The sequence below is a fragment of the Tenacibaculum bernardetii genome (genome assembly GCF_029125915.1).
Lineage (GTDB): Bacteria > Bacteroidota > Bacteroidia > Flavobacteriales > Flavobacteriaceae > Polaribacter > Polaribacter bernardetii.
In genome coordinates, this window is record NZ_JAQJCU010000005.1 from 57,672 (window position 1) to 115,342 (window position 57,671).

59 protein-coding genes (1 of these 59 only partly in view) are annotated in these 57,671 nt (G+C 30.4%); 24 read left to right on the top strand and 35 right to left on the bottom strand.

Annotation, left to right across the window (positions count from 1 at the left end):
- Window positions 1-55 precede the first annotated feature (55 nt).
- The 5 genes from P2G10_RS05525 to clpB form a co-directional block, all read right to left on the bottom strand.
- Window positions 56-637: a Maf-like protein gene (locus P2G10_RS05525; RefSeq protein ID WP_275315566.1), complete on the bottom strand. Its 582-nt coding sequence runs from the start codon at window positions 635-637 to the stop codon at window positions 56-58.
- The gene (locus tag P2G10_RS05530; protein ID WP_275315567.1) at window positions 627-1,523 is read right to left on the bottom strand and encodes a UbiA family prenyltransferase; all 897 of its coding nucleotides are present in this window, start codon (window positions 1,521-1,523) and stop codon (window positions 627-629) included. The genes P2G10_RS05525 and P2G10_RS05530 overlap by 11 nt, the downstream gene beginning before the upstream one ends.
- Window positions 1,523-1,981 carry an SsrA-binding protein SmpB gene (gene smpB / locus P2G10_RS05535; RefSeq protein WP_275315568.1) on the bottom strand — a complete coding sequence of 153 codons (459 nt, stop codon included), beginning with the start codon at window positions 1,979-1,981 and terminating at the stop codon, window positions 1,523-1,525. The genes P2G10_RS05530 and smpB overlap by 1 nt, the downstream gene beginning before the upstream one ends.
- A 260-nt stretch (window positions 1,982-2,241) precedes the next feature.
- Window positions 2,242-2,553, bottom strand: coding sequence for a histidine phosphatase family protein (locus P2G10_RS05540; RefSeq protein WP_275315569.1), 312 nt, complete (start codon window positions 2,551-2,553; stop codon window positions 2,242-2,244).
- A gap of 89 nt (window positions 2,554-2,642) precedes the next feature.
- The gene (gene clpB / locus P2G10_RS05545) at window positions 2,643-5,246 is read right to left on the bottom strand and encodes an ATP-dependent chaperone ClpB (protein ID WP_275315570.1); all 2,604 of its coding nucleotides are present in this window, start codon (window positions 5,244-5,246) and stop codon (window positions 2,643-2,645) included.
- Between the two features lie 152 nt (window positions 5,247-5,398).
- Between clpB and ytxJ the strand changes: the two genes are divergently transcribed.
- Together ytxJ and P2G10_RS05555 are read left to right on the top strand one after the other, a co-directional pair.
- Window positions 5,399-5,791: a bacillithiol system redox-active protein YtxJ gene (gene ytxJ / locus P2G10_RS05550; protein WP_275315571.1), complete on the top strand. Its 393-nt coding sequence runs from the start codon at window positions 5,399-5,401 to the stop codon at window positions 5,789-5,791.
- 70 nt (window positions 5,792-5,861) lie between these two features.
- The gene (locus tag P2G10_RS05555) at window positions 5,862-7,418 is read left to right on the top strand and encodes a DEAD/DEAH box helicase (RefSeq protein ID WP_275315572.1); all 1,557 of its coding nucleotides are present in this window, start codon (window positions 5,862-5,864) and stop codon (window positions 7,416-7,418) included.
- A 70-nt stretch (window positions 7,419-7,488) separates the two neighbouring features.
- Here P2G10_RS05555 and fahA read toward each other — a convergent pair whose 3' ends face one another.
- Window positions 7,489-8,769: a fumarylacetoacetase gene (gene fahA, locus P2G10_RS05560; RefSeq protein ID WP_275315573.1), complete on the bottom strand. Its 1,281-nt coding sequence runs from the start codon at window positions 8,767-8,769 to the stop codon at window positions 7,489-7,491.
- 191 nt (window positions 8,770-8,960) lie between these two features.
- Between fahA and glyA the strand changes: the two genes are divergently transcribed.
- Window positions 8,961-10,235: a serine hydroxymethyltransferase gene (gene glyA, locus P2G10_RS05565; protein ID WP_218772535.1), complete on the top strand. Its 1,275-nt coding sequence runs from the start codon at window positions 8,961-8,963 to the stop codon at window positions 10,233-10,235.
- Window positions 10,236-10,329: 94 nt separating this feature from the next.
- On the opposite strand, the gene P2G10_RS05570 is transcribed toward glyA, so the two are convergent.
- The gene (locus P2G10_RS05570; RefSeq protein ID WP_275315574.1) at window positions 10,330-11,673 is read right to left on the bottom strand and encodes a DNA recombination protein RmuC; all 1,344 of its coding nucleotides are present in this window, start codon (window positions 11,671-11,673) and stop codon (window positions 10,330-10,332) included.
- A 103-nt stretch (window positions 11,674-11,776) separates the two neighbouring features.
- Between P2G10_RS05570 and P2G10_RS05575 the strand changes: the two genes are divergently transcribed.
- The 5 genes from P2G10_RS05575 (at window position 11,777) to P2G10_RS05595 (ending at window position 16,680) form a co-directional block, all read left to right on the top strand.
- Window positions 11,777-12,328, top strand: coding sequence for a 1-acyl-sn-glycerol-3-phosphate acyltransferase (locus tag P2G10_RS05575; RefSeq protein ID WP_275315576.1), 552 nt, complete (start codon window positions 11,777-11,779; stop codon window positions 12,326-12,328).
- Between the two features lie 121 nt (window positions 12,329-12,449).
- Window positions 12,450-13,778 (top strand): DEAD/DEAH box helicase, encoded by a 1,329-nt coding sequence (locus tag P2G10_RS05580; RefSeq protein WP_275315577.1) that lies wholly within the window; start codon window positions 12,450-12,452, stop codon window positions 13,776-13,778.
- A 134-nt stretch (window positions 13,779-13,912) separates the two neighbouring features.
- Window positions 13,913-14,104 (top strand): cold-shock protein, encoded by a 192-nt coding sequence (locus P2G10_RS05585; protein WP_218772531.1) that lies wholly within the window; start codon window positions 13,913-13,915, stop codon window positions 14,102-14,104.
- A gap of 248 nt (window positions 14,105-14,352) precedes the next feature.
- Window positions 14,353-14,817, top strand: a complete 465-nt coding sequence (locus tag P2G10_RS05590; protein ID WP_218772530.1) for a cold-shock protein — start codon at window positions 14,353-14,355, stop codon at window positions 14,815-14,817.
- Between the two features lie 327 nt (window positions 14,818-15,144).
- Entirely contained in the window at window positions 15,145-16,680 is a 1,536-nt protein-coding gene (locus P2G10_RS05595) for an SDR family NAD(P)-dependent oxidoreductase (protein ID WP_218772529.1), read from the top strand.
- Window positions 16,681-16,747: 67 nt separating this feature from the next.
- Here the strand turns inward: P2G10_RS05595 and P2G10_RS05600 are convergent, their stop codons facing one another.
- Genes P2G10_RS05600 through P2G10_RS05625 form a run of 6 tightly spaced genes read right to left on the bottom strand, consistent with a single transcriptional unit; the run spans window position 16,748 to window position 21,021 of the window.
- Window positions 16,748-17,554 carry a type 1 glutamine amidotransferase domain-containing protein gene (locus P2G10_RS05600; protein ID WP_275315579.1) on the bottom strand — a complete coding sequence of 269 codons (807 nt, stop codon included), beginning with the start codon at window positions 17,552-17,554 and terminating at the stop codon, window positions 16,748-16,750.
- Between the two features lie 10 nt (window positions 17,555-17,564).
- On the bottom strand, window positions 17,565-18,722 hold the full coding sequence (locus P2G10_RS05605) for an iron-containing alcohol dehydrogenase (RefSeq protein WP_275315580.1): 1,158 nt from the start codon (window positions 18,720-18,722) through the stop codon (window positions 17,565-17,567).
- A 47-nt stretch (window positions 18,723-18,769) separates the two neighbouring features.
- A complete protein-coding gene (locus P2G10_RS05610; RefSeq protein ID WP_218772526.1) occupies window positions 18,770-19,402 on the bottom strand; it encodes an NAD(P)H-dependent oxidoreductase in 633 nt (210 codons plus the stop codon).
- A gap of 3 nt (window positions 19,403-19,405) precedes the next feature.
- Window positions 19,406-20,068 carry an NAD(P)H-binding protein gene (locus tag P2G10_RS05615; RefSeq protein WP_275315581.1) on the bottom strand — a complete coding sequence of 221 codons (663 nt, stop codon included), beginning with the start codon at window positions 20,066-20,068 and terminating at the stop codon, window positions 19,406-19,408.
- A gap of 1 nt (window position 20,069) precedes the next feature.
- Window positions 20,070-20,654: a TetR/AcrR family transcriptional regulator gene (locus P2G10_RS05620; protein ID WP_218772524.1), complete on the bottom strand. Its 585-nt coding sequence runs from the start codon at window positions 20,652-20,654 to the stop codon at window positions 20,070-20,072.
- Window positions 20,647-21,021 carry a DoxX family protein gene (locus P2G10_RS05625; RefSeq protein WP_275315584.1) on the bottom strand — a complete coding sequence of 125 codons (375 nt, stop codon included), beginning with the start codon at window positions 21,019-21,021 and terminating at the stop codon, window positions 20,647-20,649. The genes P2G10_RS05620 and P2G10_RS05625 overlap by 8 nt, the downstream gene beginning before the upstream one ends.
- Window positions 21,022-21,176: 155 nt before the next feature.
- Here P2G10_RS05625 and P2G10_RS05630 point away from each other — a divergent pair, with 155 nt between their 5' ends.
- The 4 genes from P2G10_RS05630 (at window position 21,177) to P2G10_RS05645 (ending at window position 24,440) form a co-directional block, all read left to right on the top strand.
- Window positions 21,177-21,752 (top strand): Crp/Fnr family transcriptional regulator, encoded by a 576-nt coding sequence (locus P2G10_RS05630; RefSeq protein WP_275315586.1) that lies wholly within the window; start codon window positions 21,177-21,179, stop codon window positions 21,750-21,752.
- Between the two features lie 83 nt (window positions 21,753-21,835).
- On the top strand, window positions 21,836-22,930 hold the full coding sequence (locus tag P2G10_RS05635) for an alkene reductase (protein WP_275315587.1): 1,095 nt from the start codon (window positions 21,836-21,838) through the stop codon (window positions 22,928-22,930).
- Window positions 22,931-22,956: 26 nt separating this feature from the next.
- Complete coding sequence (locus tag P2G10_RS05640) at window positions 22,957-23,385, top strand: OsmC family protein (RefSeq protein ID WP_218772520.1); 429 nt, start codon at window positions 22,957-22,959, stop codon at window positions 23,383-23,385.
- A complete protein-coding gene (locus P2G10_RS05645; RefSeq protein ID WP_275315590.1) occupies window positions 23,385-24,440 on the top strand; it encodes an NAD(P)-dependent alcohol dehydrogenase in 1,056 nt (351 codons plus the stop codon). The genes P2G10_RS05640 and P2G10_RS05645 overlap by 1 nt, the downstream gene beginning before the upstream one ends.
- A 262-nt stretch (window positions 24,441-24,702) precedes the next feature.
- Here the strand turns inward: P2G10_RS05645 and P2G10_RS05650 are convergent, their stop codons facing one another.
- From P2G10_RS05650 to P2G10_RS05665, 5 genes are all read right to left on the bottom strand, one after another.
- Window positions 24,703-25,701: a hypothetical protein gene (locus P2G10_RS05650; RefSeq protein ID WP_275315591.1), complete on the bottom strand. Its 999-nt coding sequence runs from the start codon at window positions 25,699-25,701 to the stop codon at window positions 24,703-24,705.
- Entirely contained in the window at window positions 25,694-26,065 is a 372-nt protein-coding gene (locus tag P2G10_RS12740) for a mechanosensitive ion channel family protein (protein WP_338056305.1), read from the bottom strand. Before P2G10_RS12740 ends, P2G10_RS05650 begins: the two co-directional genes overlap by 8 nt.
- A complete protein-coding gene (locus P2G10_RS05655; protein ID WP_338056306.1) occupies window positions 26,050-26,817 on the bottom strand; it encodes a mechanosensitive ion channel family protein in 768 nt (255 codons plus the stop codon). Before P2G10_RS05655 ends, P2G10_RS12740 begins: the two co-directional genes overlap by 16 nt.
- A gap of 75 nt (window positions 26,818-26,892) precedes the next feature.
- Window positions 26,893-27,354, bottom strand: coding sequence for a GbsR/MarR family transcriptional regulator (locus P2G10_RS05660; protein WP_218772516.1), 462 nt, complete (start codon window positions 27,352-27,354; stop codon window positions 26,893-26,895).
- Window positions 27,355-27,423: 69 nt separating this feature from the next.
- Window positions 27,424-28,035, bottom strand: a complete 612-nt coding sequence (locus tag P2G10_RS05665) for a DEAD/DEAH box helicase (RefSeq protein ID WP_218772515.1) — start codon at window positions 28,033-28,035, stop codon at window positions 27,424-27,426.
- An 878-nt stretch (window positions 28,036-28,913) separates the two neighbouring features.
- Between P2G10_RS05665 and P2G10_RS05670 the strand changes: the two genes are divergently transcribed.
- Both P2G10_RS05670 and P2G10_RS05675 read left to right on the top strand, forming a co-directional pair.
- Complete coding sequence (locus P2G10_RS05670; protein WP_218772513.1) at window positions 28,914-29,537, top strand: MarC family protein; 624 nt, start codon at window positions 28,914-28,916, stop codon at window positions 29,535-29,537.
- Between the two features lie 197 nt (window positions 29,538-29,734).
- Complete coding sequence (locus P2G10_RS05675; protein ID WP_275315593.1) at window positions 29,735-30,334, top strand: DUF6642 family protein; 600 nt, start codon at window positions 29,735-29,737, stop codon at window positions 30,332-30,334.
- Between the two features lie 241 nt (window positions 30,335-30,575).
- Here P2G10_RS05675 and P2G10_RS05680 read toward each other — a convergent pair whose 3' ends face one another.
- Window positions 30,576-31,421, bottom strand: coding sequence for an AraC family transcriptional regulator (locus P2G10_RS05680; RefSeq protein ID WP_275315594.1), 846 nt, complete (start codon window positions 31,419-31,421; stop codon window positions 30,576-30,578).
- A 143-nt stretch (window positions 31,422-31,564) separates the two neighbouring features.
- Between P2G10_RS05680 and P2G10_RS05685 the strand changes: the two genes are divergently transcribed.
- From P2G10_RS05685 to P2G10_RS05710, 6 genes are all read left to right on the top strand, one after another.
- Window positions 31,565-32,521 carry a dihydrodipicolinate synthase family protein gene (locus P2G10_RS05685; RefSeq protein ID WP_218772510.1) on the top strand — a complete coding sequence of 319 codons (957 nt, stop codon included), beginning with the start codon at window positions 31,565-31,567 and terminating at the stop codon, window positions 32,519-32,521.
- Between the two features lie 166 nt (window positions 32,522-32,687).
- Entirely contained in the window at window positions 32,688-34,265 is a 1,578-nt protein-coding gene (locus tag P2G10_RS05690; RefSeq protein ID WP_275315595.1) for an aldehyde dehydrogenase (NADP(+)), read from the top strand.
- Between the two features lie 3 nt (window positions 34,266-34,268).
- Complete coding sequence (locus P2G10_RS05695) at window positions 34,269-35,279, top strand: 4-hydroxyproline epimerase (protein WP_218772508.1); 1,011 nt, start codon at window positions 34,269-34,271, stop codon at window positions 35,277-35,279.
- 1 nt (window position 35,280) lies between these two features.
- Entirely contained in the window at window positions 35,281-36,528 is a 1,248-nt protein-coding gene (locus P2G10_RS05700) for an NAD(P)/FAD-dependent oxidoreductase (protein ID WP_275315596.1), read from the top strand.
- A gap of 411 nt (window positions 36,529-36,939) precedes the next feature.
- Window positions 36,940-38,142, top strand: a complete 1,203-nt coding sequence (locus P2G10_RS05705) for a multidrug effflux MFS transporter (RefSeq protein ID WP_275315597.1) — start codon at window positions 36,940-36,942, stop codon at window positions 38,140-38,142.
- Between the two features lie 5 nt (window positions 38,143-38,147).
- Complete coding sequence (locus P2G10_RS05710; RefSeq protein ID WP_275315598.1) at window positions 38,148-38,843, top strand: pseudouridine synthase; 696 nt, start codon at window positions 38,148-38,150, stop codon at window positions 38,841-38,843.
- On the opposite strand, the gene P2G10_RS05715 is transcribed toward P2G10_RS05710, so the two are convergent.
- The 15 genes from P2G10_RS05715 to P2G10_RS05785 form a co-directional block, all read right to left on the bottom strand.
- Window positions 38,840-39,382, bottom strand: coding sequence for a PepSY-associated TM helix domain-containing protein (locus P2G10_RS05715; protein WP_275315600.1), 543 nt, complete (start codon window positions 39,380-39,382; stop codon window positions 38,840-38,842). The two genes, P2G10_RS05710 and P2G10_RS05715, sit on opposite strands and share 4 nt — an antisense overlap.
- A 109-nt stretch (window positions 39,383-39,491) precedes the next feature.
- Window positions 39,492-39,971, bottom strand: a complete 480-nt coding sequence (locus P2G10_RS05720) for an Lrp/AsnC family transcriptional regulator (RefSeq protein WP_218772498.1) — start codon at window positions 39,969-39,971, stop codon at window positions 39,492-39,494.
- Window positions 39,972-40,032: 61 nt separating this feature from the next.
- Window positions 40,033-41,106 carry a M14 family metallopeptidase gene (locus P2G10_RS05725; protein WP_275315602.1) on the bottom strand — a complete coding sequence of 358 codons (1,074 nt, stop codon included), beginning with the start codon at window positions 41,104-41,106 and terminating at the stop codon, window positions 40,033-40,035.
- Between the two features lies 1 nt (window position 41,107).
- A complete protein-coding gene (locus P2G10_RS05730; protein WP_275315603.1) occupies window positions 41,108-42,574 on the bottom strand; it encodes an aminotransferase class V-fold PLP-dependent enzyme in 1,467 nt (488 codons plus the stop codon).
- Window positions 42,575-42,762: 188 nt separating this feature from the next.
- Window positions 42,763-44,154: a phosphoglucosamine mutase gene (gene glmM / locus P2G10_RS05735; protein WP_275315604.1), complete on the bottom strand. Its 1,392-nt coding sequence runs from the start codon at window positions 44,152-44,154 to the stop codon at window positions 42,763-42,765.
- Between the two features lie 198 nt (window positions 44,155-44,352).
- Window positions 44,353-44,709 carry a hypothetical protein gene (locus P2G10_RS05740; RefSeq protein ID WP_275315605.1) on the bottom strand — a complete coding sequence of 119 codons (357 nt, stop codon included), beginning with the start codon at window positions 44,707-44,709 and terminating at the stop codon, window positions 44,353-44,355.
- A 136-nt stretch (window positions 44,710-44,845) separates the two neighbouring features.
- Complete coding sequence (gene rpsA, locus P2G10_RS05745) at window positions 44,846-46,621, bottom strand: 30S ribosomal protein S1 (RefSeq protein ID WP_218772493.1); 1,776 nt, start codon at window positions 46,619-46,621, stop codon at window positions 44,846-44,848.
- Between the two features lie 191 nt (window positions 46,622-46,812).
- Window positions 46,813-47,760 (bottom strand): alpha/beta fold hydrolase, encoded by a 948-nt coding sequence (locus P2G10_RS05750; protein WP_275315606.1) that lies wholly within the window; start codon window positions 47,758-47,760, stop codon window positions 46,813-46,815.
- 41 nt (window positions 47,761-47,801) lie between these two features.
- The gene (locus tag P2G10_RS05755) at window positions 47,802-49,370 is read right to left on the bottom strand and encodes a GMC oxidoreductase (protein ID WP_275315607.1); all 1,569 of its coding nucleotides are present in this window, start codon (window positions 49,368-49,370) and stop codon (window positions 47,802-47,804) included.
- 131 nt (window positions 49,371-49,501) lie between these two features.
- Window positions 49,502-50,368, bottom strand: coding sequence for a YkgJ family cysteine cluster protein (locus tag P2G10_RS05760; protein ID WP_275315608.1), 867 nt, complete (start codon window positions 50,366-50,368; stop codon window positions 49,502-49,504).
- A gap of 26 nt (window positions 50,369-50,394) precedes the next feature.
- On the bottom strand, window positions 50,395-51,006 hold the full coding sequence (locus P2G10_RS05765) for an IMPACT family protein (protein ID WP_275315610.1): 612 nt from the start codon (window positions 51,004-51,006) through the stop codon (window positions 50,395-50,397).
- Entirely contained in the window at window positions 51,006-51,869 is an 864-nt protein-coding gene (locus P2G10_RS05770) for an EamA family transporter (RefSeq protein ID WP_275315611.1), read from the bottom strand. The genes P2G10_RS05765 and P2G10_RS05770 overlap by 1 nt, the downstream gene beginning before the upstream one ends.
- Window positions 51,866-52,480, bottom strand: a complete 615-nt coding sequence (locus tag P2G10_RS05775) for an HAD-IA family hydrolase (RefSeq protein WP_275315612.1) — start codon at window positions 52,478-52,480, stop codon at window positions 51,866-51,868. Before P2G10_RS05775 ends, P2G10_RS05770 begins: the two co-directional genes overlap by 4 nt.
- The gene (gene ribD, locus P2G10_RS05780) at window positions 52,473-53,588 is read right to left on the bottom strand and encodes a bifunctional diaminohydroxyphosphoribosylaminopyrimidine deaminase/5-amino-6-(5-phosphoribosylamino)uracil reductase RibD (RefSeq protein ID WP_275315613.1); all 1,116 of its coding nucleotides are present in this window, start codon (window positions 53,586-53,588) and stop codon (window positions 52,473-52,475) included. Before ribD ends, P2G10_RS05775 begins: the two co-directional genes overlap by 8 nt.
- A gap of 5 nt (window positions 53,589-53,593) precedes the next feature.
- Window positions 53,594-54,055: an LEA/WHy family protein gene (locus P2G10_RS05785; RefSeq protein ID WP_218772485.1), complete on the bottom strand. Its 462-nt coding sequence runs from the start codon at window positions 54,053-54,055 to the stop codon at window positions 53,594-53,596.
- Window positions 54,056-54,106: 51 nt separating this feature from the next.
- Here P2G10_RS05785 and P2G10_RS05790 point away from each other — a divergent pair, with 51 nt between their 5' ends.
- On the top strand, window positions 54,107-54,607 hold the full coding sequence (locus P2G10_RS05790; protein WP_218772484.1) for a GNAT family N-acetyltransferase: 501 nt from the start codon (window positions 54,107-54,109) through the stop codon (window positions 54,605-54,607).
- 2 nt (window positions 54,608-54,609) lie between these two features.
- The gene (gene prmC, locus P2G10_RS05795; RefSeq protein WP_275315614.1) at window positions 54,610-55,578 is read left to right on the top strand and encodes a peptide chain release factor N(5)-glutamine methyltransferase; all 969 of its coding nucleotides are present in this window, start codon (window positions 54,610-54,612) and stop codon (window positions 55,576-55,578) included.
- Here prmC and pdxR read toward each other — a convergent pair.
- Window positions 55,568-57,046 carry a MocR-like pyridoxine biosynthesis transcription factor PdxR gene (gene pdxR, locus P2G10_RS05800; protein ID WP_275315615.1) on the bottom strand — a complete coding sequence of 493 codons (1,479 nt, stop codon included), beginning with the start codon at window positions 57,044-57,046 and terminating at the stop codon, window positions 55,568-55,570. The two genes, prmC and pdxR, sit on opposite strands and share 11 nt — an antisense overlap.
- Before the next feature lie 81 nt (window positions 57,047-57,127).
- Between pdxR and P2G10_RS05805 the strand changes: the two genes are divergently transcribed.
- Together P2G10_RS05805 and P2G10_RS05810 are read left to right on the top strand one after the other, a co-directional pair.
- The gene (locus P2G10_RS05805; protein ID WP_218772481.1) at window positions 57,128-57,646 is read left to right on the top strand and encodes a DinB family protein; all 519 of its coding nucleotides are present in this window, start codon (window positions 57,128-57,130) and stop codon (window positions 57,644-57,646) included.
- Window positions 57,646-57,671 carry the start of a DUF1272 domain-containing protein gene (locus tag P2G10_RS05810; RefSeq protein ID WP_275315616.1) on the top strand. 265 nt of this gene lie beyond the right edge of the window, so the window shows 26 of its 291 coding nt (coding positions 1-26); it begins with the start codon at window positions 57,646-57,648; the stop codon falls past the right edge of the window. Before P2G10_RS05805 ends, P2G10_RS05810 begins: the two co-directional genes overlap by 1 nt.

The following is a 57,671-nucleotide window of genomic DNA, read 5'->3' on the forward strand; positions in this document are numbered from 1 at the left end:
TAGTATATATTGTGTGTTGTATGTGTCAAAAATAATCTTTTAAAAAAAAATAATCTTACAAATTTGATAATTCTTTATAAAGTTTATGAACAGGAAACCCCATTACATTAAAATAACTTCCTTCGATTTTAGTAATTGCTATTTTACCAATCCATTCTTGAATTCCGTATGCTCCTGCCTTGTCAAAAGGTTTATAAGTATTAATGTAGTAAGCTATTTCATCATCCGTCAGGTGTTTAAAGGTAACAGTTGTAGTATCGTTTATTACTTTTTTAAACTTTTTATTGGTAATACATATAGAAGTAATAACTTTATGTGTGTTGTTAGATAATTCTTTTAGCATTTTAAAAGCATCTGCGTAATCTTTAGGTTTGCCAAGTGCTTTGTCGTTAGACCACACAATAGTATCAGAAGTTATTAAAAGATCTTTTTCAGATAACTCACTTTTAAAAGGTGTCGATTTTAAGTCAGAAAGAAAATCTGTAATCTCATGTTCTTTTAAATGAGAAGGATAAACCTCTTCAACTTCCTTTATTTTTATTGTAAAAGGAACATCTAAGTCTTTTATTAACTCTTGTCTTCTGGGTGAATTTGAAGCCAAAATTATATTGTAATTTGATATTTTTTTAGATAACATGTTTAAGGTGGTAAGAAATAATTGGAATACTAATAAAGGCTAAAACATACCCTACATTTAATATTCTTAATAAATTACTATAATCGTCAGAGTTTAAGGCTTTATTTAGAAAATAGATAAAAAATAATTCAGGAATAATACCAAAAGAAATAATGACACATCTTATATATACATTAGTAACGTAAAAAAAAGCAATAAAAACAACTAAAAAACAAGCTAAAACAGTAATTGTCATAGCTATATTTTTAGATCTTCTTCTTCCTAATAAAACAGGAAGAGTCTTGTTTTTATAAAAGTTATCTTGATTAATATTTTTTATATCGATAATAATTTCTTTAATAATACTGGTTAAAAAAGAAATTATTACATATAATATTACAATAACTTGTAAGTTAAAGTATAGATCCAGTTTTGATGATGTTATATTTAAGGGAAAGTCGTACCAGCAAACAAATAATACAACAAAAGACTTTAAAAAAGGCTTTAATATATTACTCATAAATGTTTTCTGTTTGATTTTTTTTGAATAAATAAAAAGTAAGATCATACAGCTAAAAAAAAACAAACTGTAATGAGGTTTATCTATTTTATAAGAAATTAAAGTTCCCAAGGTGAGCCCAATAACACCAAAAAAAAACGCAAATATTTTAGTGTATTTTAATAAAGAATCTTTACTTTTTTTAATGTTGTTATAATGTAAAATTAAGTGGCTTGATGCTATTAGTGATGTAATTGAAGTTGCTAAAATAGCTAAGTCGTAAAAAGAAAGAACCGTATTAAACCCAAAACCATATAAAAAACAATATTTAAATAGATAAAGAACAAAAACTAAGTACAGTAGTCTTTTCCATTGTATAATATTTAATATGGTGTTAAGAATAGTCATTAATTAAAATCTTTTTTAATTCTAGCTAAATCTCTTTTACTATCTCTATCTTTCATTGTTTGGCGCTTGTCATGCGTCTTTTTACCTCTAGCCAAAGCAATATCTAATTTAGCCCAACCTTTATCATTTATAAAAAGTTTTAAAGGCACAATCGTGTTTCCTTTAGCTTCAACTTCTCTTTCTAACTTTTTTAACTCGTTTTTGTTTAATAACAAACGACGTTCACTCGTTGTTTTGTGATTGAAATGATTACCAAAAGAATATTCTTCAATATACATGTTGATAATAAAAAGTTCTCCTTGCTCATTAAATTCACAAAAACTTTCAGTTATTCGAGCTTTACTAAGTCGTATCGATTTTATCTCTGTACCTGTAAGTTGAATTCCGGCAGTATATTTATCTATGATCTCGTATTCAAAACGAGCTTTTTTATTTTGTATGTTTATCTTTTTCTGCATCAGCTGTTATTCATGTATTTTAATAACAAATATAAAGTATTAGTTTGTTTTTTACCGACTAATCAACTGTTATCTTCTTGATAGATGTAGTTTTGTTTCTGAATGATTTTTTTAATGAAATTATAAATAAACTAGCATTATCATTGTCGTCCATCGATTCGTAAACTTCTGATTTTATAATCTTATTTGCAAACTGCGGAGTAGTATTACTATGACCAACAATTAAAACTGTTTTTCCTGTCGTTTCTTTTTCAAAATCTTTAGAAAAACATATTGCTAGGATCGTAATTTATAATATCTAGTTTCTTGCTATCTGCTGTAGGTTTTGCAGTTTGCATGGTTCTGTTGTAATTTGTAGAATAGACTGCATTTAAATTGATATCTTTAAAGTATTCGCCCCATTTTTTAGCACGTTCTTTTCCTTTTTTATTTAAATTAGGATTCTTATTCGACTTATCTGTTCTGTCTTTTTCTGCGTGACGAATTAAGTAATAAGTTGTATTGGTTTCTTCTAGTGCGCAAGATGATAATAAACCAAGAGTAGCAGTAAAAATTAAAAGATATTTTTTCATGATAAGTTATTTATGATGCGAATATAATTAAAAATAAAAAGCGGTGTTTTTTCAAACACCGCTTTCAATCAACTATAATAAACAAACTTCTAATTTTCTATTAAATCAGATTGATTTCTAAAAACTAGTTTACTATCAAAAGCATCTAATAAAATAATGCTATCTGTAGTTACATTTCCTGCTAAAATCTCTTTAGATAATTGATTTAACACTTCTTTTTGAATTACACGTTTTACAGGTCTTGCTCCGAATTCGGGCTGATATCCTTTAACAGCTAAATAAGCAATAGCTTCGTTTGTTGCATCAAAAGTGATGTTTTGTAACGCTATCATTTTTTTAACATTGTTTAATTGTATTTCTACAATTTGTATAATATCTTCTTTTGATAACGGTGTAAACAAGGTTATATCATCAATTCTATTAATAAATTCAGGACGCACAGTTTGTTTTAGTAAACCTAAAACTTCTGTTTTTGCTAAATCCATTGTGGTGTGAATATCACCTTTAAAATTCTCAAATTTTTCTTGAATAATTTCACTTCCCATATTAGACGTCATGATAATAATGGTGTTTTTAAAATCAGCAACTCGTCCTTTATTATCTGTTAATCTACCTTCATCTAAAACTTGTAACAAAGTATTAAACGTATCAGGGTGTGCTTTTTCAATTTCATCTAACAGTACAACAGAATACGGTTTTCTACGAACAGCTTCAGTTAACTGACCACCTTCGTCATAACCAACATAACCAGGAGGAGCACCAACTAAACGGCTTACAGAATGACGCTCTTGATATTCGCTCATATCTATCCTTGTCATAGCGTTTTCATCATCAAATAAATATGTTGCTAATGCTTTTGCAAGTTCAGTTTTACCAACTCCGGTAGTTCCTAAAAACAAGAAACTTCCTAAAGGTTTATTCGGGTTCTGCAATCCTGTTCTAGAGCGACGAACGGCATCTGCAACAGCTTCAATAGCTTCTTCTTGTCCAACAACTCGTTTGTGTAGCTCATCTTCTAATTTTAATAATTTTTCACGCTCAGATTGTAACATTTTAGTAACCGGAACACCTGTCCACTTTGCTACAACCTCTGCAATATCAGCATAAGTAACTTCTTCTTTAATTAAAGCATTTTCACTTTGGTTTTCTAATATTTCTTGCTGTGTTTCAAGCAACACTTGTGCTTCTTTAATTTTACCATAACGTAATTCTGCAACCTTACCATAATCTCCATTGCGCTCTGCTTTATCAGCCTCTAATTTGTAATTTTCAATATCAGTTTTTAATTGCTGAACAGCATCTACAACAGCTTTTTCTGATTGCCATTTAGCATTAATTTCGTTGCGTTCTTCTTTAAAATTAGCTATATCTGCATTTAAAGATTTTAATTTAACTTCATCATTTTCACGTTTAATAGCTTCTATTTCAATTTCTAACTGCATTATTTTACGATCTAAAACATCTAAATTTTCTGGTTTAGAGTTTATTTCCATTCGTAATTTCGCAGCCGCTTCATCCATCAAGTCAATAGCTTTGTCTGGTAAGAATCGATTAGTGATATAACGTTGCGATAATTCTACAGCACCAATAATAGCATCATCTTTAATACGTACTTTATGGTGTGTTTCGTATTTATCTTTAATTCCTCTCAAAATAGAAATAGCGCTTTCTGTATCTGGTTCATCAACCATAACTTTTTGAAAACGACGTTCTAATGCTTTGTCTTTTTCAAAATACTTTTGATATTCATCTAGGGTAGTGGCACCAATTGCACGTAATTCACCACGAGCCAAAGCAGGTTTTAAAATGTTGGCAGCATCCATAGCGCCTTGTCCACCACCAGCACCAACTAAGGTGTGAATTTCATCTATAAATAGAACAATATCTCCTTCGGATGTTGTTACTTCCTTTACAACAGATTTTAAGCGCTCTTCAAACTCTCCTTTAAATTTTGCTCCGGCAATTAAAGCCCCCATATCTAAAGAGTAAATAATTTTATTCTTTAAATTTTCAGGAACATCACCACGAATAATTCGATGTGCTAAACCTTCGGCAATTGCTGTTTTACCAGTTCCCGGTTCACCTACTAAAATGGGATTATTTTTTGTTCTACGTGATAATATCTGTAATAAACGGCGAATTTCTTCGTCACGACCAATTACAGGATCTAATTTACCGTCTTGTGCTAATTTATTTAAATTGTTAGCATATTTATTTAAAGAATTATAGGTTTCTTCTGCACTTTGAGAAATAACTCTTTCTCCGTTTCTTAATTCATCAATAGCTGCTTTTAAACTTTTTTCGGTAACTCCCTGATCTTTTAAGACTTGAGAAATTTGACTTTTAGATTTAAAAATAGCTAAAATTAAATGTTCTATAGAAACATACTCATCTTCCATTTTTTGTGCAATGATAGCTGCTTCATTTAGTGTTTTATTTGCTTCACGAGAAAGCATTAAATCACCTCCCGAAACTTTAGAAAAACTCTCTAACTGTTTCTCTAAAATTTGTAACACAACATTAATATTAATATTGAGTTTCTTTAGTATAAATGGTAACACGTTTTCATCAACCGTAAATAAGGCTTTAAAAATATGCTCATTTTCTATTTGCTGATTACCATTACTTTGCGCTAATTGTTGCGCTTGTTGTATGGTTTCTTGTGATTTTATTGTATAATTGTTTATATTCATATCATTTATTTTTTCATTTGTAAATCAAAAGTAATACCATTTGATTTCGGTGAGAAAATAAAGACAAAAAGTCACTTAAGTTCTTTTTTTACTGACTTTTTGGCAGCTTGAAAGTTTTAATATAAGATATCGACTACGTTAAAAAAATAATTATGGGAATATTAAATTCAATTTTTGGAAATAAAGAAGAAAAAGAACAAAAGCAAGAATCTTTTATAAAATGGATTCCTTTAACATCAATAGAACAACTTAAAGAAATTAAGGCTCAATCTAAAAAAGAAGCCGTTGCTATTTTTAAACATTCAACAAGATGTGGTATAAGTAGTATGGTAATTAAAAGGTTTGTAAGTAGTTTTGATGAGAGTTTAAAAGATTTTAAAATCTATTATTTAGATTTGTTATCGTACCGAGAAATATCTAGCGAAATAGGGTATGAGTTTCAAGTTTTACACGAATCTCCTCAGTTGTTAGTTGTTAAAAACGAAGAGGTAGTTGCACATGCTTCTCACTACGAAATAGCTCAAATCGATTTAAGAAAGTTCTAAAATAGTTCCTGTTTTTAACAAAACTTCTTTAAATACGTCGTATTTTTGCTTTTTACAAAAAAGCACAAAATTGAGCAACGATATTACAACTACACAAGAAACCAAAGGAAAAAATTTATACGATTATCAAAAAGAAGCATTGTTTAAAATTTTTAAAAGTTTTGAAAATGCCCCTGAAAATTATCACCTATTATATCAATTACCAACAGGAGGAGGTAAGACTGTAATTTTTTCAGAAATTACCCGTCAGTTTATAAAGCATTACAATAAAAAGGTGTTAATAATGACACACCGTATTGAATTATGCAAGCAAACTGCAAAAATGCTTGGAGAGTTTGGTGTTGGTAATAAAATTATTGATAGTAAGGCTGATTTAGATGATCAAGATAAGTACGACTGCTTTGTTGCAATGGTTGAAACATTAAACAATCGTTTAAATGACGATATGTTAGATATTTCGGATGTTGGTTTGGTTATTATTGATGAAGCGCATTATAACTCATTCACCAAGTTATTTAAGTTTTTCGATAAGTCATTCGTATTGGGTGTTACAGCAACGCCATTAAGTTCGAATATTAAATTACCGATGAAAGACAATTATGATGATTTAATTGCAGGTGAAAGCATTGGTACTTTAATACAAAACGAATATTTAGCAAGAGCTAATGTATTTTCTTATAATGTAGGTTTAACATCTTTAGAAATAGGAGCAAATGGAGATTATACTGTAAAGTCTTCTGAAGATTTATACACCAATACAGATATGTTATCGAAGCTTTTACAAGCTTACGAAGAACGTGCAAAAGGTACTAAAACGTTAATCTTTAATAATGGAATTAATACATCGCTTCACGTATATGATACGTTTAAAAAAGCAGGGTATCCTATTGCACATTTAGATAACACGAACACAAAAAAGGAGCGTGATTTTATATTAAAATGGTTTCATAAAACTCCAAATGCAATAATCACGTCTGTAAGTATTTTAACTACAGGTTTTGATGAGCCTACTGTAAAATCTATTATTTTAAACAGAGCTACTAAATCATTAACACTTTATTACCAGATGATTGGTAGAGGATCTCGTATCTTAAAAGGTAAAAATGATTTTAATGTTATTGATTTAGGTAACAATTTTCATCGTTTTGGACCTTGGGGAGCAGATTTAGATTGGCATAAAATGTTTAGGGCTCCAAATTTTTATCTAGATAATTTATTGTCTGATGAAGATATAGAAAGTGAGTTTAGATATGAATTACCTGCTGATGTTAGGGAAGAGTTTTCTAAATCAGAAGATATATATTTTGATGTGAAAAAAGTATATATCGATACTATTCAAGCAGGTCAATCATCTAAGAAAGTATTAGAAAAATCGATTGAACACCATGGTAAAATTTGTGTAGAAAATAGTGAAGATGTTTTTGATGCTTTAATTTTAGCAAAAAAACTAGGTGGAGAGATAGATGATAGAATTCACAGATACTCTAAATGTATATGTAAAAGCACTCACAATTTTATTGACTGGTTACAAGATGATTATAGAAAGAAATTAAACTCTCATTTACGTTCTAATTTCGATGAAATATATGAAGATATTTTTGGGCATCCACCACCAGAAGAAGAATAAAAAACAGATATAAAAAAAGCCATTTCAAACGAAATGGCTTTTTTTATACTTAATATTTATGTCTTATTTATTATTCGATAGCAGGTAAAATTTTACCAGTACATTCACCAAAACCGATACGAACATCATCATTTTGTGAATATCCTCTCATAATAACAGTATCATGATCGTTTATGAATTTACGTTCAGAACCATCGTTCATTTTTATTGGATTTTGACCTCTCCAAGTTAATTCTAACATAGAACCAAAACTGTCTTTTGTCGGTCCAGAAATTGTACCTGAACCCATCATATCACCAGCATTTACCGGACATCCGTTTACGGTATGGTGTGCTAATTGCTGCGCCATTGTCCAGTACATATATTTAAAGTTTGAATTACAAACTACTGTTTCTTCTTTACCTTCTGGCTTAATAGCCATTTGTAAATTAATATCTAAACTATCTTTACCTTCTTTCTTTAAATACGGTAAAGGTTCGTGTACTTGTTTCGGGTTATCAACTCTAAAAGGCTCTAAAGCATCTAAAGTAACAATCCAAGGAGAAATCGTTGACGCAAAACTCTTACCTAAGAATGGCCCTAAAGGCACATATTCCCAAGCCTGAATATCACGAGCAGACCAGTCATTAAATAAAACCAATCCAAAAATATATTCATCAGCATCTTCAATAGGAATTCTATCTCCTAAATCGTTGGCTACCGTTGTAATAAACGCCATTTCTAATTCAAAATCTAATAATTTTGAAGGTCCAAAATTTGGAGTATCGCTTCCTTCACTAGGACGTTGTTGTCCGATAGGACGACGTACAGGTGTTCCAGAAGGAATAATAGAAGAACTTCTACCGTGGTAACCAATAGGTATATGAAGCCAGTTAGGTAATAATGCATTTTCAGGATCACGGAATAAAGAACCAACATTGGTAGCATGTTCTTTACTTGCATAAAAATCGGTATAATCACCAACAGCCACAGGAAGTTGCATTTCAACTTCTTCCATTCTAAAAATTATCTTGTCTTTATGATCTGCCTTGTCACGTAATTTGCCGTTAGTAACATCAAAAATATCAGCAATTCTATTACGAACTAAACGCCATGTTTTACGTCCGTCAGCAATAAAGTCATTTAATGTGTCTTGTAAAAAAATATCATCTGTTAAAGGAATCCCTTCAAAATATCCCAATTGATGCAAAGCTCCTAAATCAATAGCAAAATCACCAATTCTTGTACCAATTGTTATAATATCATCTTTCGTAATAAATACTCCGAAAGGAATATTTTGAATAGGAAAATCAGAGTTTTTTTCAACATTTAACCAAGATTTTCTATTAGGATTATTTGCAGTTATTTTCATCGAAGTAGTTGTGTTTAATTTTAGAATCAAACCTACATATTTTTTTCAATTAAAACCAATATCAGCATAAGAATTTATAAATTTTATAGAAATAATTAAGAAGTTAATTTCTGTTTAAAATAAGATAAGAATTGCATAAAAATTAATTAATAAAATTAGTACTTTTGGTTACTTATTTAACAACACACAAGATGCAAAAAGATCATCAAATATTCGATTTAATTCAAGAAGAGAAAGAACGTCAGCTAAATGGTTTAGAGTTGATTGCTTCTGAAAACTTTGTGAGCGAACAAGTAATGCAAGCGCAAGGTTCTATTTTAACTAATAAATATGCCGAAGGATATCCTGGTAAACGTTATTACGGTGGATGTGAAGTGGTAGATATTGTAGAGCAAATTGCAATTGATAGAGCTAAAGAATTATTTGGCGCTGAATATGTAAATGTGCAACCACATTCTGGTTCACAAGCAAATACAGCTGTTTTTGCTGCATGTTTAAATCCTGGAGATACTATTTTAGGTTTCGATTTATCGCATGGAGGACATTTAACTCACGGTTCTCCTGTAAATTTTTCAGGTAAATTATACAATCCTGTTTTTTATGGTGTAGATAAAGCTACAGGAAAAATTGATTATAATCATTTAGAGCAGCAAGCAAAAGAACATAAACCAAAATTAATCATTGCAGGGGCTTCGGCATATTCTCGTGATATGGATTTTGAAAAATTTAGGGAAATTGCTGATAGTGTTGGTGCTATTTTAATGGCAGACATCTCTCATCCGGCAGGTTTAATCGCTAAAGGTATTTTATCTGATCCTTTACCACATTGTCATATTGTTACAACAACAACGCACAAAACGTTACGTGGGCCGCGTGGTGGAATGATTATGATTGGTAAAGATTTTGAAAATCCGTTTGGATTAAAATTAAAATCAGGAAAATTAAAGAAAATGTCTACATTGATAAACTCTGCAGTTTTTCCAGGAAATCAAGGTGGACCATTAGAGCATGTTATCGCAGCAAAAGCAATTGCTTTTGGTGAAGCATTAACTGACGAGTTTTTAGAATATCAATTACAAGTAAAAGAAAATGCTAGTGCAATGGCGAAAGCTTTTGTTGCTAAAGGATACGACATTATTTCTGGAGGAACAGACAACCATTGTATGTTAATTGATTTACGTAATAAGAACCTTACAGGTAAAGAAGGTGAAGATACATTAGGTAAAGCAGATATTACAGTAAATAAAAACATGGTTCCTTTCGATACTCAAAGTCCGTTTGTAACTTCTGGTATTCGTGTTGGTACAGCAGCTATAACTACGCGTGGTTTGGTTGAAGAAGACATGCAAACTGTTGTAGATTTAATAGACGAGGCGTTAACAAATGTAGGAAACGAAGACGTTTTAAAGCAAGTAGGAGAGAAGGTATACGATTTAATGCACGATAAAAGGTTATTCGTAATGTAAACCACTAAGTGGTGTTAAGCATAAAAAAAAGTCCATCTAAATTTAGATGGACTTTTTTTACGAATTATTTTTTCAAAACAATATGAGTAATTTTTTATTCGTTTTCCTGAGCTCTTGCAATAATTTTTTGGGGTAATGCTTTTTTAGCTTTTGCGCCCATTTTTTTCAATTTTTCGACACTAGTTATAAGATTACCACGACCATCTACCAACTTGTTCATTGCAGCGTTGTAATCATCTTTAGAGGCATCTATTTTTTTTCCTATTCCGATTAAATCCTGTAATAATCCATGAAATTTATCATATAAAGCGCCTGCTTGTCTGGCTATTTCTAGTGCATTTCGCTGTTGTTTTTCGTTGTTCCACATGGTATCAATAGTACGTAAAGTAGCTAATAACGTAGTTGGCGTAACAATAACAATATTTTTTTCAAATGCTTTATTATACAATGAATTGTCCTGATTTAAGGCAATAGCAAATGCCGGTTCGATAGGTATAAAAAGTAATACAAAATCTGGAGATTCAATTTTATAAATATCTTCATATTTTTTTTCGGATAACTGTGTTACATGTCTTTTTAAAGAATTAATATGTGCTGTTAAAAAACGTTCTTTCTCTAAATCATCATCTGTATTTACATATTGTTCGTAAGCAGTTAGTGAAACTTTAGAGTCGACAATCATTTTTTTGTTATCAGGTAAATGAATTACCACATCAGGTAAAACACGTTTGCCTTCATCATTTGTAAAAGACTGTTGTACAAAATATTCTCTGTCTTTTTCTAAACCAGATTTTTCTAAAACACGCTCTAAAACTAATTCTCCCCAGTTTCCTTGAATTTTATTATCCCCTTTTAAAGCTTTTGTTAAATTGATAGTTTCTTTACTCATTTGTAAATTCATCTCTTTTAAACCAACAATTTGCTGACGTAAAGCTGAATGATAGTCAATACTTTCCTTATGTGTTTTATCAACTTTATCTTCAAAAGTTTTTATTTTTTCTTGAAGCGGATGTAAGATGTTTTTAATATTTTCTTTATTTTGCTCTGTGAATTTAGTTGACTTCTCATCTAAAATTTTATTAGCTAAGTTTTCAAACTCTTTGGTAAATTTATCTTGTAGTTTTTCTACTTCAATTTTGTTTTCGTTAAGCTTTATTTGAAGGTTTTTTAATTCCTCATTTTTTCTAGCTAATTCAATATTTAAGAATTCTTTTTCTCTACGGATTTCTTCAGTTTCTTTTTCTTTATCAGTGAAACGACCTTGGATCTCAGTTTTTTGAATTTCTAAATTAGAAGAATTTATTTGTTGAGTTGTTATTTTTTTTTCTAAATCTGCTAACTGTTGTTTAACTTTTAATTTTGATAAAAGATAACCGATAACAAAACCAAAAATTAAGGTACACAAGGCAGTAATGCCAATTAAAAGAGAAGTATCCATTAGAATTTCGTAAGTTTATATGCTAACAAATATAACGTAAGATTGGTTAATTTTGTTTGAATTTCATACAGAAAAGCGTAATTTTGAACTTTATAATTAATAGATGATATCTAAATTTATATTTACAAAAATTTTAGGATGGAAGTTTAACGGAGAGTTTCCGAAAGAACTTAAAAAATACGTACTAATAGGAGCACCACATACTAGTTGGGAAGACTTTTATGTAGGTTTATTCTCTAGAAACATCACAAAAACCAAACTTAATTTTGTAGGCAAAAAATCGTTATTCAAACCTCCTTTTGGCTTTTTCTTTAGAGCTTTAGGTGGAGCACCGATAGACAGAACTAAAAGCTCAAACGTTGTAGATGCAATTATTGACGTTTTTAACTCAAAAGAAGAATTCAGACTCGCAATTTCTCCTGAAGGTACAAGGCAATATGTAGATAAATGGAAAACAGGATTTTATTACATCGCTAAAGGTGCTAATATACCAATTGTAATGCTTGGTTTCGATTTTGAAAACAAACAAGTAAAGTTATCTAAACCGTTTTATGTAACGGATGATATAAAAGCTGATTTTACTCATTTTTATGCCTTTTATAAAGACATTAAAGGTGCAAAACCAGAACTTTTTAATAACAAAAACCTGCTTTAAAAGCAGGTTTTTATTTTTAGAAATAAGACTATTTATAAGTAGTTACCTGAAAAAAAGGAATAAGAATATTAATTGATAGTATTTCTTATAAGTGTGATTATCTTTGCATAAAAAATATTTTATGCCAAAACAGTTTTCAGATTTAGGAATTAATGCAGAATTACAACAAAGTTTAGCCCAATTACAAATTTCTGTACCAACAGATGTACAGGAAAAGGCGATTCCTGTAATACTAAATCAAAAAGAAGATGTAGTTGTATTGGCAAAAACCGGAACAGGTAAAACAGCTTCTTTTGGTTTACCTTTATTACAATTAATAGATGTAACTTCATCTAAAGTACAAGCAATTGTGCTTGCTCCTACGAGAGAATTAGGGCAACAGATATATAATAATCTTACGTCATTTTCTGCTAATAGTCCAAAAATATCAATCGCAGCAGTTTGTGGAGGAATACCTATCAAACCACAAATAGAACGTTTACAATCTGATACACATATTGTTGTAGCAACACCTGGTCGTTTGGCTGATTTAATAAAAAGAAATGCGATAGATGTTAAGCACATTACGCATTTTATTTTAGATGAAGCAGATGAAATGGTAAGTGCTTTAAAAGAAGGATTGGATAGTATTATTAAGGAAATTCCGAAATCGAAAAGAACATTATTGTTTACCGCAACAATGCCTGGTACAATAAAACAATTGATGCAAAATTATATGTCAAAACATGTAATTAAAGTCGAAGCAGACATGACAACAGTTGGTCACCAAGGTATCGATCATCAATATGTTGTAGTAGAACCTATAGAAAAATTGGAAGTACTACTTCACTTTTTAAATTCAAAAATTGGTCAGCGAGGTATTATTTTCTGTAAAACTAAAGCAGCAGTTAATAAATTAGCTAAGAATTTAGCTATAAATAAATTTTCTTCAGGAGCCATTCACGGTAGTTTAACCCAAGGAATTCGTGATCGAATTATGGGGCAATTTAGAGAAGGACATATAGATATATTAGTTGCTACCGATTTAGCAGCTCGTGGTATTGATGTAAAAGAAGTTTCGTATGTAGTAAATTACCATCTACCAGACACTTATGATGCCTATGTACATAGAAGTGGTAGAACAGCTAGGGCAGGAGCAACCGGACTTTCTTTAACTATATTACAACAAGAAGAAGTAAAAGATATTGCTGATTTTGAAAAGGAACTAGGCATTAGTTTTAAACCATTTAAAAAGGCGGATGCTAAAAGTATTGAAGAAAATAATGGTTTAATATGGGCTAATAAAATATTTAAAACCAAGCCTAACCGTAACGTTTCAGAAGATTTTAAAGCCAAAATAAAAACTATCTTTCATCATTTAACTAAAGAAGAGTTAGTTGATAAAATATTAGCTAATTATTTATCACAATCTAATACTACAAAAGTAGAAAAAGATAAAAAAAGAAAGTGATTTTAGAAAAGTAATTACTGGTTTAAAATACAATATTTATTTTTTAAAAAAATAAATCAAATAATATCTATTTTATCAAAAATATGGTACCATCTTTGCAAACAGATAAGTATTATAAATTTAATTACATTACAATGAGTAAAGGAATAGTAAAATTTTTCAATGACACTAAAGGATTTGGTTTCATCACTGAAGAAGGAGTAACAAAAGATCATTTCGTACACGTTTCAGGTTTAATCGATGAAATTCGCGAAGGAGACGAAGTAGAATTTGATTTAGAAGAAGGAAACAAAGGGCCAAATGCGGTTAACGTAAAAGTTATCTAAAAAATATACTTTAAGTTTTAAAAGTCCATCATTCTTTGATGGACTTTTTCTTTTCTTATAAAGTAATTTGATATATTAAAATTTCTCTTAAATTAAGGTATAAAAGAAAATTTAATTAAAAAAATCAAAAAAATCAAAAAAAATACGTAATTTAGGGTTATATTGGGGCGATTATGATAACACCCTAAAAAGTACTTATCAATACTCCAAATCACAAATAGTAATAAAATTATATATTAATTAATCTTATGGCAAAATCTCAGCAATCATTTAATAAGAATGAAAAAGAGAAAAAGCGTTTAAAAAAACGTGAAGATAAAAGAAAAAAAATGGAAGCTCGTAAAGCTGACATAAGGGAAAATGGACCAACTGGAATTGAATTTGCATATACAGATGCTTATGGGAATTTAAGCGCTACGCCTCCTGATCCTGATCAGGTAATAGAAGAAATCAGTTTAGAGGACATTCAAGTAAGTGTTCCTAAAACTTTAGAAGGCGATAGAGAAGCTTTTGATCCCGTTAGAAAAGGAACTGTTTCTTTTTTCGATTCATCTAAAGGGTTTGGATTTATTATCGATTCTGCAGATCAAGAAAAATATTTTACACACGTAAGTGGTATTATTGATGAAATTTCTGAAAACGATAAAGTAAGCTTCGAACTTGAAAAAGGTATGAAAGGTATGAATGCAGTCAAAGTAACATTGGTTAAATAATCAATACTTAGTTTTATACCATACTTTAATGATAATAGCTTTTCTTAAGAGTTATTATAAATATAAAATGAGATTTACCTATATGGTAAATCTCATTTTTTGCTTTTAGTATTATTAAATGATTGTTTAGAAGTGTTTTTATTCTCTAATAGATAAAAAAAATTCATTTAAAAGAGGTAATTTCGCGCCCTGAGATAAATATATAGCAAAGATTTTAATTTTTAATCTGTAACTATAAGAGATAAAGTAATTATTCTGAAGCTGTTTCAGAATAATTTTATAGTAAAAGGAACCAAAACTTCTAAAATAAAAATAAATAATTCGTTTATGAGTGAAGAAAAACCGAATATAGACATCGCTTCTTGTATTTCGACTTTACAGCAATTATTGGAAGATACAAACCAACTTTTTGAATTACCAGAAGAGCAAAGAGTAGCATTATTTAAAGCTGCCGGTGAATTATCTAGGCCAAATCGTGCCGAATTTGAACGCCGAAGAAAAGATGCTAAAAAGGCAGCGAAACGTAAAATGATAGCGAAAGATACACACGCTAGAAAAACTACAGGGATTCGTTCTGCTCGTGAAGCAGCATTATTTGTTGCGCCTAAATTATTAGGAGCTGCAGCTATAAATGAAGATACTTTAGAGCTAGAATCTCCTAGGAACTGTTACGTTTGTAAAACTATGTATACAAAACTGCATCATTTTTACGATACAATGTGTAAAGATTGTGGTGATTTAAATTATGCCAAACGTTTTCAAACTACAAACTTAAAAGACCAGGTAGCTGTAATTACAGGTTCGCGTTTAAAAATCGGTTATCATATTACTTTAATGTTATTGCGTTCGGGCGCAACAGTTGTAGCTACTACACGTTTTCCGGCAGATTCTGCTATCCGATTTTCTAAAGAAGAAGATTATAAGGATTGGAGTGATCGTTTGCATATTCACGGTCTTGATTTAAGACATATTCCTAGTGTAGAAATTTTTTGTAATTATATAGAACAAAAATACGATCGATTAGATATTTTAATAAACAATGCTGCTCAAACAGTAAGGAGACCATCAGGTTTTTATTTCCATTTAATGGAAAATGAAAAATTACCAGTAGATAAGCTTCCGAAGTTAGCGCAAAGATTATTAAAAGATCATGAAAGTTGCTTAGAAGAATTATCGAGTTTAAGTATTGGTCCTTCTAAGACTGATAAAAATAATGTTTTACCTGTTACTTGGCACGGACCAGAGCCTGGAATAGGACTCCGTAATTCTGCTGAATTATCTCAAATACCGTATAGTTTTGATAATTCTTTGCAAACATCAGAAGTTTTTCCTGAAGGGGAATTAGATGCCGATTTACAACAAGTAGATTTAAGAAAAACTAATAGTTGGCGTTTAAAGTTGGGTGAAATTGAAACAACCGAAATGGTAGAGGTACAGCTGGTAAATGCTGTTGCACCATTTGTTTTATGCAATCGTTTGTCTAACTTAATGATGAAAGAAAATACAGGTAAAAAGCATATAATAAATGTTTCTGCTATGGAGGGTAAATTTCATCGCTTTAAAAAGGAAGAAAGGCACCCACATACCAATATGGCAAAAGCCGCTTTAAATATGCTAACACATACTTCGGCATCTACGTTTGCAAAATCAGGTATTTATATGAATGCCGTAGATACAGGTTGGGTTACAGATGAAGATCCGGCTGAATTATCTAAAAAGAAAGTAGAAGTTCATGATTTTCAACCACCATTAGATATTGTTGATGGTGCCGCAAGAGTTATGGATCCGTTAATTGACGGAATTAATACGGGTAAACATTGGTCTGGAAAATTCTTAAAAGATTATTTCCCTATTGATTGGTAAAAAAAATATTTTCATAAAAAAAGGCTGTCATTTTAATGACAGCCTTTTTTTATACACTTAATTTAAATTATTTTAAGCTTTGTAATAATTTTTCTGCAACCAATTCGGAAGATGCCGGGTTTTGCCCTGTAATTAAATTACCATCTTGAATTACATAAGCAGCCCAATCATCTTTTTTAGAGTATATTCCTCCATTTTCACTTAACATGTCTTCTACTAAGAAAGGAACAACATCTGTTAATCCAACAGCAGCTTCTTCAGTATTTGTAAAACCTGTTACTTTTTTGCCATTTACTAAAAAAGTACCATCTGCATTTTTAACATTTTTTAAAGCAGCAGGAGCGTGACATACAAATGCTACTGGCTTATCTTGACTATTAAACTTTTCTATTAAAGCAATTGAAGTTGCATCAGTAGCTAAATCCCATAATGGTCCGTGTCCACCTGGATAAAATACAGCATCAAAATCGTCTGCATTAATGTCAGATAACTTGTTTGTATTTGCAATTCTGACTTTAGCCTCATCATCTTTGTTAAAACGATCTGTAGCTTCTGTAGCTGCATCAGGTGAATCACTACTTGGATCTATTGGAGCAGCTCCTCCTTTTGGAGTTGCTATAGTAATTTCTGCACCTTTATCTAATAATGAGTAATATGGGCTTGCAAATTCTTCAACCCAAAATCCTGTTTTTTTCCCTGTTTCTCCTAATTTATCGTGAGATGTTAATACAAATAATACTTTCATTTTTTTATCTTTTTTTAGTGACGTTATTTCTTTTGATACTTCTTTAGAAGTCGTATCTTTTTTAGCTTCTTTACAACTCGACGCTGTAATAATAGTAAGCGTTAACGCTAGTGTTTGTAATATTTTCATTTTATAATAATTAATAAGCCATTTTAACTATTTTTTCAGCATCTTCTGGCATTAAGGCTTGTCTTTCTCCTAATTTCCATCCACGCTCTGCAAAACGTTTCGCAACTTCTTCTGCAGTACCTTCATAATCTTTCGTGTAATCAGATAATTTTGTATCAATACCTAATTCATGGAAAAAAGCAGTTGTTTTTTCTATAGCAGCATATGCTTTATCATCTGTAGTTCCTTCAGTGATATTCCAAATTCGCTCACCATATTGCGCTAATTTTTCTTTTTTAGCTTCAAAATTATACTTGTAATGACTTGGTGTAATTATAGCTAAAGTACGAGCGTGATCAATACCAAATAAAGCCGTTAATTCATGGCCCATCATATGTATTGCCCAATCTCCAGGAACTCCTTTTTGTATTAATCCGTTTAATGCCATTGTACAGCTCCACATAAAATTAGATGCTGCTTGGTAATTTGTAGGATCTTTTAAAACTTTTGGTGCTACTTCTACTAATGTTTGTAAAATACTTTCAGCAAAACTATCTTGTAATAAAGCGCCAATAGGATATGTCATATATTGCTCTAAAACGTGTGTAAAAGCATCTGTTAATCCGTTTGCTAATTGACGTTCTGGAATTGAAGTGATAACCTGTGGATCTAATATTGAAAACACTGGAAATAAACCAGGTCCGCCCATTGCTAACTTCTCTTTAGTTTCTGCTCTTGTAATAACGGCTCCAGAATTCATTTCTGATCCTGTTGCTGGTAAGGTTAAAACGGTACCAAATGGCATTCCGTTTTCTGTTCTAATATTTTTAGTTAAAATATCCCAAGGAGTTTCGCCTTCATATACTGCTGCTGCAGATAAAAATTTAGTTCCATCAATAACAGAACCACCACCAACAGCTAATAAATAGGTGATTTTTTCTTCTTTAATAACCTTTAAAGCATCCATTAATGTTGCATACTCTGGATTTGCAGGTATACCTCCAAACTCAGTAACATCTACATTTGCTAAGGCAGTTTTTACTTGGTCGTAAATTCCGTTTTTCTTAATACTTCCACCTCCATAAAGCAATAATACTTTTGCGTTACTTGGTATTTCTTGTGCGATTTCTTTTATAGTGTCCTTTCCAAAAATAATTTTGGTAGGATTTTTAAATTCAAAATTGTTCATTTTTTTCTTTTTTTTAATTAATAATTCATTTAGAGTACTAATAACTATTATTCTATTACAGTAACTAAATCTGTCATAGGTTTTCTAACTTTTACTAAGTTAACCAACCAATCTTCATTTTCTTTTCTATATCCTAATGGTAATAAAACAGCACTACGTAAACCTTTTTCACGTAAACCTAAAATTTTATCTACGGCATCTGGCTCAAAACCTTCTAAAGGTGTTGCATCTACACCTTCATAAGCTGCAGCTATAATAGCATGAGAAAAGGCAATATATGCTTGTTTAGCAGCGTGATTAAAGTTTTCTTCTTCATCTTTTTGTGGATACATACCTAATAACATTTGACGGTAGTTTTCCCAACCTTCATTCTTAAAACCACGAATTTCATTTGTTAAGTCGAACATATAATTAATTCTATCTACGGTATAAGTATCCCAAGCAGCAAAAACTAGTAAATGAGAACAGTCTGTAATTACAGATTGATTCCATGCAATTGGTTTTATTTGTTCTTTGATTTCTTGATTTTTAACTACAAAAATTTCAAAAGGCTGTAATCCGCTTGATGTTGCAGCCAAACGAGCAGCTTCTAAAATGCGTTCTATTTTATCTTCTGCTACTTTTTCGCCATTCATTGCTTTAGCAGCATATCTCCAATTTAATTTGTCTAATAATTCCATATTTTATTTTTTTGAAAGTTTTATTATTTGGTTTGAAGTAATAATTACTTCGGTATGATTTTTATTATTTGCTAACTGTACCATTGCTTGGGCAATATTATCAGCATCAATTATTTTATAATTCTTTAATTTACCTACAAATAATGGTTGTATAATTTTAAAAACACTTAAGCCTATTTGCTCTAATATTCTGCGTTCTTTTCGTTCGCCACCAATTAAAGAAGGTCTTAAAATGATAGTTTTTTCGATATTTTGAAGTAAAACATCATTTTCCATTTCTCCTTTTGTCTTATTATAAAACACACTACTTTTTTTATTTGCTCCCATTGCCGAAACAACTAAAAAGGTGGTAATTTTATTTTCTTTTGCCAATTTAGCAGCAACTACAGGAATACCATGGTCTATCTTTTTATATAAATTTTTATCAGGTGTTTTTTTTGCAGTTGTACCAATACAACAAAACACTTCATCCGCAGTAAAATCTGCTTTAAAATCTTCTAGTTTTAAAAGATCACCTATATACTGAGTTACTTTTGTTGGTAATCCATCAATTTTAGATCTTGAAAACAATTTGATGTTCTCATAACGATTATCGTTGATTAATTTCGTCAATAAATTAGAACCAGTTAACCCAGTTGCACCTAATATAATGGCTGTTTTTTTCATATTACTTACATACTTTTATACTATTCCAAGCCGATTGATAAGCTTCTTCAATATGTGTTTTATCTAGTGTAAATACACCTCGTTTCTGAGAAATCACTAAAAATGATAAAGGGTTTATGGCATATGCATATAATATATAATCTGACATTGGTTTTATAATACCTTCACTTTTTCCGCGATTCCATAAGTCGAGTAGGGGTTGTAGGTGTTTTATACCTTCTTGTCTACTTGGTTCATCAATCATTGGTGTATTATCACATTGTGCTAAAAACATTGAGTTTTCAGGATCTTTTAATTTAAAATCAGCAATACGTTTCCAAATAACTTCAAATCCAAGTTCTACAGATGTATTTTCATCATAAGTTTCAAAAGCATAATCTGTATATTTAGCTTTAACCTCTATATATGTTTGATTTACTAAATCTTGTTTGTTTTCGAAATATAAATAGATTGTTGCCGGAGAAACTTTAGCCATTTTAGCTATTTTGCTCATTGGTGTAGCATGAAATCCATTGTTATTTACCAATTCAATTGTGGCTTTAACAAGTGCGTTTCTTTTATCTATACTTTTTTGGAGTTTAGCCATTGTTGTTTGTTTTTCTAAATTTATAAGCTAGTGCTATCAAAACAAATTGCATTGGTAATCTTATTAAAGCTGCTTCATGACTACCAATTGCAGGAGTATCTGTAATAACATCCCAAATATGTATTGGTAAAAAAAGCAACATTAAAATTAATATTCCGCTTGCTGCAACACGTGTATATTTAGGAATTAATAACAGTACACCAAGAACGATTTCTATAATACCTGATACGTATATAATTGTTGATTTGTATATTAAAAAATCAGGCACAAATGCGTTAAAAAAATCAGGTTTAATAAAATGTTGTATACCAGCATATACTATAAATATAGCTAATAATATGCGTAAAAAATTCCAGATATGTTTCATTGTTTTCTTTTGATGGTACAAAGATATAAAAAAAGAATGAACATTCATTTTTTATATATAGTATTTATTTATACTACTATAAACAAGATCTAATCATTCATAAATAATACTAAACTTAAAAGAAGTTTGATTATTAAAATATGCATCTTTGCAGTATGTATCAATCTATTCTAAAACACATTCATGATCATATAACTCCTACAAAATTAGATTTAGAGAGGTTTAATGAGGCTTTAAATAAAGTATCAATATCTAAAGGTCAATTCTTATTAAAACCAGGTACAACTGTTAAACATGAGTATTTTGTTATTAAAGGTTGTTTAAAAGCTTATTATTTAGATGATAAAGGGAGTAGCCATATAATTCAGTTTGCTATAGAAAACTGGTGGGTTGGCGATTTTGATGCTTTTTATAATAAAATACCTTCAAAATTATATATAGAAGCTATTGAAGATTCTGAATTGTTAGCTATTAATTATGATAGTCTTCAAAATATTTATGACAAAGCTCCTATTTTTGAGCGTTATTTCAGAATCTTAACAACCCAAGCTTTTATATCTCAACGCAAACGAATATTATCAACTTTAGAAAAGAACACGCAAGAGCGATATCTTGAATTCTGTACTTCGTACCCCAAAATAGAAGATAGAGTTCCTAATTATGATATTGCCAATTATTTAGGTGTTTCTCCAGAAAACTTAAGTCGTGTAAGGCAACAAATGAAAAGTTAATTATATCTCAATTGATCTATATCAATGAGATTGATAATTATGTGCCGTAGCTTTGTTTTTTATTGTTAAAACAAGCAAAATACATGAGCAAACAACACCTATTAACGGCATATAATAAAAATATTAACCTAGCAAACCGAGTTGTCATGGCACCCATGACGCGTAGTAGAGCAGACAATAGTGGTAATATACCAACGGATGATTTACATGGTTTATATTATGAGCAACGTGCTTCTGCTGGATTAATTATTACAGAAGGTTCTCAAGTATCTACCAAAGCGGTGGGATATATTCATACAGCAGGAATCCATTCTGATGAACAAGTTGAAGGTTGGAAGAAAGTAACTAAACGTGTACATGATAAAGGAGGAAAAATATTCATTCAATTATGGCATGTTGGTAGAATGTCGCATCCTGATTTTCATAATGATAAATTACCTTTATCAGCATCAGCAATAAACCCTAACTCAAAATCATATACTCCAGAAGGTTTTAAAGATACTGTTACGCCTAAGGAAATGACTGTTGAAGATATTAAAGAAACAATTCAAGATTTTAAAAATGCAGCGGCTAATGCTGTTAAAGCTGGTTTTGATGGTGTAGAAATACACTCATCTAACGGTTATTTATTTCATCAATTTTTTAACGGAACCTCTAATAAAAGAACAGATAATTATGGTGGAACTATAGAGAACAGAGCTCGTTTCTTTTTTGAAGTACTAGATGCTGTAAAAGAAGTGATTCCCCAAGAGAAAATAGGAGCACGCTTTAATCCTTCATTAAATGGTTTATTCGGAATGACTATGGATGAAGATACAATTCCAACTTTTGAATATATTATTAAGAAATTAAATGATTACAACTTAGCATACATTCATCTTTCAGAACCTTTTACAGATGTATCTGAAGTTAAACATGCTGTTACTGAAATAGCAAAACACTTTAGACCTTTGTATAACGGTACCTTAATGATTAATTCAGCTTTTGATCAAGAAAAAGGAAATAAAATCATTGAGGAAGGTCTTGCGGATTTAGTAGCTTACGGAAAACCATTTATCTCTAATCCTGATTTAGTAGAACGTTTTGAAAACAATCTGGAATTAGCAACATGGAATGAAGATACATTTTATACTACCGGAGCAAAAGGGTATACAGATTATCCTAAAGCTTCAAAATAAATAATTTAACCTAAAACACATATATTATGAAATTTACAAGAAAAGCAAACGCAGAATGGAAAGGAAGTGGAAAAGAGGGGAAAGGAAGTATTACAACAGCAAGTAATGTTTTAGATAAAACACAATATTCATTTCAAACTCGTTTTGAAAATGGAGAAAAAGGAACAAACCCTGAAGAATTGATAGGAGCAGCCCACGCTGGTTGTTTTGCTATGCAATTGAGTTTTTTATTAAACGAAGCTAACTTTACAGCAACAAGTTTAAATGTTGATGCTACCGTTAGTTTTGAAGATGGAGCAATCACGAAAATCACTTTAAACTTAGAAGGAGATGTACCAAATATAGATGCAGAACAGTTTCAGCAAATAGCGCATAAAGCAAAAGAAGTGTGTCCTATTTCTAAATTATTAAATACAAACATCGAATTAAAAATCACTTTAAAAAACGCACAATAATGGCAACAACAATAGTAAAAGCATATGGTGCAACAGCACCAACAGAAGATTTAAAACCTTTAGATATAAATAGGAGAGCAGTAGGAGTAGGAGATGTTAAAATAGACATTACCTATTGTGGTGTTTGCCATAGTGATATACATACTGCAAGAAATGATTGGAAAGGATCTAACTATCCTGTAGTACCTGGCCATGAAATTATTGGTCGTGTAACAGAAATTGGTGGCGATGTAAGCAATTATAAAGTAGGTGATTTAGTAGGTGTAGGTTGTTTGGTAGATTCTTGTCAAACATGTGCGTCTTGTGAGCAAGATTTAGAGCAGTTTTGTGAAAAAGGAAGTACTTGGACATATAACAGTCCTGATAAACATATAGAAGGTGCTCAAACATATGGAGGTTATTCAACATCTGTAGTTGTAGATGAAAAATTTGTACTTCGTATACCAGAAAACTTAGATGAAGCAGCAACAGCGCCTTTATTGTGTGCAGGAGTTACTACGTGGTCGCCATTAGCGCATTGGAAAGTGAAAGAAGGCGATAAAGTAGGTGTAATCGGTTTAGGTGGTTTAGGCCATATGGGAGTTAAGTTTGCGAATGCATTAGGAGCTCACGTTGTTATGATTACCACATCACCAGAAAAAGGGAAAGATGCTAAAAGGCTAGGAGCTCATGAAGTTTTAGTATCTAAAGATGCAGATGACATGAAAAAACATCAGGGAAGTTTTGATTTTATCTTAAACACCATTCCTGTTGGTCATGAAATGGACCCTTATTTAGGTTTACTTAAAATTGATGCAACAATGGTATTAGTTGGTGCAGTAGAGCCTTTAAAACCATTTAATGGAGGAAGTATTATTATGGGACGTAAGCGTATTGCGGGTTCTTTAATTGGTGGTATTAAAGAAACACAAGAAATGTTAGATTTTTGTGGTAAACATAATATTACTAGTGATATTGAGCTTATAAACATGCAAGAAATCAATACAGCTTATGATCGTGTTACTAAAAACGATGTTAAATATAGGTTTGTAATTGATATGAAATCACTTAAATAAAACTATTATATATTAAAACAACATTAAAAATTATTTTAAATGTTGTTTTTTCTTAAAGAAAAGGTACAAACAGCTGTTTTGCACCTTTTTTTATGCGTTTTGTAGTAGATAACAACAAGATCTATTTTACTACTATTTTATTAGTTATCTTGATGATATACATATTATAAGAAAACGAAAACAGTGCCAATTAAACCCTAAAACATAGAGTAAATTAACACTGTTTAAAAAACAGGGGACTTGCGGGGACTTTTAATTGATGTTATTTTTTCTTAGCGAAAGGATCTATTGAGATACCTACGTTAAAATAACCTGTAGCATCTTGTGTATTTTTATAAATATAGTCTTTAGACGATACTCCTTTTTCAGTTAATTGATTGCTTATAAAGTTTTGTAAACCTCCTTGAAAAGTACCTATAAGAAAATTATTAAATCGGTATTCGTACATAACTCCAGATTTTATTTCTAACTGGCTGTATTCAAAAGTTTCAGTATAAGCAGGGTTATTTTCTATATTTACATAAAAACCATTACCACCAAAGGTACTACCTATAGAAAATCGACCATTTTCACCTACAAACCTTCTAAATAATAAACGTTGAGGCAATATAAAATCTAACTCCCACTTAGAGTTTTTAAATTTATGATTGTACGAAAAAGTAGGGAAAAATGGTATTTGAGATGTTGGATCAACAAAAACAATTGCACCCAAAGTCATCGTTGTGCGTTGTGTTCTCTTTAGTATAAAAGACAAACCCACTAAACTTTTAATACGTTCTAAACCTTTCTCATTCCCATCAACAATTAATGAGGCATTATAAATTACTGGTTTTTTGAATAATGAAGAGAAATAAGTAGAACTTATTGCCGTAGAGAAATTATGGAAATTTACAGTTCCGTTTTGCTCGAATATAGGTTCGTTAGCTTCATTGATATCCTCAAACTCAAAAGAATTTAATTGATAATTTAAAGAACCTGTAACCGCCCATTTTCTATTTTTTGATCTATGTAAAGGAATGTTAGCAGAGGCTTTAAATGTTTGTTGTGATTTTATTTTTGCATCATTAAAATCTACACCTAACAACTCCGAATTAAAGTCACGAGATAACGATTGACCATATTCAAAATTAAATAATCGAGCACTCGGAAATTTTTCTTTTACACTAATAGCTGTTTCTTTCTGAAATGATTCGTTTTTTTCTTGAGCGTTAACAATCGACGTTATAAAAAAAAGAGTTATAACTATTTTAAATTTATTCATTATTAAGGGTTCTTATATTTCTATTAAATTTATTTATCTGTTGATCTTTAAATACCATTGTAGTATGCGGAAAAGGAATTTGAACACCTTCATTATCAAAACGTTTTTTTATACTTTCGTATAAATCACATTTCATTCTAAAAGCATCATCAAAACTTGCAGCCCAAGCCCAAGCTCTTATAGTTATAGCAGAATCTCCTAAATTAATAACACGCACAACAACCTTTTTTTCATTGTTATACTTATCTAACTCACTACGATGATCTAATATATTAGGATGACTTTCGCATTCTTCTCTAATAATATGTTTTGCTAAATCAATATCACTATCGTATGAAATACCTATTTCTATCCATTGGAACACATTCGTTCACCTAAATCGTAGTTAACCAACTTCTCTTTGTTAATTACAGAATTAGGAATAACAATCATTTTGTTTTCATAATTCCTAATAATTGTATGGCGTAAAGTAATGTCTGTAACTTTACCTACCATAGTTTCATCTAGTTTTATAATATCGCCAATTTTAAAAGGTTTAAAAGTGATTATAAAAACTCCTCCAACCAAATTAGCTAAAGCTTCTTGAGATGCCACACCAGCAATCACAGCAATTACACCAGCACCACCTACAGCAGTTTGGGCAATACCACGTAAGGAAGGAAAAACAAGTATTGCCAATACAATTCCTATAAAATAGATACTAAAAAAAGAGATGTAACTTAAAAATTTATAACTCGTAGGATCTTCATTAGTCTTAATTTTTATAGCAATAGAACGTTTAAACCATGTTTGCGTTAATGAAGCTGTGGTTATAGTAGCTACAGCTACGATTCCTATATAAAATACTATGTAAAATTTTTGAGCAAATACTTTATAATTTTCTTTATCGATAAAAATAAAGACTAATGCCATAATACCTAAAACTAACCAAAGAGAATTTAATATTTTTCGAGTTAATTGAATTGTTTCAGGGGTTTCGTTTGGATGTTTTTTTCTTGATCTTTTTTCTAAGATGTTATGAAATAACTTCGTGAAAAAACGCAAAATTAAAACTACGCAAATCACTATTAACACATATATAATTACTCTTTTATTGGCTGTCCAAAATTCTATCATTTATACTTATTTATTTTTTTTAGTTTTATTTATTTCATTTGTTCAGTATTAAAAGAACCAATTTTATCAAAAAAACTATTCGTTTTTCCAATTTTCAATCAATTTAATACTTTCTTTTTGATAATACTCAATAAATTGGGTAAAGTCTTTCAATTGTGAGTTAAATTCAGGTGTCTTGCTAGTTCTATTACTAAGAATCTGAAGGACAACATCATTATAACTTGTAAGTGCATTAATACTATCTTTAAAAGAGTTTTTCCATTGCCCTAATTTGGTGTGAAAGTATCTTTTTCTATCTCCTGGTTTTGTTTTATAACCAATACGCTTTAACATTAATAAATTATTAATAGCATTACTAGTTGCACTTTTACTTAATTCTAAATTTTCTCTAACTTCATCAAAAGTTAACTCATGAGTGTCGGCCACAATAAGCAATGCATCAACACGAGCAGATGCAGGTGAAAGTCCCATACCTTCCTGAACGACACCAAAACTTTCTATAAGTTCTTTCTGCTTTTCTGTTAATTTATTTTTCATGTAGAGAGGTAAAATTAAATTTTTTAATAGTTGTTTCTGTTACTTTAATATACTTAAAACTAAAGATGTTTATATCGAAACTGTCTTAGCATATTGCATAAAATAAGATTCTAAACGCTTTAGAATAGGAGGCATTTTTTCTGAATAAATTACAAACTGACATTTATTTACACTCTGAGTAATTGACATAAGAGTTGTGTAAGAAGCGTTATTAACTAAAAAATCAGCATCATGTATGTTAAATATTTTTAATTGCGAAGTGCTTAACCCCTCTAATAAAAGTAATTTATTTACAATTTTAGGAGTAGCAATTAGCACATCAATCCCTTCAAATATTTCTGATTTTAATACATCAATATGTAACTTCTCGTCACCTAAATACACTCGAAATTCATGATATCTAGTGTATTTTAAAAAAGCGTTGTATACTTCAGTTGCCTTTTCGTTATTTTCTACTAAAACTATTGCTCTTGGTGCAGTACCAATGGCTTCAAATTTTAACTTATGTAATGTTGTTAATATCAGTGTTGTTGTTTTTCCGCTACCTTCTGGAGCAGTACAATAAGTATTTGCACCACTTTTTATTACAGGAATACTCGCTTTTTGAAAAGGAGTAGGAGTTGTTATTTCAAGAGATTCTAATTTCTCTTTTATATCAGATTGTAATTTTTTAAAAGGCATAGGAAATAAAAAGGATAACTAGTTTGGTTAGTGTTTTTAATAACCGCAAATATACAATTAAATAAATGTGAATATATTTTCAAAGAAATATAATTTAAGGGTTAAAAACTGTACAGTAGTAGTAAATCAATTAAGAAATATCATTATAGCACTTTTTATATTAATTTCATTTTATTAAGTTTATTTTAAATATATCTTTTACTCATAATATTCTTATTTTTACTTGAAAATTATCAATACTTACAAGTTATTTAATTAAAATACCAAGAATTTCTTTTCGAAATTCGTTATAATGCTTTTTCTTATCAATTAAATGAGGCAATTTGACACTTTTCCATTTTCTTCCAATCAATTCCATTGTAACAATTTTTGTGCAAAAAGATATTTTATCATTAATTTTAATCTTTGATCTTTTTTCAAACAACTCTCTTCTGTCCATTTCTGTAATAATTATTATTGCAAAGTTATTCTACATTAATTTAGTTATCAACCATATATAATATTGATAATAAGTGATTTTAAAAACAGTTTTACATCAAATTTGTTATATTTATAGCGTCCATAATTTTGATAAAACTATATCATATTCAGATTTGTTTTTAGGATACATCTCATAATTAAAGTATACTAAAACTTTGTATACATCTTAAAAAGAAGTATAATTAAACTGCAGTATCATATTCATCCGAAGAAATAAAGAACTAATACTTAAGTACACTTTAGTGCTTAATAATATGAGTATATTTTTATATTAAAAAGAACTTTATTAATTCTAATTTAGGATATATTTAAAACTTATAACTATTCAAAAAAAAAGTAAAAATACTTTGGTAGAATAGAAGTAAATCAAGTTCTTGCAACATTAAAATTGACAATTCATGGACAATATAATTACGTTTTCAATTACCGTATTTACCGCCTTTTTTGCTATGACAAATCCAATATCTAATATGACCGTTTTTTTGTCTTTAACGCAAGGAGCGGACAAGAAAACAAAATTAGATATTAATAAAAGAGCCAATATAACGGCGTTTATTATTGTAACTGTATTTATACTTTTAGGTAAATATATTTTTGAATTATTTAATATTAGTATTCCTGCATTTAAAATAACAGGAGGTATATTAATCTTTTTTATTGGTTTTGATATGCTACAATCAAAGCAATCTAATGTAAAAACCATTGATAATATAGATATAGATGAAAACATAGCTGTTTCACCACTTGCAATACCTATTTTAGCGGGACCAGGAACTATTGTAACGGCAATGAATTTTGTATCTAAAGCTGAGTCTTTACAATTATTTCTAGTAATTGCTATTTTTGGATTTATGAGTTTGTTAACTTATTTTACTTTTAAATTAAGTGACTTAATAGTTAAAGTAGTTGGTAATAATGTTATTTCTGTAATAGGTAAAATAATGGGATTAATAATAGCTATTATTGGAACCGGAATGATTATACAAGGTATAAAATTATCTTTTGATTTAATTTCTAAATAGATTACAACAAAAGCTAAATAACTTGCCAAGTACTGTTAGATGTACATCAAATTTGGTCAGAAAACCACCTGTTTTTAAATATAATTCATATTTATTAAAGCTAACATTTATTTGCCTTGTGTTTTTTATAAAATGATATAAAAACAAAAAAGTTACACTAATTTTGTTTCTTATTTATCTGTTATAAAACCTGAAATTTGTTAAAGAAAAACCAACAATTATCCCAAGAAAAATTTACAGAAGGAGATTATTTTGTATACTGTTTGGAAGGTGTTGACAATATAGAAACCAAAAAAATTACGGAAGCTCAAAAAAATATAGAGCAATTGACTTTACAATACGGAATAGCTAGTATTTATAAAACATGCGATACCATTGAAAGTTTAGAAGCTAGCTTAAATGCATTAGTTTTAGATGATCATAATTTTAAAGATTATGAAGTAATTTACCTGGTAATGAAAGGAGAAGCAAATAGTATTTGTTTAAATAACTATTATTATAGCCTACAAGAAATTGCAGAAATTTTTGAAGGAAGATTAAAAGGAAAAATTCTACATTTTTCAAATACTAAGGTTTTAAACTTAGATGAAGAAGAAGCTCAATATTTTTTAGATATCACAGGCGCAAGAGGTATTTCTGGTTATGGCAATGAGTTTAATGGTGTTTCTAGTTCAAACTTAGATAAAGTTTTTTTTAACTTATTTCAAGAAGATGATAATATGTTAGATGTTGTAGAAGAATTACATCAAAAACATTACAGAGCATGTAAATTACTTGATTTTAGATTATATTATTAAAATAAATATTATGTGATTTACATTTATCAGATTACATAAAACTTGTACTGTAATATTTTGTTTCTTCTCTAATATTTCTCTACTCAATTAATGCAACACTCTTTTCTGAAAGGGAATAGGAGGTGTGTGGAATGTAAATTTAAGTCAGTAACTTATTCAATTCTGGTAGAACCAAAAAAATCACTTATAATTATATTATCATTCATGTCAAATATCAATTAAAAAATAATAGTATAATACATTAAAGGTTAGTCTTCCTAAACGTGTTAGGGGTTATGTGTTTTATCATTTTAAATTGTCTGTTAAAGTTAGAAATGTTATTAAATCCAGATTTAAAAGCAATGTCGTTAATCGATAAATCCTTGTTAGTACTTAATAATTTACAAGCATTTTCAATCCGTAGTTCAATTAAAAAACGAACAAACGTTTTATTTGTTCGTTTTTTAAAATATTTGCAAAACGCATTTTTTGTCATATTCGCAACGCTTGCAATATCATCTAAAGTTATATTTTGACACGCGTTTTCTAATGTAAAATCAAATACATTTCGCATCCTTTTTCCTTCAATATCAGAATATTTTTTATCGTATACAAACATTGAAAGAGGAGCTGATTTTGCATTAGAAAAAATTTTCAGCACCTCTAAAAACAAGATAAAACGTTCTAATTTAGAAGCATCTTTTAGTTTTATAAAGTTTTTTATAATTTCATTTTTATGTGTTTTAATTACTAAACCTTGTAAAGTTTTAGATAAAAAATTTTTTATCTCTGCTAGTTCATTTAATTCAAAAAAAGAATCACCAAATGAAGATGTTGTAAAAAAAATACTCAACATTTTAGAGGTGTCTTCAGTATTCTTATCACTTTTAAATGCATGTGGTAAATTACTTCCAATAATAAAAATATCATTTTCAGAATAGCTAGAAACTTTATCACCAACTAATAAAGTACCTTTTCCTCTTTCAATAAAACTAATCTGAATTTCATCATGTTGATGTAATTTATCATAAAAAACAACCTCTATATCTTCTTGATAAATTAAGAAACTATTTTCTGGTTTTGGAATTTTAAATGGTAAAACTTTCATTTTAAATATTTTATTTTAATTTAAAATTACTCAATAATACAAAAATATGTACTATTAAGGATAATATAGTATCTAAAGTGGGTAATTTAATCTTATTTTAGTATTTGTTAACTCTTTAATTTTACAACATTAAAAATGGAATTATGAGTATACAATGGAACGGCGTAATGCCTGCTGTGTTTACATGGTTGAAAGAATCAAAATCTGGTTCTCTTGAAATTGACCTCGATGCAACACAAAAACAGGCGGCAGGTATTTTAAAAACTCAAGGAAAGGGAGGAAGTAGAATGAGTGGACTTGTCGGTTCTGGAACTCTGGGTGAGAATAGTTACCTTAGCACTAAGCAGCGTCTTTGCTTACTTAAATCTCTTTCTGAGGTTGCTAAAGAATATCATGTCCCGTTGATTAGTGGAGCAGCAGCAGAAACTAAGGAAGAACTTGCTAAAATTGTTGAAGGACTTTCAACAGTTGGAGTTGATACAGTTATGGTTATGCCGCCAAAAACTAAGGCGGTTCCTTCTGAAAAAGAAATGTATGAGTACTATGCACTTTCTGAAGCAACTGCAAAAGATGTAGGCGTAACAATTATGCCTTATAACAATCCTGATGCAGCTGGTTATCATGCGCTCTCAACAGAACTTCTTAAAAAAATTTCTGTTCTTCCTAAGGTAACTGCTCTTAAAATATCTACTATAGATGTTTCCATTATTGAAACCCTAATGTTAGAGAACAAAGATTTAAAAATTTTAGCTGGAGTAGACACAGTAACTGTATATGCAGGTCTTGCTGGAGCAAGTGGTGGCATTACAGGTGTAGGTACTATATTCCCAAAAGCAAGTGTAACAATGCAGGAGTATGTTTTAAATGGAGAATGGACTGAGGCATACAAAATTTCTCAGGCTTTAAATCCATTGTCGTATCTAGATGCTCAGCCACTGCTTATGGAGTATCTTAAGCTTGCTATGGGAATTCATCATAATGATATTGCTGGAGGGCTTCGTACTTTTGGTAAGAAATTAACGCAACAGCAAATTGATGATGTCCGTGTAAGATATATTTTGGCAAAAGAAAGACTTGAAGTTCTGGATTTAGTAGGTTAAGATTTTTAAGTATTCAAAAAAGAGAAAACTTTGTTTTTAAAGAAGCTAGAATATAGATATTTTAAAACGTTTACATATTCAGAGATGATTATGACAAAAATTTTCATCTAAAGCTATTATTGATAAAATACCTAGAATCTAAAAAGTAGTTTATAAATCAATAAAAATGATATCAGGAAAAAACTTTATTGGCAATCAATTATCTGCCAACGGAATCAAAAAATACAAAACCTTTAATCCGGAATTAAATATAGAGAATGCTACTGTTTTTACAGAAGCAACAGCTCAAGAAATTGATGACGCCGTAAATTTAGCAGCAAAAGCTTTTAAAGAACTTAGAACTGTTTCTGGAATTAAAAAAGCCGAATTTTTAAACGCAATTGCAGAGGAAATTTTAGCCTTAGACGATGTCTTAATAAAAACGTATTGCTTAGAATCAGGTTTGCCAGAAGGAAGAGCAAAAGGAGAAAGAGGAAGAACAATTGGACAATTACGAAGTTTTGCAAATTTAGTAGCAGAAGGATCTTGGGTTGAAGCAACCATAGATACCGCACTACCTAATAGAAAGCCAATACCAAAACCCGATATTAGAAAAATGTTAATTCCTTTAGGTCCAGTTGTCGTTTTTGGCGCAAGTAATTTTCCTTTAGCCTATTCTACAGCAGGAGGAGACACAGCAGCAGCTTTAGCCTCAGGTTGCCCAGTAATTGTAAAATCGCATCCAATGCATGCTGGCACAGGAGAGTTGGTAGCTTCTGCTATTGTTAAAGCAGCTAAAAAAACAGGAATGCCAAATGGTGTTTTTTCTAACTTAAATTCTAGTGGAATAGAAGTTGGACAACAATTAGTGGCACATCCAAAAGTAAAAGCTGTTGGTTTTACAGGAAGCATTAACGGAGGTAGAGCCTTACTAGATTTAGCTTCAAAAAGAACAGAACCAATTCCTGTTTTTGCAGAAATGGGAAGTATTAATCCTGTTATAATTTTACCAGAAGCACTAAAAAACAGACAAGCAGACATTGCTAAAACATATGCTAGTTCTATTACCTTAGGAACAGGTCAATTTTGTACAAATCCTGGATTATTATTAGGTATTAAAAGCGATGATTTAACAGGCTTTATAAATAATGTCTCGGAAGAGATTACTAAAATAAATCCGTCGTGTATGTTGCATCCAAATATTAAAAAAGGATACATAAGTAATAAAGAAAAAGTAGTGTCGCAAGATAACGTTACCGTAACAGCAAACTATACATCAGAGGTTCAAAATAATTATGCAGCACAAACGATTGTTACTGTCGATGGAAAAACATTTTTAGAAAACTCAGCATTACATTTAGAAGTTTTCGGACCTTTTTCTATGATTGTTCAATGTAAAAACGTAGAAGAATTAGAAGTGATTATTACTAGTTTAGAAGGGCAATTAACAGGAACTGTAATTTCCTATGAAAATGAAGTTGCTAACTATCCAGCAGTAATTGCTGCACTACAAAATAGAGTAGGACGTATTATTTTTAATAGCGTTCCAACAGGAGTAGAGGTTTGCGAATCTATGGTTCATGGAGGTCCTTATCCTGCATCTACAGATAGTAGATTTACAGCAGTGGGTGTTGGTTCTATAAAACGTTGGGTACGTCCGTTTAGTTATCAAGATTGGCCAAATGATTTATTGCCAAATGAATTAAAAAACGATAATCCTTCTAATATTTTTAGAGTTATAGATGGATTAAGAGCAAAAAAATAAGAAATGAGTAAGCACACATTTGTTTGTATAGATGCTCATACTTGCGGAAACCCTGTTAGAGTTATAAAAAGTGGAGGCCCAAAATTAATTGGAAATACCATAAGCGAAAAACGACTTTATTTTTTAAAAGAATTCGATTGGATAAGAAAGGGACTAATGTTTGAGCCTCGAGGACATGATATGATGAGTGGTAGCATCCTTTATCCACCAGATAGTTCAGACAATGACTTTGCTATTTTATTTATTGAAACGTCAGGTTGCTTACCAATGTGTGGACATGGTACAATTGGTACTATTACAGTTGCAATTGAAGAGGGTTTAATACAACCTAAAATTCCAGGAAAAATTAAAATGGAAGCACCTGCAGGTTTAGTAGAAATTGAATACAAGCAAGTAAACAATAAGGTTGAATGGGTAAAACTTACTAATGTAAAAAGTTATTTAGCTGCTCAAGAGCTAACAATAAATTGTCCAGAGTTAGGAAATATTACGTTTGATGTTGCTTATGGCGGGAATTATTATGCCATAGTAGATCCTCAGGAAAACTTCTCTGGTGTTCATGATTTTACAGCGTCAAAGATTATTCAATATTCTCAAATAGTACGTGATAGAATTAACGAAAAATATCCTAATCAATTTGTGCATCCAGAAAATAAAACTATAAAAAATGTAACACATATGCTGTGGACGGGTAACCCTATAGACCCAACATCATCAGGAAGAAATGCTGTCTTTTATGGAGATAAAGCTATAGATAGAAGCCCTTGTGGAACTGGTACTTCTGCAAGGTTAGCACAATTGTATGCCAAAGGAAAATTAAGACTAGGAGAAGCATTTATACACGAAAGCTTTATTGGCAGTAAATTTATAGGACGTGTTGATAAAGAAACCATTTTAGATAATAAATTAGCCATAATACCAAGCATTCAAGGCTGGGCAAAAGTTTTTGGGCACAATACAATTACCATCGACGATCAAGATGATCCTTATGCACATGGTTTCCAAGTAATTTAATATGAAAAAAAACGTCATAATAATTGGTGGAGGAATAATAGGTTTAAGTACAGCTTATTATCTTTTAGAAGAAGGCCATCAAGTAACTATAATTGATAAATCTAATTTCTCTAACGGTGCATCCTATGTTAATGCTGGTTATATAACACCTAGCCATTTTATTCCGTTAGCAGCTCCAGGAATGATTAATAAAGGAATTAAGTGGATGCTTAATCCAACGAGTCCTTTTTATATAAAGCCTCGTTTAAATGTAAATTTTTTTAAATGGACTTGGGCGTTTAAAAAATCTGCTACTGCGTCTAAAGTAAAAAAAGCAATTCCCGTAATTAAAGCTATTAATATTTTAAGTAGAGATTTATACGAAGACATTAAAGCATCTAACACATTTAATTTTCACTATGAACGTAAAGGTTTATTAATGTGCTATCAATCAGATAAAGTTGGTGAAGCAGAATGGGAGATTGGTAAACGCGGAATTGAAGAAGGTTTAGGTGTTAAAAATTTAACAAAAAAAGAAGTTGATGTTCTAGAGCCAAATGCAAACCTAAATATTAAAGGCGCTATTTATTTTGATTCGGATGCACATATGACTCCGACAGATTTTATGCCTGAAATGGTAAAGTATTTAAAGATAAAAGGAGTTATATTTTATGCTGATGAACACGTAAAAGATATTGAAGTAATAAACGGAAAAGTTTCAAAAATAATAACAAACAAACAAGAATTAAAAGCTGATGAAGTTGTTTTAGCTGCAGGAAGTTGGAGCCCTTTATTGACTAAAAAACTGGGATTACAAATTCCAATACAAGCTGGAAAAGGATACAGAATTAATGTAAACAGAGAAACAGGAATTACAATTCCCGCAATACTATGCGAAGCAAAAGTAGCAGTTACACCAATGCAAGGATTTACACGTTTTGCTGGCACGATGGAAATCGCAGGAATCAATCATAATATTAATCCAATTAGGGTGCAAACTATTGCCAATGCAGCTAAGAATTATTATAACAATTTGAATATTTCTGAAGAAGAAAAAGAGTCTGCAACTTGTGGATTAAGGCCATGCTCTCCAGATGGTTTACCTTATATTGGTAAATCTTCTAAATGTAATAATTTAACAATTGCAACAGGACATTCGATGATGGGTTGGAGTTTGGGGCCAGCAACAGGGAAGTTAGTTTCCGAAATAATTTCAGAAAAAAAGACTACTTTAGATTTAAGTCCATTTAATCCTGATAGAAAATTTTAATATGAGTATTGACTTAAAAATGTTTATTTGGTTTAAAAATTCTTAAAAAGCAATCGAGTGTTTTGGCAAGAGGCAATTTAACATAATGTCGAATTATAATACAAATTGTATAGTTCGAATGTTTATTGAGAATCGCGTATTTAAAAAATGATGAACCATTGTACAGAATATTAAATTCTCACAAATGCCAAAAAATGAATGTTTAATGACCCAAGTAATACAGCTTGTATAGAAACGAGAACATTCTGGGATATTTAACATAATATAATTATAACTTACAAACCCAATGTTTATAGTAAAACTTGAATATGATATAATTTGTATTATAATTAATATTATGTTAAATAGATTATTTTATAATAAAGAGTTATTAAATAATCCTACTCAAAATAAACATCCTATTTTTGCCGAATGCAAAAACATAAAAAATATAGATTAGAGTTTATTGGTTTAATGGCAGCCTTAATGTCGTTAGTAGCATTATCTATTGATGCATTATTACCTGCTTTAGAACAAATAGGAATCAGTATTAATATACCACAAAATTCAGACGATAATCAGTTACTAGTAACTATGATTTTTTTAGGATTGGGTTTTGGCCAGTTAATTTCGGGACCAATATCAGATAGTTTAGGAAGAAAACCTATAATATATTTTGGTTTCATCGTTTTTATTATTGCCAGTTTTATATGTATCAGCGCTACAAGTATAGAAATGATGGTTTTTGGTAGAATATTACAAGGTATTGGTTTATCTGCTCCGAGAACAATTAGTATTGCTATGGTAAGAGATAGTTTTGAAGGTAATTATATGGCCAAAATAATGTCTTTTATAGTGGTTATTTTCATCCTAGTTCCTGTTGTAGCGCCTGCTATTGGTAAGTTGATGTTAGATGCTTACGGTTGGAAATTTATATTTTATAGTCAATTAATATATGGCTTTATTGTTATGATTTGGTTATGGAAGCGCCAGCCAGAAACATTAAAAAAAGAAAACAGAACAACCTTGTCTTTTAGTCTTTTTATTGAAGGAACAAAGGAATTTTTAAAACATAAACAAGCCGTTGTATTTACCTTAATATCTGGGTTTATAACAGGTTCTTTTATGGTGTATTTAAGTGCTTCACAACGTATTTTTCAAGTACAATATGATTTAGCAAATGAATTTCCATACATATTTGCAGGTTTAGCTATTTCGGTAGGATTTGCAACTTTTTTAAACGGAACTTTTGTAATGAAGTTCGGAATGTTAAAATTAATTTCTACTTTTTTAATTGTTTTTACTTTAATTCCAATTATTTATATCGTCTTATTTTATGGAAAAGAAAACCCTAGTATTACTGTATTAATACCTTTTTTTGCCATACAGTTTTTCTCTATCGGTTTTCTCTTCGGAAATTTAAGAGCTTTAGCAATGCAACCTGTTGGTCATATTGCAGGTGTTGGAGCTGCAATAAACGGATTCGTATCTACAATTATGGCAGTTCCTATTGCTACCCTTATTGGAAAATATGTCGAAACCACTACCCTGCCTTTGTTTGTAGGTTTTTTAATTTGCGGAATTTTATCGTTATTATTATTGAACTTTACGAAGTTAAAAATTACAAATAATTAAACTTTATGAGCATTACTATTCTTTTTGAAGACGATTATGTACTTTGTGTTGCCAAACCTAATAATGTAGTTGTACATCATGCGCATCATTCTAGAAATGTTTCTGATGAAGATTCTTTATTGCAATTATTATTTAATCAATTCGGTCATAAATTTTATCCGATACATCGATTAGATAGAAAAACTTCAGGAATCATTTTATTAGCTAAAGAAACCAAACATGTTTCTAAATTTCAAGAGTTATTTACAAATAATGAGATTCAAAAAACATATTACGGAATTGTAAGAGGACATTCTCCAGAAAGTAAAGTGATTAATTCTCCTGTAAAAGGAAGAGATTCTGACGTTTATAAAGGGGCAGAAACACATTTAAAAACGGTTACGAATGTTATTGTAGATATTCCTGTAAAACCTTACGATAGTTCTCGATATAGCTTAGTAGAGATGAAACCTACCACAGGAAGATTACATCAGTTGCGTATTCATATGAATAAAATTAGCCATCCACTTATTGGTGATCCGAAATATGGTGACAAGAATCATAATGTAATGTTTATTGATAATTTTAACTGTGAAAATTTATTCTTACATGCATATTCTTTAGAGTTTATACATCCTTTTTCTAACGAAAAACAACTAATAAAGGCAGATTTACCAAATGACTGGAATATCGTTTTTAAACGTTTTAATTGGTATGTTTAAGGAAATAATATTAAAAATAATAGTGGAAAAATCATACCTAATAGCGCTAGCTTCCACCCTCTTTTAGAAAATCCGTTTTTACCTGCAGGGATTAAAATACCAGTAATAGCGATTAATAACATTGCTGCACCAAAAATATCAGAATACCATATCCAAAAATTATTTGTCGATTTATGTAAATACATAGCATGACCAATTATTGGCACTTTTTGTTTAAATTCTAAACTAGCAATACCAGATTTCATATCAACATCTAAAATGGTATTATTCTTATAATATACTCTAAGTTTATTATCTCTTACTCTATGACCATCATATTTTAAATTAAAATCTTTAGTAGCATCTATAAGAAACTCTTTGGTTATATTTTTAGAATCTTTTGGCAAAGTAATAGCTACTTCTTTGTTTTCGTAGGTATAATCCATCGGATACCAATCTCCTCTATGGTTTAATATAATTCCCGAAAAAGAAAAAGCGATAATTAAACCTACATAAAAATAGGCAAAGTCTCTGTGTAAACTACGATTTGTTACTTTCATTAAATTGATTTTAAAAAAAACAAATATATCAGAATTAACTTTAAATAATATTTATAAACAAAAAAAGGTTGACAATTATGTCAACCTTTTTAATTTAATATGTAAGTTTTTAAATTTCCTGAAAAATAGCGTGCATTAAACGTTTTTTGTCATTAATGCTTTCTTCTAAAGAAATCATAGTTTCAGTTCGGTTTACTCCGCTAATATCATCTATTTTATAAATAATGTCTTTTGCATCATTAGTGCTTTTAGCTCTTACTTTACAAAAAATATTGTATTTACCAGCAGTAACATAAGCAACAGTTACGTTTGGTATTAAACGCAAACTATCTAAAACATGCTGAGTCATAGATGTTTTTTCTAAATATACACCTACATGAGCTATAAAAGTATATCCCATTTTATCGTAGTTCAAAGTTAGTGTTGAACCTTGAATAATACCTTCATCTTCCATCTTTTTAACACGCACGTGAATAGTACCAGCTGATACTAATAACTTTTTTGCAATGTCGGTAAAAGGAGTACGCGCATTTTCAATTAAAATATCTAAAATTTGATGATCAATCTCATCTAATACAAACTTTTTCATTTTTCTGTTTTATTCAAGTAATATTGCTAAAATATGATTTTTTTCTATTTAAAAAAGACTTTTACTGAGAAATATTTAGATTTATATCTTTTCCTTTGAATTCTTTATGCCCCAAATATGAAGATAAATCGCCTTCTTTTTCTTTCATTAAATCCAGTGCAAATTTACTATTTTCTAATTTCTCTACATACTGATATGCTACATCTTTTTGATTATTTTTTGACCTATAAATAACATCATAGAAGTTCTTGATATTGTTTGGAATAGATAAATAATCTAAGTGATTTTCGAAGTTTTCAGCAACCGAAATATGATATATTCCTTGTAAAATAGCAAAGAAATTATATTTTCTTACGATTTCTCGTTCGTAATCATTCGGATAATGACCTCCTTCTATCAAAATAGTGTTATGTCCTAATTTCTGAAAATTATCTCCAGTTGCCGTCGGATAAAACTCATCAGTATAACGACCTATATAATTTGGAATTATTTTTTGAAGTAAGCCATTCATAGAGACTATAACATTCATAGTTTCTTTACGACCTTTTGTAATTTTGCGACTTTCTTCTTCTGAAGGAGCTAAAAATGAAATAGTAGCCGGGTTTTTGGTTCCCTCTACCCCAAAAATAGTTCTCTGATCATGAAGGTTAAAACAAAAATCTGGTTTAAACCTATCTAATATGCTACGTAATAACTTACTTTCTTTAGCTTGCAAAGCAACAGCATCTCTGTTTAAATCGATTCCATTCGCATTAACACGCGTATATACCTCTGCTCCATCAGGATTTAACATCGGTATAATTTTTATAGTACAGTTCTCTAAAACTGCTGTGACTATTTTATTTTTTGAGTGTAGTTTTATGAAATTTAAAAAATCGAACACTGCTTTAGTACCTGTACTTTCATTACCATGCATTTGGCTCCATACAAGTATTTTTCTTTTACCGGATCCTAATTTTAATTGATAAATATCCTTACCTACTTCAGATTTACCTATAATTTTATGTTCGATATTTTTATCTAAGCCATCAAAAAGAGGCTTAATATCATTAAGTGTTATATGCCTTCCTGATATTCTTTCTTCTTTAATTTCAGAATAATGTTCTTCTAAAAATGTAGCGTCTAAAAGATTCATATTATAAAGTAAACCAATCTGCAATTAATTCTTTTTCTATAGGCTCGGTTGTAGCATGGATATAATCATTTTTAACCATATCATACATATAATCTTTAGACCATTCTTCTATATTTTCAGTTAAGGTTTTTAATGAATTACAAATAAATTGTATTTCGGTATCTGTAATTGTAGGGTGTACAGACAAACGTACCCAACCTGGTTTATCAGTATTACAACCTTCTAATATTTGATCTTTTATTTTGTTTGATTTATCTAAATCTACATTTAATAAAAAGTGACCATAAGTACCGGCACAAGAACAACCTCCTCTTGTTTGAATTCCGAAACGATCGTTTAATAATTTAACCACTAAATTGAAATGGTACTTTTCATAGTAAAAAGAAAAAATACTCAATCGATCTTTAGTATTAGGCGCTAAAATTTTTACACCTTCTAAGTTTTCCAAACAATTAAAAATAATAGGGTTTATTTCATCTTCACGTTCTTTCATCTTATCAGTTCCCATCTGATTTTTTAACTGAATAGACAATGCTATTTTAATCGTTTGTAAAAAAGCTGGAGTTCCACCATCTTCTCGTGTTTCAACATCATCAAAATAATCATGTCCTCCCCAAGGATTGGTGTAGCTAACAGTTCCACCACCTGGATTATCAGGAATCATGTTTTTATATAATTTTTTATTAAAAATCAATACTCCAGAACTTCCTGGTCCTCCTAAAAATTTATGAGGAGAAAAGAAAACAGCATCTAAATACTCATCTTCATTTTCTGGATGCATATTTATATCAACATAAGGCGCCGAACAAGCAAAATCAACAAAACATAAACCTCCATATTTATGAATTAATGAAGCTACTTTATGATAATCTGTTTTAATACCTGTTACATTAGAACCTGCAATAATCGATGCAATTTTTATAGGCCTATCTATATACTCTTTTATGATTTCCTCAAACATTTCTAAGCATATAAGGCCTTCTTTGTTACAAGGTACAACAGCTACATCAGCTATTGTTTCTATCCATGATGTTTGGTTAGAGTGGTGCTCCATATGACTTACAAAAACAATCGGACGTTTTTCTTCAGGTATTTCTGTATGCTCTTTTAAGTTTTCAGAAACCTTTAAACCTAAAATACGTTGAAATTTATTTACAACACCCGTCATTCCTGATCCTTCAGTAATTAATACATCATCTTTTGAAGCATTTACATGACGCTTAATTATATTTCTAGCTTCATGATAAGCTAATGTCATAGCGGCTCCTGAAGTAGATGTTTCTGTATGTGTATTTGCTACAAATGGGCCAAATTCATTTAATAATTTTTCTTCTATAGGTCTGTATAATCTACCACTAGCAGTCCAATCAGTATATAACATTTTTTGTTCTCCATAAGGAGATGTATATGTTTGATTGATGCCAACAATGTTTTTTTTAAACTTAGCAAAATATTGTTCTAAATTCATAATTTTAATATTGTTTTTATGGTCTAAAATTAGAGTTCTACTAAGAGTTAGCCTAAACGGTTTATAATATTAACTAATTTGTAACTTTTGTTTATTTAAAGTCTAAACTTACCTCCTATTAAAATAGTGTTTTCAAAGAAGTAAAAACTTTAATATTATATTTTAAAACCACACTATATAGGTGATTTTTATTTTATTATTTGTTCTATTTCTGTTATAAATCGCTCTGCAAGTGTGTCTGCATTTTCTTGACTTGTACTTTCAGTGTAAATTCTAACAATAGGTTCGGTATTCGATTTACGTAAGTGCACCCATTCTGTATCAAAATCAATTTTCACTCCATCAATTGTATTCACATCTTCGTCTTTATATTTAGAAGCCATTGTTTCTAAAATTTTATCAACATCGATTTGAGGTGTTAATTCTATTTTATTTTTACTCATAAAGTAACCAGGATAAGAATCTCTTAATTCTTTACAAGACATTTTTTTATGTGCTAAGTGCGATAAAAATAACGCAACACCAACTAATGAATCACGACCATAATGAGAAGCTGGGTAAATGATACCTCCATTTCCCTCGCCACCAATAACAGTATCGGTATCCTTCATCATTTGTACTACATTTACTTCTCCTACTGCAGAAGCAGTGTACGTGCCGCCATGTTTTTCGGTAACATCACGCAATGCTCTTGATGATGATAAGTTAGAAACCGTATTTCCGCCTCCTAATCTTCCTAATACATAATCTGCACAAGCTACTAAAGTATATTCTTCACCAAACATAGAACCGTCTTCAGATATTAATGCTAAACGATCAACATCAGGATCAACTACAATACCTAAATCAGCTTTTTTCTTAACTACTAGCTTAGAAATATCAGTTAAGTTCTCTTTTAAAGGTTCAGGGTTATGAGGAAATTGTCCGTTTGGCTCACAGTATAACTCTATACACTTAACGCCTAACTCTTTTAACAAAGCGGGAATAAAAATTCCTCCGGTAGAATTAACTCCGTCAACAACGACTTTAAACTTGGCTTTTTTAATTGCTTTTACATCAACTAAATCTAACTTTAAAACTTCTTTAATATGTTTTTTTAAGTATTTTTTATTTTTCTTGTAGGTACCTAAATCATCAACTTCAGCAAAAATAAAATCTTCACTATCTGCTAATCGTAAGATTTCTTCTCCATCAGCTCCATTTAAAAACTCACCCTTCTCATTTAATAGTTTTAAGGCATTCCATTGTTTCGGATTATGAGAAGCGGTTAAAATAATTCCTCCTTCTGCTTTTTCTAACGGAACAGCAACTTCAACGGTTGGTGTTGTAGATAATCCTAAATCAATTACATTAATACCTAAACCTACTAAAGTATTTGCTACTAAATTACTAATCATTTTACCAGAAATACGAGCATCTCTTCCTATAACAACTTTAATCTCCTTTGCACTCGGATTTCTTTTTTGAATAAATGCTCCGTATGCAGCAGCAAATTTTACAGCATCAACCGGAGTAAGGTTTTCACCAGTGTTTCCTCCTATTGTTCCTCTAATTCCTGATATAGATTTTATAAGTGTCATCTTTCTTTTTATTTTAATCACAAATATACTAGTATTTAAGAAAATACTAACACTTCAAAAGAGGTTTAACTGTAACATAAGTTACACATAGTACTAATTATGTTTTAATATTAAATTTGTGAAATAGTATATAAAACAAATAAAAACTCCTTAAACTAAATTTAAGAAGTTTTTATTTTAAATATGATGAGAATTTTATTAATCTACCACACTAGATGTTGTAGTAATAGTGTTATTTTCATCTATAGAAATTTTATATGTTCTACAAAATGCCATGGTAACTGTTTCTACTACTTCTGTTTTATCTTTTAGAACAATTGTATACTCAATTACACCTGCAGCATAGCTTACAGAATTAGATGACATACCTGGTTCTATATTATTAATATTTTCAGTATTACCTCCTGAAGTTTTAATTTGTACGCTCACATCATCTATTCCATTATTTATAACTCTTGCTGAAGGGTTTTGATTATCACAACCAGAACAACTATTTAAAGTTATAGCAAAAATAAATACTAATAAAGCACTTGTAACTTTTTTAAATAATTTCATAATATTCTTAATGTTTTATTTTAAGTAATATAGGCATAAAGTAATTTACCTATTATTATTATTATTATCTGTAAAGTTGGAAATAAAAAAAAACCACTACTTGCGTAGCGGTTTTAAAATTTATGATTTCAGGAGATTATTTTCCTTCCATTTTTCTTTTTAATTCAGCTAATCCACCAATATCCCCTAAAGTAGTTTTTTCTACGTCAGCAGCTTTTTTAGCAGCAGCCTTGATGTTTTTCTTTTCTTCTTCTTTGAAAAGAGAAGTATGAGAAACAACAATTCTACGGTATTCTTTACTAAATTCAGTAACGATGAACTTTACAGCATCACCTTTTTCTAATTTAGAACCGTCTTCTTTTTCTAAGAAACGAGTTGGAGCGAATGCTTCGATACCATCTGCAAATACTACAGTTGCACCTTTATCATTCTTCTCTTTAATAGAACCTTCGTGAGTAGATCCGATTGTATACGTAGCTTCATGAGCATCCCAAGGATTATCTTGAGTTTGCTTGTGACCTAAGTTTAACTTACGGTTTTCTACATCTAATTCTAATACTTGAACTTCTAATTTATCACCAACAGTTACAAAATCTGATGGGTGCTTAATTTTCTTAGTCCAAGATAAATCAGAGATATACACTAATCCGTCAATTCCCTCTTCTAATTCTACGAATACACCAAAGTTAGTGTAGTTACGCACAGTACCAGTATGAGTTGAGTTTACAGGATATTTAGTTGTAATATCTGTCCATGGATCTGGGTGTAATTGCTTCATACCTAAAGACATCTTACGATCTTCACGATCTAATGTTAAGATTTGAGCTTCTACTTCATCACCAACTTTTACGAAATCTTGCGCAGAACGTAAGTGTGTAGACCAAGACATTTCAGAAACGTGAATTAATCCTTCAACACCTTCTTCAACCTCTACGAATGCACCATAATCAGCTAAAACAACAACTTTACCTTTTACTTTATCACCTACTGCTAATTCAGTATTTAAAGCTTCCCAAGGATGAGCAGATAATTGTTTTAATCCTAATTGGATTCTAGATTTGTTATCATCAAAGTCTAAAATTACAACATTTAATTTCTGATCTAATTCAACAACCTCATTCGGGTGGTTGATACGAGACCAAGATAAATCAGTAATATGTACTAATCCGTCAACACCACCTAAATCAACAAAGACACCATAAGAAGTAATGTTTTTAACAACACCTTCTAATACTTGTCCTTTTTCTAATTGACCGATGATTTCTTTTTTCTGATCTTCTAAATCTGCTTCGATTAACGCTTTATGAGATACTACTACGTTCTTAAATTCGTGGTTGATTTTCACAACTTTGAATTCCATAGTTTTCTCTACATACTGATCGTAATCTCTAATAGGCTTCACGTCAATTTGAGAACCTGGTAAGAATGCTTCAATACCAAATACATCAACGATCATACCTCCACGAGTTCTACACTTAACAAAACCGTTAACGATTTCACCAGTTTCATGTGCATTATTAACACGTTCCCATGCTTTTATTACACGTGCTTTTTTGTGAGATAACACTAATTGACCAGAAGCATCTTCTCTTTTGTCAACTAATACCTCTACAGAATCACCAACAGCTAAACCTGGATTGTAACGGAATTCGTTTAAAGAAATTACTCCCTCTGACTTAGAGTTGATATCGATAATTGCATCTCTATCAGTAATTCTTGTAACTTTACCTTCAATTACATCACGTTCGTTTACAAAACCTACTGTACCTTCTAAGGCTTTTTCGAATTCTTGTAATTTAGATTCATCAACTTCATCAATACCTTCTTCGTATTTATGCCAGTTAAATGTTGCTAAAAATTCTGCTGGATTTACTGTAACTGCTTCTGCAGTTGTTTTTGTTTCTTCAGACATTCTGAATAATACTTTGTATCTTTTTGTTAGCCAGATTCTTAACAACACTAACGCCAAGAGAAATTTATATAAATTTTATTTTCTCGTTCCTTTTATAAATCTGTTATTGTAAAAAGGAGTGCAAATTTACGAAGTTTTATTTAAATAACCTATAAAGGTTTTGGTTTTAAGTAAGTTGACTAAAAATATTTCTACTCGTTTATAAAATACAATACAGGTGCTAAACTTTCTGTAGGACTTTCTTCCATAGGAGTATGCCCAACTTCTTTTAAGATTATTAAACTATTATTAGGTAAGTCTTTTTGAAATTGATACGCATTTTTTAAAGGAATTAAAAAATCTTCTGCTCCCCAAAGTATCAATGTTGGTTGCTTGATTGTTTTAATTTTTGCAGATGAACTTGCAGGTGATTTCATATTAAAACGATCTACAAAAGCCTGACGATTCCCCTCTCTTAAGGTAAGGTCAAAATAGCGATCGACTAAAGAATCAGTTACTTTAGATGTATTATAATATACATTCTCTACACTCGATTTCACTACAAAACGAGGCGTTATATACGTAAGTAGCTTGCTAAGAACAGGTGTTTGAGCTATTTTAAAAGCAAGAGGAACACTTTTAGATTCCATAGGATAACCAGCAGCATCAATTAAAATTAACTTTGATACCATCGATGGTTCTTTTACCGTAAAATTCCAAGCTATTTGTCCGCCTAAAGAATTACCTGCTATAATACATTTTTCGATAGCTAACTTTTTTAAAAACCTAGCTACAAAATTGGTGTAATTGGTCATCGAATAATTACGATCAGGAAATGGCCCTGTTAATCCGTATGCAGGAAGATCCATTCTTAATACTCTTTTTGTTTTCTTTAAAGTATCCGTCCAAGCATCAAAAGTGTGTAAACTTGATCCTGTACCGTGAATAAGTAAAATTGGAATTGAATCATTTTTATTTCCTTCATCACGGTAATGGATATCCATTCCGTTTACAGAAATAAACGAAGAAGCTTCGTTTACATATTTTTCTTTCAATTCTTTTAGCGGAATATCTCGATGCCCATATAAAAAGGTTATTCCTATAACAATCAATAAAATAAAGGTTAAAGCAATTTTAAGAATTTTGATAACGTATTTCATTGAGTAAATTTGGATGTTAGCCCAATTTTTTAATTAAAAATTTATTTTTTCGGAATTTGATCCATGGCATGCTCAGCGATTGCTGTAATTGACAATGACGGATTCACTCCCGGATTTGCTGAAATCATAGATCCATCAATAATATAAAGATCATTATAACCAAAAACTTGATTATTTTTATTGATAACACCTTCTGACGGATTTTCGCTCATTACCGCACCTCCCAAAACATGTGCTGTTGACGGAATTCCTGCCAAGGTTTCTAAGGCAAACGAAGTGCTTACGCCATTTACAGCCTTGCTATATTCTTCTACCAACTTGCGAGACTCCTTAATAAACGGAGTTGGTTTTTTACCTGTACTTACTGTTGAAGTCATCAATCCAAAAATATTTCTTTTAAATCGAAGTGTGCTATCTAAAGTTTGCATAAAAAGTAGTACTACCGTTTTCTTTGCCCAGCTATTAGCAAAATAAATTTTAAAATATTTAATAGGCGATTTTACTAAAGACACAAATATCATAGCGATACGAGCAAAAACATTTGTGTTTGTAACATATGGTAAATGCAAAAACTTCCATGCATTAGAACCTTCTGCATACCTAACAATTTCTAAATGAGAATTCTCATCAGTATCTAAAATACTACCAATTGCTACTCCTTTTGAATAATTCTTGTCTTTTTCGAGACTAGAAACACTTACCAAAGTTTCGTTATTTGTTCTTATATCTTGACCTAACCTGTCTGAAATATTAGGTAATGAATTCATTTTTAATTTTAGTAAAAGTTTAACTGTCCCCATCACTCCGCCTGAAAAAACAACACCTTTACTTTTAATTTTTCTTTTTTTAGTAAATAATTTAGTACTAGTTTTTATAGCTACTTTATAACCTGTATTTCCATCACTTAAAGTTGCAGGAATAACATCATAAACTTCGTTTTCTGCTATGATTTCTGTACCCAATTTTTGAGCTAGGTACAAGTAGTTTTTATCTAAAGTATTTTTAGAATTATTCCTACAGCCTGTCATACAAGCACCACAGAAATTACATCCTGTTCTTTCTGGACCTTTACCATTAAAATAAGGATCTTCTTTAGTTACATTTTCTTCGCCAAAATACACAGCAACATCCGGAGCGTCAAACTTATCCTCCATCCCTAATTTTTCGGCTACTTTTTTAAGACCTATATCTCCATCATAGAATTGCGGGTTTTTTGCTGCTCCAAGCATTCGCAATGCTTCTTTATAATAAGGTGCTAATTCGGTTTCCCAATCTTTTAAGTTACTCCAACTACCAGTTTTAAAAAAAGTTGATTTAGGAACAGGTAATGTATTAGCATAGACCAAAGAACCACCACCAACACCAGTACCCGATAATATTGCTACGTGTTTAAAAATGGATAATTTCATGATACCGAAAAAACGTAACCTTGGCATCCAAAGCCATTTCTTAAAATTCCAGTTTGTTTTAGGGAAATCTTTAGCTTTAAACCATTTTCCTTTCTCAACAACTAAAACCTTGTATCCTTTTTCTGATAATCGTAAAGCACTTACAGAACCACCAAAACCGCTACCAATTATTATATAATCGTATTCTTTCTCTAAACTCACTAATTTATATTTAAATATCTCTTATTTTACTTCAGATATTGTTAGAATGCCAAGTTATAAGATTTTATGATAAGAATCAAACTGTATTTTATTCAGTTATACATTTTATAAATAGGTAATGTAAAGTAAGTCTATTCTTTAGCTCCATGACTTTTTGCTATTTCTATCCAATGTTCAGAAATCCCTTTAGTATCAGCTCCTAAACCTCTAGATAAATGCAATGCTACTGCAATTAGTAGAACGGATGCTTCATGAAGTTCTTCTAATGTTTGTATAGCACCAAATTCTTCTTGTGCTTTTTGAAGTAATAATTCATTGTGTTTTTTTGCGAATGATATAGGATTTTCAGTATCAATAGTTATTTCAGGCACGATTAAACAATCTAACCACTCCTCACCTATTCTATTTGCTGATAATTCATGTGTTTCGATTCCTGTTTCTCTCCATAAAGCTAGTGTTTTAGTGTCTCCAGACACAGCTAAACCAGTATCTAAAAGTAATTCGAAGCCAATATCAGCAATATTTTGCATCACTATTAAATATTCATCTAAAGCTTTTTCAAATTTATCAGCTTTTTGACCTTTAAGATAATCACCAACACTCAATTTTGGTAAATCTAAAACTTCAGCACAATCTGTTAAGCAAGGGAATTGTTTTCCTTCATAAATATATGCTGCTTTATCAAATTGCACCTGGCGACCTAGCGGATATAAACGACAAGCCAAGGGACGACCTTCGTGAACGCTACATCCAGCATTATCTAAATATAAACTACACGCATGTTGCCCTTCTTTATCTTGTTTGCCATTAAAAAGCAGTTGAATTCCGCCAAATTTAGTATGTAAATCTCTAAACTCTTTCGGAGTTGTTTTTTTTTCTTTACTAAAACGAAACAATTCCCAAGGATTAAGCATTACATCTTTACCAAAACAACAAGTTCCCGATCGAGAACACGTAAGCGGTAATACACTATTAGTAGTAAGTTTGGTTATTTGCATTTTAAATTATGGTGATTTATATGTAACTACAATTCTTTAATTGTAACCTTAAAAAGGTTATCAAAAATATCGAATATCATTTGTGCCTCTTTTTTACGAACAGCAATAGTGTATTGGCAATCCATTTCTAATTTCTGTGCAATAATATTTAGGTTTCGCTCTTTTACAACGCGTTGTACCTTATTCATCATATCGTAATCAAAAGTTAATTGATACTGAATATCTATGGTTTTTTCTTTGATATTGGAAATCTCTAAAGCTAACTGAGCTGAAGTTCTATAAGCATTTATCAAACCTCCTACTCCTAATTTTGTACCACCGAAATAACGTACAGAAACAATTAAAATATTGGTAACATCAAAAGCTTGTATTTGTCCGTAAATAGGCATTCCGGCAGAATTACTAGGTTCACCATCATCATTAGCTCTAAAACGAATTGTTTCTGTGCCGAATTGCCAAGCATAACAAAAATGGCGTGCCGAATGGTGTTTCTTTTTTAAACTTTCTATAGCTTCTTTAACATCGTCTTCTGTAAAAACAGGAAAAGCATAGCCAAAAAACTTACTATTTCTGTCTTTAAATAATGTTTCTTCAGAAGCAACATCAATCGTTTTGTAGGTGTCTTTTATCTCAATCATTACGCCGAAGCTACTAATAAAATACTAATTACAGCCAATCCTATTCCTATCCAATTTTTTTTGATCAATTTTTCTTTAAAGAAAACCAATGCAAAAACAGTGGTTAAAATAACTATAGAAACATTGTTTATAGTGAATAAGGTTGAACTTTCTAATCCTTCGGTTTGTAATGCTTTTAATAAAAATTCCATCGAGTAATAATTCGGAATTCCTAAAACAATTCCGCCTAAAATATTTTTCCATTGAAATTTAAAATTCCCTTTTATGATTTGTACAATCATAAAAATACAGCCCAATAAAAATGCGCAACCAAAAATAGTGGCTAAAAACATAGGCACTTCTCCTTCTGACACATAAGTAGTTTCGGTATATTTTAAACCTGCATCTATACAACCTGAGCCTAAGAATAATAACAACGGATATATTAAATTTTTAAATTTTACTGGAGAAATATCACTTTTAGCAGAAGATAAATAAACAGCAATTAACGCCATTAAAATCCCTAAAATTTTTACAAAGCCAACACTTTCTTTATATATAAAAACTCCCGCTACAACAGGTATAACTACCGACATTTTACCAGCTACAGAAGCAACAGAAAGTCCGTTTTTTTGAGCCGTGATTCCCATCACATTAAATATTGCAATAAATAAAAATCCTAAACAAAAAGCACCTAAAAACCAAGGTTGTTGGGGTATTTGTGTAATTGACAAAGGAACATTTGATGTAAACAATCCAAAAGACAAAGCGATAATATAATTTACAACAATGGCTTGTGAGGTGTTTATTTTAAAAACATCAAAAAGTTTAAAAATTACAAATATTAAACTTGATACTAAAACACTTAAAACTAAATAAATCACACTAAAATTTCTTGTCTTTTTAACAAATTAACTACATCTTCTTTTCCTGGAATTAAATTCCAAACTTGCATTCCTAATTCTTTAGCTGCCTCAGTATTTTCTTTTAAGTCATCTACAAAAATAGTTTCTGATGCTTTTAAGTTATTTTCACTCAATACAAATTCATAAATATTTGCGTTTGGTTTCCTGAAGTTTATTTCATGCGATAAATAAAACTGCTCAAAGCAGCTTTTAAATTCATTATACAATTCAGTTCCCCAATTATTCTGAATCCAAGATATATGTAAATCGTTTGTATTACTTAATAAAAATAACCTGTATTTATTAGACCCTGCTAATTCTTTTAAAAAAGCTAATCTGCGTTTCGGAAAATCTAATAAAATAGCATTCCAAGCATTCACTAAACTTTCACGACTTAACTGCGGAAATTTAGTTTTATAAAAATTAACAAACTCATCCGTAGAAATTAAACCCATTTCATATTGATGATAAGTTACAATCATATCTTCAGAAATATTGGTTACGCCCAGTTTTGCTAATTCTTTATAAGTTGCTTCTTTATCTAAATTGATGAAGATGTCACCAAAATCGAAAACAATATTTTTAATCATTTATATATGTCTTTAATACATCATCTTCGATGTTTTCCTCTTTCTTTAATTCTCCTTTTATAACCGGAGCTACTACTCCACTTTTAAACGTTGTTTTTCCTATAAAAACTTTTGCTTCATCCCAAAGATTCGCATTTATAAAAGTTTGCAAAGTTAGTGTGCCTCCTTCAATAATTATAGATTGAATGTTATGCTTTTGCAATACATCACATATTTGTTCCGCTACGCGGGATGAAAAATCTAAGTGTTCGTATGAGATTGCTTCACCCTGTTCGCAATGACGAATATTTTCTTGTTTATCAAAAAGAACAATCGTTTTTACTTTCTCATCAAATACTGTGGCATTTTTAGGGATTCGTAAGTTTTTATCTATTACAATTCGAATCGGATTATTTCCCGACCAACTGCGTACTGTTAATGACGGATTGTCAGCAATTACAGTATTTGTACCAACTAAAATAGCATGTTCTTCACTTCGCCATTTATGAACTAGCTGTTTTGAGTATTCGTTAGAAATCCAAACTGGTTTAGCGTCATTGTGAAGCAAGTTTTTTTGCTGAGGCAATCTCTTTATCGATTTAGAGGTTACTTCGCTTTGCTCGTAATGACGAAACGGCGCCACAAAACCACCCGAAGTTTCGGCCCATTTTAATATTATATAAGGTCGTTTTTTATTCTGAACAGTAAAAAAACGTTTATGATGTTGTTTGCATTCTGCTTCTAAAACACCAACAATTACATTGATTCCTGCTTTTTTTAAACGCTCAATTCCTTTACCGGCAACCAAACTATTCGTGTCAACACAACCAATTACAACGTTAGATATTTTATGTTTTACGATTAAATCGGCACAAGGCGGTGTTTTACCAAAATGCGCACAAGGCTCTAAGGTTACGTAAATAGTTGCTTCTTTTAATAACTCTTTATTTACAACCGAATTTATGGCATTTACTTCTGCATGATTACCACCATAAATACTTGTATATCCTTCACCTATAATTTTATCATTACAAACAATAACGGCTCCAACTGACGGATTTGGACGTGCAGTACCAATACCATTTTTGGCTAATTGTAAACAACGTTGTATGTAATTTTCGTGCTTCAAAAAAACTAGAATTTTATTTTAATATCTTCTATTTTATCAATCGGATATACATCTGAAAAACCAAATATGGTATAACGTAAGTCTCCCTTAAACTGCACTTTTACGCTTTTATTTAAAATTGAATTAATCAAACCTCCTAAAATTCCGTTTTTAGTATCTCCAAATATCTTTTTAGCAGGAATTACAACTTGCAACGGAATATTAAATTCGTTGCGAGCGGGAACTTCAAACTCATCAGATGAAACCTGAGCCACTTCTTCGCCATTTACGATTACTTTAATTTCGTCTGTTGCTATTTTTCCACCAATATCATTGGGGTTTTTAAAGAAAGCTTTCGCTTGTAATCGAATTGTATCTGAAGAAATAGATAAAATTTTAATATTATCTATTTTTATAAATATTGGTTTCTCTTTTATAGAACAACTCACTATAAATAAAACAACTATAAAAAACCCCAATTTCTTCATCTCGATTCTTATTTTTTTAGGTAATTTGCAAAGCAAAAATAAGGTATTCCTATGACTCCTTCTGATTTTATTATCCGAGAAATTAAACCTAGTGACAATCAACAAATAGCGAGCGTTATTAGAACTGTTTTAACTGAATTTGGCGCACCTAAAGTTGGTACCGCTTATGAAGATAAAGCAACTGATGAGATGTTTGAAACGTATCAAAAAGAAAAAACAGCTTATTTTGTAATAGAACATCAAAATAAAATAGTTGGCGGTGTTGGTTTTGCTGGTTTACCTGATTTTGAAGAGACTATTTGTGAACTACAAAAAATGTATTTTTTGCCAATAGCAAGAGGAAAAGGTTTAGGAAGCAAGCTAATTAATTATTGTTTATCTAAAGCAAAAGAAGAAAAATATAAGCAATGTTATTTAGAAACCATGCCTTATATGGATGCTGCAAGAGCTTTGTATGCCAAAAACGGATTTGTTAATTTAGAGGCTCCTATGGGAAATACAGGTCATTTTTCTTGTAATGTTTGGATGTTAAAAGATTTAATTAAGGCTTAAAAATGATTTTAAAAGAATTCAAAACATATTTTACAGAAGAATTATCAGCAATATATCCGGAAACAGAAATAACTTCTTTTTTCTTTTTATTGATTGAAGAAAAATTGGGATTTCAACGAATTGATTCCGTTTTAAAAGCAGATTTTAATATTCCTTCGGATGTTTTAGCATTTTTTAATAAAGCGATAAAAAGATTACAAAAGGAAGAGCCTATTCAGTATATACTAGGAAATACCGAATTTTACGGATTGCCTTTTTTAGTGAATAAAAACACGTTAATTCCAAGACCAGAAACCGAAGAATTGGTAGAATGGATTATCAATGAAGTTACAAAGTTGGAAAGCAAAAATGTTGCAAAATCTTTGAATGTCACTTCGAGCGCAGTCGAGAAATCTTTAACCCTGTTAGATATTGGAACCGGAACTGGTTGTATTCCTATTTCATTAAAACAGCAGTTACCAAATGCAATAATTTCAGCGATTGATGTATCTAAAAAAGCTTTAATTACTGCCAAAGAAAATGCGAAACTAAATTCAGTTGAAATTGATTTTTTTGAAGTTGATATTTTAAAGACTGAAAACTTAAATGTTATTGCGAATAAAATGAAGCAATCTTTTACTAAGAATGAGATTACTTCGTCGCACACTTCTCAGCATGACGTAAAATTAGATATTATTATTTCCAATCCACCTTACGTACGAGAACTTGAAAAAGCAGAAATTAAAAATAATGTTTTAGAAAACGAACCACATTTAGCTTTATTTGTTGATGACAATAATCCGTTAATATTCTATGATAAAATAGCCGATTTAGCAAAGCTTCATTTATCAGAAAACGGATTCTTATTTTTTGAAATCAATCAATACTTAGGAAAAGAAACCGTAAAAATGTTAGAAGACAAAGGTTTTAATAACATTGAACTTAAAAAAGATTTCTCTGGCAACGACCGAATGATAAAAGCTAGTTTTTAAGCGCTAACATTGTTGTTTTTAATTTAGCAATTAATTCGTAAATCTCTTCTTCATTATAGCTTGCAAAACCAATTCTAATCGCATTGTGATTTGTATTTACAGCTTCATAGCGTGAATAATCGCCAATTTCTAATTGGTGTTTTAAAGCCTCTTTTGTAACTTGTTTCCACGAATATTTTTGATTTAAAATTGCCCAAACAGCCATCCCTCCTTTTGGTTTATCAAACTTAAAAAAGCTACCTAACTCTTTGTATAACAAACAACAAAACAAGTCTCTTCGCTGCTTATAAACTTTCATTACTTTTCTAATATGTCTATCTAAATCACCCGATTTTATAAAATCAGCAAATGTTAATTCTAACAACTCATCTCCTTGCCTATCCACTATTTTTCTGCGATTTGCAGCTTCATCTACAAACTCCTTAGACGCTATTAAATATCCAACTCTAAAAACAGGCGCCACCGTTTTACAAACCGAACCAATATAAATTACGTTTTTATTTACATCGTGACTTTTTAAAGGCAAAATTGGCGCATGATTGTAGTTAAAATCATAGTCATAATCATCTTCAATAATTGCAAAATTATATTGTTTTGAGAGATTTAATAAATGAATTCTTCTTTCAGCAGATAATGTTACCGTTGTTGGATGATGATGATGAGAAGTTACATATACCGCTTTAATTTGTTGCTTTTTACAAATAGTTTCAATCTCATCGGTTACAATTCCGTTTTCATCAACCAAAATAGTTATTACCATAGCTTTCTGACCAGAAAAAGTAGCATTTGCCGAAGCATAATTTGTTTCTCCAACTACAATAATATCTTGCTCTTTTAATAATAATTGAGATGATAACCAAATTCCCATCTGACTTCCGCGAGTTATTAAAACATTTTCTTTGGCTATTTGTAATCCTCTTGTTTCATTTAAATAAGTAACTAAAACTTCTCTTAATTTATCACTTCCGTAAACTGAGTTATACCCCAAATGTTTGTACACATTTTTTTTAGCTGCAATTCTTCTATAAGCTCTTACAATTTCATCTATTGGTGTTAATCTCCCGTCAGAAACACCGTCATTAAGAGATAGCATAGTTTCATCTTTCTTTTTAGAGAAATTTTGAAACGCATTATTTTTGTAGAAAGAAAAACCAGTTTGTGTTTCTTCAGCATTAAAACCTAATTTAGAAAACGCTGTTTGTTGCAATAAAGGTAAATTACTATGCACAAAAGTTCCTTTTTTAGCAATACTTTCTACCCAACCTTGTAACATTAACTCCTCATAACAAGCAACAACCGTTTTTCTATGCACGTTTAACAACTCCGCTAAACTTCTACTTCCTGGAAGTTTGGTTTTAGGTTTTAATTTTTGTTCTTTTATCAATTGAATAAACTTATTAGACAATTGTAAGTACAAAGATTGAGAACCTTTTCTATCTATCTTAAAACTGGTTTTATACGGAAACATCTGGACTACTTATTATATCTTTTCTGGATGATTATAACAATCCATAAATATATTATTTTTGAACAATAAAACATTAAAAAAATGACAAAACAAAACATACAATCGAATGAACATGATGCGTATTACAAAAGATATTTAGATAAAGTAGCAGATTCGATAGATTTAATGACAGGTTTTGAAGAAGACAAGAAAATGGTAATCGATTTTTTTTCATCTGTACCTAAAGATAAATTAGAGTACCGCTATCAACCTGAAAAATGGACAATCAAAGAGCTTTTACAACATATTATTGATACCGAACGCATCTTTATGTACCGTTTTTTACGAATTGCAAGAAAAGACACTACGGCTATGGCTGGATTCGATCAAGATATTTATATAGATCCATCAGGAGCAAACGATAAATCTATGGATGAATTATTGGAAGAGTTTACTGTTTCACGTATGTATTCTATGAATTTAATTAATAGTATTTCTGATGATAATTTAATCAATTTAGGAACCGCTAGTAACTCACCTGTATCTGCAAGAGCGTGTGCTTTTATTTTATTAGGGCACAGTGTTTGGCATATTGATATTATTAAAGAACGCTATTTATAATGTTAGAAATAAGACCTAGTTGCGA

Excerpts from the sequence above, each read along its gene's own strand:
- P2G10_RS05525 (WP_275315566.1), bottom strand. The coding sequence starts at position 637 with ATGTTATCTAAAAAAATATCAAATTACAATATAATTTTGGCTTCAAAT.
- P2G10_RS05530 (WP_275315567.1), bottom strand. The coding sequence starts at position 1,523 with ATGACTATTCTTAACACCATATTAAATATTATACAATGGAAAAGACTA.
- smpB (WP_275315568.1), bottom strand. The coding sequence starts at position 1,981 with ATGCAGAAAAAGATAAACATACAAAATAAAAAAGCTCGTTTTGAATAC.
- P2G10_RS05540 (WP_275315569.1), bottom strand. The coding sequence starts at position 2,553 with ATGAAAAAATATCTTTTAATTTTTACTGCTACTCTTGGTTTATTATCA.
- clpB (WP_275315570.1), bottom strand. The coding sequence starts at position 5,246 with ATGAATATAAACAATTATACAATAAAATCACAAGAAACCATACAACAA.
- ytxJ (WP_275315571.1), top strand. The coding sequence starts at position 5,399 with ATGGGAATATTAAATTCAATTTTTGGAAATAAAGAAGAAAAAGAACAA.
- fahA (WP_275315573.1), bottom strand. The coding sequence starts at position 8,769 with ATGAAAATAACTGCAAATAATCCTAATAGAAAATCTTGGTTAAATGTT.
- glyA (WP_218772535.1), top strand. The coding sequence starts at position 8,961 with ATGCAAAAAGATCATCAAATATTCGATTTAATTCAAGAAGAGAAAGAA.
- P2G10_RS05570 (WP_275315574.1), bottom strand. The coding sequence starts at position 11,673 with ATGGATACTTCTCTTTTAATTGGCATTACTGCCTTGTGTACCTTAATT.
- P2G10_RS05575 (WP_275315576.1), top strand. The coding sequence starts at position 11,777 with ATGATATCTAAATTTATATTTACAAAAATTTTAGGATGGAAGTTTAAC.
- P2G10_RS05580 (WP_275315577.1), top strand. The coding sequence starts at position 12,450 with ATGCCAAAACAGTTTTCAGATTTAGGAATTAATGCAGAATTACAACAA.
- P2G10_RS05585 (WP_218772531.1), top strand. The coding sequence starts at position 13,913 with ATGAGTAAAGGAATAGTAAAATTTTTCAATGACACTAAAGGATTTGGT.
- P2G10_RS05590 (WP_218772530.1), top strand. The coding sequence starts at position 14,353 with ATGGCAAAATCTCAGCAATCATTTAATAAGAATGAAAAAGAGAAAAAG.
- P2G10_RS05595 (WP_218772529.1), top strand. The coding sequence starts at position 15,145 with ATGAGTGAAGAAAAACCGAATATAGACATCGCTTCTTGTATTTCGACT.
- P2G10_RS05600 (WP_275315579.1), bottom strand. The coding sequence starts at position 17,554 with ATGAAAATATTACAAACACTAGCGTTAACGCTTACTATTATTACAGCG.
- P2G10_RS05605 (WP_275315580.1), bottom strand. The coding sequence starts at position 18,722 with ATGAACAATTTTGAATTTAAAAATCCTACCAAAATTATTTTTGGAAAG.
- P2G10_RS05610 (WP_218772526.1), bottom strand. The coding sequence starts at position 19,402 with ATGGAATTATTAGACAAATTAAATTGGAGATATGCTGCTAAAGCAATG.
- P2G10_RS05615 (WP_275315581.1), bottom strand. The coding sequence starts at position 20,068 with ATGAAAAAAACAGCCATTATATTAGGTGCAACTGGGTTAACTGGTTCT.
- P2G10_RS05620 (WP_218772524.1), bottom strand. The coding sequence starts at position 20,654 with ATGGCTAAACTCCAAAAAAGTATAGATAAAAGAAACGCACTTGTTAAA.
- P2G10_RS05625 (WP_275315584.1), bottom strand. The coding sequence starts at position 21,021 with ATGAAACATATCTGGAATTTTTTACGCATATTATTAGCTATATTTATA.
- P2G10_RS05630 (WP_275315586.1), top strand. The coding sequence starts at position 21,177 with ATGTATCAATCTATTCTAAAACACATTCATGATCATATAACTCCTACA.
- P2G10_RS05635 (WP_275315587.1), top strand. The coding sequence starts at position 21,836 with ATGAGCAAACAACACCTATTAACGGCATATAATAAAAATATTAACCTA.
- P2G10_RS05640 (WP_218772520.1), top strand. The coding sequence starts at position 22,957 with ATGAAATTTACAAGAAAAGCAAACGCAGAATGGAAAGGAAGTGGAAAA.
- P2G10_RS05645 (WP_275315590.1), top strand. The coding sequence starts at position 23,385 with ATGGCAACAACAATAGTAAAAGCATATGGTGCAACAGCACCAACAGAA.
- P2G10_RS05650 (WP_275315591.1), bottom strand. The coding sequence starts at position 25,701 with ATGAATAAATTTAAAATAGTTATAACTCTTTTTTTTATAACGTCGATT.
- P2G10_RS05655 (WP_338056306.1), bottom strand. The coding sequence starts at position 26,817 with ATGATAGAATTTTGGACAGCCAATAAAAGAGTAATTATATATGTGTTA.
- P2G10_RS05660 (WP_218772516.1), bottom strand. The coding sequence starts at position 27,354 with ATGAAAAATAAATTAACAGAAAAGCAGAAAGAACTTATAGAAAGTTTT.
- P2G10_RS05665 (WP_218772515.1), bottom strand. The coding sequence starts at position 28,035 with ATGCCTTTTAAAAAATTACAATCTGATATAAAAGAGAAATTAGAATCT.
- P2G10_RS05670 (WP_218772513.1), top strand. The coding sequence starts at position 28,914 with ATGGACAATATAATTACGTTTTCAATTACCGTATTTACCGCCTTTTTT.
- P2G10_RS05680 (WP_275315594.1), bottom strand. The coding sequence starts at position 31,421 with ATGAAAGTTTTACCATTTAAAATTCCAAAACCAGAAAATAGTTTCTTA.
- P2G10_RS05685 (WP_218772510.1), top strand. The coding sequence starts at position 31,565 with ATGAGTATACAATGGAACGGCGTAATGCCTGCTGTGTTTACATGGTTG.
- P2G10_RS05690 (WP_275315595.1), top strand. The coding sequence starts at position 32,688 with ATGATATCAGGAAAAAACTTTATTGGCAATCAATTATCTGCCAACGGA.
- P2G10_RS05695 (WP_218772508.1), top strand. The coding sequence starts at position 34,269 with ATGAGTAAGCACACATTTGTTTGTATAGATGCTCATACTTGCGGAAAC.
- P2G10_RS05700 (WP_275315596.1), top strand. The coding sequence starts at position 35,281 with ATGAAAAAAAACGTCATAATAATTGGTGGAGGAATAATAGGTTTAAGT.
- P2G10_RS05705 (WP_275315597.1), top strand. The coding sequence starts at position 36,940 with ATGCAAAAACATAAAAAATATAGATTAGAGTTTATTGGTTTAATGGCA.
- P2G10_RS05710 (WP_275315598.1), top strand. The coding sequence starts at position 38,148 with ATGAGCATTACTATTCTTTTTGAAGACGATTATGTACTTTGTGTTGCC.
- P2G10_RS05715 (WP_275315600.1), bottom strand. The coding sequence starts at position 39,382 with ATGAAAGTAACAAATCGTAGTTTACACAGAGACTTTGCCTATTTTTAT.
- P2G10_RS05720 (WP_218772498.1), bottom strand. The coding sequence starts at position 39,971 with ATGAAAAAGTTTGTATTAGATGAGATTGATCATCAAATTTTAGATATT.
- P2G10_RS05725 (WP_275315602.1), bottom strand. The coding sequence starts at position 41,106 with ATGAATCTTTTAGACGCTACATTTTTAGAAGAACATTATTCTGAAATT.
- P2G10_RS05730 (WP_275315603.1), bottom strand. The coding sequence starts at position 42,574 with ATGAATTTAGAACAATATTTTGCTAAGTTTAAAAAAAACATTGTTGGC.
- glmM (WP_275315604.1), bottom strand. The coding sequence starts at position 44,154 with ATGACACTTATAAAATCTATATCAGGAATTAGAGGAACAATAGGAGGA.
- P2G10_RS05740 (WP_275315605.1), bottom strand. The coding sequence starts at position 44,709 with ATGAAATTATTTAAAAAAGTTACAAGTGCTTTATTAGTATTTATTTTT.
- rpsA (WP_218772493.1), bottom strand. The coding sequence starts at position 46,621 with ATGTCTGAAGAAACAAAAACAACTGCAGAAGCAGTTACAGTAAATCCA.
- P2G10_RS05750 (WP_275315606.1), bottom strand. The coding sequence starts at position 47,760 with ATGAAATACGTTATCAAAATTCTTAAAATTGCTTTAACCTTTATTTTA.
- P2G10_RS05760 (WP_275315608.1), bottom strand. The coding sequence starts at position 50,368 with ATGCAAATAACCAAACTTACTACTAATAGTGTATTACCGCTTACGTGT.
- P2G10_RS05765 (WP_275315610.1), bottom strand. The coding sequence starts at position 51,006 with ATGATTGAGATAAAAGACACCTACAAAACGATTGATGTTGCTTCTGAA.
- P2G10_RS05775 (WP_275315612.1), bottom strand. The coding sequence starts at position 52,480 with ATGATTAAAAATATTGTTTTCGATTTTGGTGACATCTTCATCAATTTA.
- P2G10_RS05785 (WP_218772485.1), bottom strand. The coding sequence starts at position 54,055 with ATGAAGAAATTGGGGTTTTTTATAGTTGTTTTATTTATAGTGAGTTGT.
- P2G10_RS05790 (WP_218772484.1), top strand. The coding sequence starts at position 54,107 with ATGACTCCTTCTGATTTTATTATCCGAGAAATTAAACCTAGTGACAAT.
- prmC (WP_275315614.1), top strand. The coding sequence starts at position 54,610 with ATGATTTTAAAAGAATTCAAAACATATTTTACAGAAGAATTATCAGCA.
- pdxR (WP_275315615.1), bottom strand. The coding sequence starts at position 57,046 with ATGTTTCCGTATAAAACCAGTTTTAAGATAGATAGAAAAGGTTCTCAA.
- P2G10_RS05805 (WP_218772481.1), top strand. The coding sequence starts at position 57,128 with ATGACAAAACAAAACATACAATCGAATGAACATGATGCGTATTACAAA.